We start from the raw sequence: 54,821 nt of genomic DNA on the forward strand, positions 1-54,821 counted from the left end.
TTCCGCCTGCGTTGATGACATAGTCGGGCGCATAGAGGATGCCGCGCGCGTGGATGCGATCGGCATCCGCCGGGGCCGCCAGCTGATTGTTCGCCCCGCCCGCGACGATCGGAACCTGCAGCGCCGCAATCGAACGCTCGTCGAGGATCGCGCCAAGCGCACAGGGGCTGAGGACATCGGCCTCGACCGTCATGATGTCGGCCGCCGCGACCGCTGTCGCACCCAGTTCGTCGGCCAGCGCCTTGGCGCGCTTCGCATCGGCGTCGGCCAAGGTCAGCTTGGCGCCGTCCTTGGCCAGCAGCCGGGCCAGCCCGCCGCCGACGCTGCCGACCCCCTGGATCGCGACATGCACGCCCGCCGCATCCTGCTTGCCCAGCCCGCGCGAAATAGCCGCGCGGACGCCCAAATAGACGCCCTTCGCGGTGGTCGGGCCGGGATCGCCGCCCGCATGGCCCGCCGCCACCGGCAGGCCCGAGACATGCTTCGTCTCGCGCGAGATCGCGACCATGTCGGCGTCGGACATGCCGACATCCTCGGCGGTGATGTAGCGCCCGCCGAGGGCCTCGACCGCGCGGCCGAAGGCGGCCAGCATCTCGGGCGTCTTGGTGCGGAGCGAATCGGCGAGGACCACTGCCTTGCCGCCGCCCATCGGCAGGCCGGCCATCGCGTTCTTGAAGCTCATGCCCCGCGACAGACGCAGCGCGTCGGTGATCGCGTCGGCCGGATCGGCATAATGCCAGAACCGTGTGCCGCCCGCGGCCGGCCCGAGATGGGTCGAATGCAGCGCGATGACCGCAGTAAGCCCCGACGCCGCGTCGCGGAACAGGTGGACGCCCTCATGGTCGTCGAAGTCGGGATAGGTCCAGGGAGCGGTCATGCGAGCCTCGCGAAATTAGATTGCGTGGACGCGCAATAATATTATTCGACGGCGAATGCCACCCGAAAAATGCCGCTATAGCCGCAAAGGGAAATGGGGCGATCGACGGGGATTGAACCCGCAACCTCCGGTACCACAAACCGGCGCTCTAACCAATTGAGCTACGATCGCCACAGGGACGCCGCTGGGCGTCGCCGACCGGCGCTCCATAGGCAAAGCCCCTTCCGGTGGCAAGCGCGGATCGGGGGTCCACGTAACTCTACCATTTTAACATGGTTGGGCTTGCCTCGCCCGTCGCTTGGTCCCACAAGGCGTTCCGTGCTGTCCCAACGAACCCGGTATGCGATCCGCGCGCTCCTGCATCTGGGCGACCATTATGGCGAGGGGCCGATCCAGCTCGCCGAAATCGCTGACAAGCAGAATATCCCGGGCAAGTTCCTGACGGTGATCCTGTCTGAGATGAAGCGCGCCGGCTTCGTCGAGACGATGCGCGGCAAGGAGGGCGGCTACTGGCTGTCGCGCCCGCCGAGTGAGATCACCTATGGCGATATCGTGCGCGCGACCCGCGGCTCGCTCGCGCTGGTGCCTTGCGCGGCAAGGCTCGCCTATGCGCCGTGCGATCATTGCGTGACCGAGGCCGAATGCCGGCTGCGCGCGGTGATGCTGTCGGTGCGCGACGAAACGGCCAATATTCTCGACAGGTTGTCGCTCGCCGAAACCGTTGCGATCTGAACCGGCGGACGCCGGAGCCGCCTCCGCAACGATCCCCGGTTTCCCTCGGATTTTTGACCCCGATTCGTGACATCCCGGGCTACCCGCGGCGACTTCGCGTTAGCGTTAACCCTTCGATTCATGTCGATTTTTCGTTGACGGCCCATATGCCCGCGTTATGTCAGCGTTCAGGAACGGCATTCGAGCCGGGCCGATATAATGCTATGGGAGCTGCTCGAATGAAGAAGTTCGCACTCGTTTTGGTTGCCGCCGGCCTGATGTCGGTCGCCGCTTGCAGCAAGCAGACGCCGGCTGAGAACGCCGCCGACAATGCCGCTGCGGCGCTTGAGAACCAGGCCGACGCGCTCGACAACGCTGCTGACCACGCTTCGAACGAAGCCGTCGAAAGCAGCCTCGAGAACGCTGCCGACGCCGCTGAGAACGCTGCTGACGCGGTCGAAGACAAGAAGTAATCGGCTGGCCTTAGCGGGCCGCCATTACTGAAAAGAATGGGCGTCCCTTCGGGGGCGCCCATTTTTTACTGCCAATATTACTCTCACCCATTGACGATCGTACCGCCATTGGGATGCAACACTTGCCCCGACATGTAGCTGGCGTCCTCGCAGGCCAGGAACAGGAAGCTCGGCGCTACCTCGTTGGGCTGGCCAGGCCGCCCCATCGGGGTGCTTTCGCCGAAATGCTCCAGCTTTTCCGGGCTCGCGCCGCCGCTCGGGTTGAGCGGGGTCCAGATCGGTCCCGGCGCCACCGCATTGACCCGGATGCCCTCGCCGACCAGATTCTCCGACAACGAGCGGGTGAAGGCAGTGATCGCCCCCTTGGTGCTCGAATAATCGAGCAACTCCTTGCTGCCCTGGTACATGGTCACCGACGTGCAATTGATGATCGCCGCGCCGGGCTTTAGGTGCGGACGCGCCGCCTGGGTCAGGAAGAACATCCCGAAGATGTTCGTCTGGAAGGTCCGGCGCAGCTGCGCCTCGCTGATGTCGGTGATATCCTGGTCGGGATGCTGCTCGCCGGCATTGTTGACGAGGATGTCGAGCCGCCCCAGCTTCTCGACCGCCTCCGCGACCGCCCGCTCGCAGAAATCCTTGTCGCCGACATCGCCTGCGATGGTGATAGCCTTGCGGCCTTCGCGCCCGACGATCTCGGCGGTCTTCCGCGCGTCGTCATGCTCGCATAGGTAGAGGATCGCGATGTCGGCCCCCTCGCGGGCATAGAGCGCCGCCACCGCGCGGCCGATGCCGCTATCGGCCCCGGTGATCAGCGCAACTTTGCCGTCGAGCCGCCCCGAGCCCGGATAGCGCGGCGCCCAGTCGGGCTTCGGCTCAAGTTCGCTTTCGTGACCCGGAAGGCCATCCTCATGGATCATCGCCTGCTGCTGGTCGGTCATGACACTCTCCTTTCGCCGCTCAACGAAAGGAAAGCGAGCCAGTTCAGTCCGTTGCGGGCGCGGCCCGCGTAACGAGCCGGTCGCTCACCACCTCCATCGTGAAGATCGGGTCGGCATCGGGCGGCACCTCGGCAACCGCATCCTCGAACGCGGCGCGCGTCTCCGGCTCCTCATAGGTCATCTTGTGATCAAAAGCGTAGCGCCAGGTCGCCTCGTCGGGCCATTCGGCATAGCCGACGAAGCGGCCGTCGGCATCGCGGTGCAGCCGCGATCCGTAGCTGCCATATTTGGCCCGGATCAGGTCAGTGCCGCGCGACCATGCCTTGATGAATTGCTCCTCCTTGCCGGGGTGCACCCGCCACCAGTATACCGCGACGAACATCCGCGCCTCCCCTCTCGGTCATACGTCCGGCAGACGCTGCTCTGCGACGCCCCATCCTTTCAACGCCTTGGACGAGGCGCGCGCCAGCAGTTTCTTGACGTCCCGGATCGTGAACGCGCTCGCCTTGTCGAAACCGTCGAGCTCGTCCCAGCTTACCGGCGCCGCGACCGGCGCATTCTCGCGCGCCCGTACGCCATAGGGGACGACTGCAGTCGCGCCGCGCTGGTTGCGCAGATAGTCGACGAAGATGCGGCCCACCCGCTTGGCCTTCGCCATGTTCGCGACGAAGCGATCGGGCTCGGCCTGGGCCAGCGCCTCGGCGAAGCGGTGGCAGAAATCCTTGACCTGCGGCCATTCGGCCTCCGGGGTCAACGGCACGATCACATGGATGCCCTTGCCGCCCGACAGCATCGGGAAGCTGACCAGCCCGATGTCGGCCAGCATCGTCCTGATGTCCTTCGCGGCCCTCTTCACATCGTCAAAGTCGAGCCCGACATCGGGATCGAGGTCGAAGATCAGCCGCTCGGCCTTCTCGATGTCCTCGACCCGCGATCCCCAGACATGGAACTCGATCGTGCCCATCTGCACGCAGCTCAATATCCCCGCGATGTCCTCGACATAGAGATAATCCTCCACGTCGCCGTCCTTCTCGCGCACCGGTACATGGTGGACGGTGTCGCCGAAACTGCCTGAGTCATGCTTCTGGAAGAAGCACTGCTTGCCGCGACCCTGCGGACAGCGGACGAGGCTGACCGGGCGGCGGGCCAGCCACGGCAGGATCAGCGGCCCGATCGCCTGATAATAGTCGGCGAGGTCGCCCTTGGTCGCCTTGGCCTCAGGGAAGATCACTCGGTCGCGGTTGCTGATCGTCACCACCGGCTCCGCCTGTTCGATCTCCTTCACCGGCGTCGGCTCCTCGCGTTTCACCTCGGCGGCCTTCTTGTCAGACCGCAGGCCGAGGAAGCTGGCATGGCGCAGGACATCGTCATGGGTGAACTCGGCGAAAGCGATCTCCGCCACCAGCTCGGGCCGGATCCAGTGTGCGCCGCGCCGCTCGCTGCGCGGCACATCGGCAGCAGCGCTCTCTTGCGCCAGGGCGGCGAACTTCTCACGCAGCATCTCCATGCTGTCCTGATTGAAGCCGGTACCGACCTTGCCGGCATAGATCAGCCTGCCGTCCTTGTGCTGGGCAAGCAACAGCGCGCGGAAGCGGCGGCTGCTCTTGTCGCTGCTGGACCAGCCGATGATGACGAATTCCTGCCGCCGGGTGCATTTCACCTTCACCCAGCTGGTCGTGCGATCGCCGCGATAGGGGGCGTCGGCCTTCTTGGCGATGATCCCCTCCTGCCCGGCCTTGCACATCGCCTCGAACAGCTTCTCGCCCGCGCCGACGACATGGTCGGCATAATGGATCACCGGATCGCTGTCGGGCAGTAGCGCGGCGAGCTTTGCCTTGCGCTCGACATTGCCGAGCTTGGTCAGGTCCTCGCCATTCAGCGACAGCAGGTCGAAGGCGAACAGTTCGAATCCCCCACCTTCGCCCTTGATCGCCCTCTGCAAGGCAGAGAAACTTGGATTGCCCTTGTCGTCGGGGCTGACGATCTCGCCGTCGATCAGGCAGGGCGGCAGCTCGAGCGCTGCGATCGCCTCGGCGATCGGGGCGAACTTCTCGGTCCAGTCAAGCCCGCTACGGGTGTGGATCTTCACCTTGTCCCCGGCCACCCCGATCAGCGCGCGATAGCCGTCGAATTTGATCTCATGAATCCAACCATTGCCTGCCGGGACATGATCGACCAGCGTCGCCAGCTGCGGCTTGCGAAAGGCAGGCGGATTGCCCGCCGCCTTCGCCGCCCGACTGACGCGCGGCTTGGCCCTGGTCCGGACATGCTTCTCGGTTTCGGCCATGATCGCGTCGAACGCCTTGCCGCGCTTGCCTTTCAGGCTCGCCTCGCCCTTCTTGTCGGCAGCGATCTCGGCCATGGTCCGGCCGGTCTTCACGCTGGTCAGTTCGCGTGCGACCAGATCGTCGCTGCCGCCCGCCGCATCGTCGTCGATCTTGCGGAGCAGCCAGTTCTCGCGCTTCTCGCCGGGCCTGCCCTTGATGCGCACCAACAACCATTCGCCCTTCATCCGCTCGCCATCGAGGGTGAAGTGCAGATGCCCTTTCTCCAGATCCTTTTCGCTCTTGCCAGCGATCGGCGCCCATGTGCCCTGATCCCAGAGCATCACCGTGCCGCCGCCATATTCGCCCTCGGGGATCGTCCCCTCGAAGCTCGCATAGGACACCGGATGATCTTCGGTCCGCACCGCCAGCCGCTTGTCCTCGGGGTTAGGGCTCGGTCCGCGCGTCACCGCCCAGCTTTTCAGGACACCGTCCATCTCCAGCCGGAAGTCGTAATGCAGCCGCGTCGCGTCATGCTTCTGAACGATGAATCGGTGCTGCCCCCGCTTCTCCAGCCGGCCCGCAGGCTCGCGAGTCTTCTTGAAATCGCGCTTCCGGTTATAGTCGTCGAGCCCGGCCATCAGCGAAATACCGTCACCCCGGGCTTGACCCGGGGTCCCGCTTTTCTTTGCGGGTGGATTGAAGAAGCGGGACCCCGGGTCAAGCCCGGGGTGACGGTAAGGATGAGGGGTTCGAACCCGACCATGCCTCAGGCCCGCTTCCGCGCGGGAGCCTTTTCCACCGCGGGCTTCTTCGCGGCGGGCTTCTTCGCCGCCCCCGCCTTGGCCGCCGCGCCGCCACCACTGTCGACCGACTTCTTCAGCGCCGCCATCAGGTCGATGACATTGCCCTTGCGCGGCGCGCCGGGCTCCTCGACATCCTCCAATATCTTCTTGCCGCCCTTCGCCTTCTTCTTTTTCTCGATCAGCCCTTTCAGGGCATCGACATAGCGGTCGTGGAATTCGCTCGCATCGAACTTCGCGCTCTTCTTCTCGATCAGCGTCTCGGCCAGGTCGAGCAAGTCGGCGTCGGGCTTACTGTCGGGAATGTCGCGGAAATAGCTCTGCGCCTTGCGCACCTCGTCAGCGTAGCGCAGCGTCTCCAGCACCATGCCGCGCCCGCAGGGCTTCAGGCTCACCACATATTCGCGCCCGCGCATCGCCAGCTGGCCGAGCCCGACCTTCTTCGTCCGGCGCAGCGCCTCGCGCAGCACGATGAACGCCTCCTCGGCCAGCTCGTCGGCGGGAACGACATAATAGGGCTTCTCGAAATAGAGCACGTCGATCGCGTCGGCATCGACGAACTGGATCAGCTCCAGCGTCCGCTTGCTCTCCAGCTTGACCGCGTCGATCTCGTCCTGTTCGAGCAGGACGTAATTGCCCTTCGACACCTCATAGCCTTTGACGATGTCGTCGGTGTCGACCGGCCCGACGCCGGGCACGACCTTCTCATATTTGATCCGCTTGCCCGACGGTTCGTGGATCTGGTGAAAGGCGACCGTGGCGCTGCTGCTGGTCGCATTGTAGATCTCGACCGGGATCGACACGAGCGCGAGGCGGATCTGCCCCTGCCAATAGGCACGCGCGGCCATGATGATTCCTCCTGCGGAATGACAGGCTGATTCAAACCTTTAGCGCGCGCTTCGTTCCCCGTTGCAAGAAACTGTTTACCAAGCCGCTCTATACCGCCGTCTAATGGACCAGAGCCCGGTCACGACGGAGAGCGCAAAGCTGCATGAGGCGATCGCCGAGATCGCCCGGCGCTGCGGCCGTTTCGCGATCGAGTGCAGCGACGTCGGCGGCAATGTCGTCGGCGTCGGCGACAAGATCGTCGCCCAGGCCGATCTGCTCGGCCAGCTCCGCCAGGCCGCGACCGACCTGCTCGGCGAGCAGGAACAGGTCACCGACGCTGCCGCCGAAGCCCGCGAATATGCCAGCCAGGCCCGCCATCATCTCGAACGCTCGAAGCCGGTCGTCGACGGCGCGATCGAAAGCTTCGCCGGGCTCACCGATCTGGTGCTGCGTCTCGGCGCGCGGATGGATAAACTGGAGGAGGCCCTGCGCGAGGTACAGGGTGTCGCCCTGACGATCGACCGCATCGGCCGCCAGACCAATCTCCTTGCGCTCAACGCGACGCTCGAGGCCGCCCGCGCGGGCGAGGCCGGGCGCGGCTTCGCGGTGGTCGCGGGCGAGGTCAAGAAACTCGCATCGGACAGCCGCAACGCCACCGAACATATCGCCCGGACGATCGACCGGCTCAGCCAGGAAGCGAAGGGCATCGGCGACGAGATCGACGCCGGGGTCGCCAGCGGCGGCGAAGCCCGCGCGCGCACCGCTGAACTCGCGCTGGTGCTCGGCGAGACCCTGAACTTTGTCGACGCGCTCGATAGCCGCAGCGGCAACATCGCCGAGGGATCGCTCGCGATCCGCCGCACCGTCCATGATTTCCAAATGGGCCTGACCGGCCTCAGCGGCGATGCGCAGGCGAACAGTGCGGCGCTCGGCGAAGCCAGCGACCGGCTCAACCATCTCGAACACATGTCGAACGAGCTGCTCAACCTGGTGTCGAGCACGGGCGTACCGACTGCCGACACGCCCTTCATCGACAGCGCACGCCGCCTGATGTTCGATATCCGGCGCGGCATCGAAAGCGCGCTCGACGACGGGTCGCTGACCGCCGACGCCCTGTTCGATACCGCCTATGCGCCGATCCCCGGCAGCAACCCCGAACAGTTCAGCAACCGCCTGGTCGCTTTCGCCGATGCCCATGTCCGGCCGCTGCTCGACCACGCGGTCGCCGCCGACCAGCGCGTTCTGGCCGCCGCGATCATCGACGCCAACGGCTTCCTGCCGACCCATATCAGCAGCCGCTCGCACCCGCAGGGGCCCGATCCGCTGTGGAATGCCGAGCATTGCCGCAACCGCCGCTTCTTCATGGACCCGCAGACCGCGGCAAACCTGAAGAGCGACGCGCCCTTCGTCCTCGAAACCTACCGCCAGGATCTCGGCGGCGGCCGCTATCGCCCGGTGAAAAGCGTCAGCCTGCCCCTGTACGTTCGCGGGCGGCGCTGGGGCAACGTCGAATTCGCCTATCTCGACTGAGGGGCCACCCAAAGAAAACCCTCCCCGGGACCGGCCCAAGGAGGGTTTCTGCTATGCGGATGAGCGCTTGTCCCACCCTCCACGAACGGGCCCGGCGGATCGCCAGGCCCCGCGCATGATCAGAAGCGGATGCCAAATGCGGCGACGCCCTGGTTGCGGCTCAGGCCGGCTTCATAGTTCGAGTAGCGATACTCGACCTTGACGAAGGTCTTGCCGGAAAGGACATATTCATAGCCGAGGCCGGCGCGGACGCCGTCGCCGTTGCTGCCGCCGAAGCCGTTCACTTCGAGACGCGCATTGGTGTAGCCCGCCTTCACATAGAGCAGGCCCGAGCCGACGACGGTGCCAAGACGGCCGCCGATGTACAGGTCGCGATCGGTTTCGACGTCGGGACCGACCAGCTTGAGCTTCGCGGTCGAGTCGGTCGCATCGGCTTCGATGCCGAGGACTACGCCGCCGACAGCCATATCGTAGCCCGCGCCGATGCCGTAGAGAAGGCCATCGGGGTTTTTCGCGCCGGACACGTTGACATTGTCATAGCCGACGATCGCTTCCACGTGGAAACCGGTGAACGCGGCGTTGTCCTGCGCCATGGCGGGTGCGGCAAAACCAGCCGCGAGAACAGCCGCCAGAACATACTTCTTCATAAAATCCCCTTGAATCTGCTGTAGTTACGATACAGCGGGGCGGCCCCTAGGCGGACCGGCGGCGGCTGGCAACAACGATGCGCCAGGGTCAGCATATCGGTTCGGACCTGTCACATTACTGCAACAGAAAAGCGCGCTATTCCGCCATTTTCGATGTGATTTCCTCTTGAAATCGCATTCGAATTCCGATTCCGCGCGCGGGACGCATCAGGTGATCAGCTTGCGCAGATTGGCAATCGTGTCGGCTTCCTCTGGCGGCTTGTCGCGGCGGATCCGGGCGATCCGGGGAAAGCGCGTCGCGATCCCCGATTTGTGCCGCTTGCTGTCATGGACGCTGTCGAAGGCGAGTTCGACAACCAGCGTCTTCTCGACCTCTCGCACCGGCCCGAACCGGTTCAGCGTGTTGTTGCGCACGAAGCTGTCGAGCCACTTCAGCTCCTCGTCGGTGAACCCCGAATAGGCCTTGGCGACGGGCAGCAGCTCACCGCCCTGCGCGGGATCGTCCGACCAGCAGCCAAAGGTATAATCCGAATAGAAGCTCGATCGCTTCCCATGCCCGCGCTGCGCATACATCATCACGCAGTCGATCGTCAGCGGGTCGCGCTTCCATTTATACCACAGGCCGGCGCGCCGGCCCGCGACATAGGGGCTGTCGCGGCGCTTGAGCATCACCCCCTCGATCGCCGCGTCGCGTGCGCCGGCGCGGGTCTCGGCCAGCTCGTCGAAGTCGCGTGCCGCGATCACCGCCGATATGTCGAAGCGGTCCGGATCGAGCCGCGCGGCAAAGGTTTCGAGCCGTTCGCGCCGAGCGGTCCAGGGCAATTCGCGCAGGTCGTCGCCACCGTCGATCAACAGGTCGTAGAGCCGGACGAAGGCGGGATAGTCGCTCAGCATCTTCGCCGAGACATTCTTGCGCCCCAGCCGCTGCTGCAGCGCGTTGAACGACGCCGCCGACCCGCCATGCTCGGCCGCGCCCTGTGCCTCGCCGCGCACCAGCATCTCGCCATCGAGCACCGCGTCGATCCCTTCGGCCGCGCGGGCGATGTCGGGAAAGGTCGCGGTGATGTCGTCGCCCGCCCGGCTGTAGAGCCGAACCTCACTGCCCACGCCGACGATCTGGACGCGGATGCCGTCCCATTTCCACTCGGCGGCATAGTCGGCAAGGTCGACCGTCCCGTCCTCGAGCGGATGCGCGAGCATGAACGGCCGGAAGAAGGGCGTGCCACGCGGATCGGGCCTCTCGCCGCCCTGCCCCCAGGCGAACAGTTCGGCATAAGGCGGCTTCAGCGCGTGCCAGACCTCTTCGACCGCATCGACGTCCAGCCCGAACGCCTGTGCGACGCCGGTCTTGGCGAGCCGCGCCGAGATGCCGACCCGCAACCCGCCGGTCGCCAGCTTGAGCAGCGCGAACCGCCCGCTCGCGTCGAGATGATCGAGCATCTCGCCCAGCGCGGCAGGCGCATCGGCGCGGCCGAGCTTCGCCAGCCGCTCGACGACCGCCGACAGGCTCAGCGATCCGTCGTCGATCTCGGCGGGCTGGTCGATCCGTTTAGGCCAGATCAGTGCTACGGTCTCGGCAAGATCGCCGACATAGTCGCGGCTCATCCGGAACAGCATCGGATCGACCCGCTCGTCGACGATCGCATGGATCGCCGCGCTCTTCACCGCGGGCAGGCTCAGGTCGCCGGTCAGCGCCGCCAGCGCCCAGCCGCGATCTGGATCAGGCGCCTCGCGCATATAGTCGGCGATCAGCGCCAGCTTGGCGTTGCGCGAGCGGGTGTAAACGAGTCCGTCTAGCAGTTGGGAAAAGGCGTGCATCAGAACGCGCCGCTCCAACCTATCCCCAAACCGCTCATCCTGAGGAGCCACTGAGCCTGACGAAGTGGCGTCTCGAAGGATCCTTCGAGACGGCGCCTTCGCCTTCGCTCAGTCCCCTCCTCAGGATGAGCGGTGATGTTATTTTTCCGCGCCCTCACCCCTCGTCCTCATCTTCATAGCCCACCAGCGCCAGCGCCCGCGCCCGCATCTGATGCATCCCGCACCAGTGGACCAGCGCCTCCTCGCGGCCATGCGTCACCCAGATTTCGGACGGCGCGACCTCGCGGATCGTCGCGGTCAGCTCGTCCCAGTCGGCATGGTCGGAAATCACCAGCGGCAGTTCGACATTCTTCTGCCGGGCGCGCTGGCGCACCCGCATCCACCCCGACGCCATCGCGGTGATCGGATCGGGCAGCCGCCGCGACCAGCGGTCGTTGAGTGCGGAGGGCGGCGACACGACGATCTTGCCGCGCATCTCGGCGGCATTCGCCGCCGTCGCCGGGCGAAGCTCGCCCAGATCGACCCCGAAGTCGCGATAGAGATCGCACATGCGCTCCATCGCCCCGTGGATGTAGATCGGGTCGCCGTGGCCATGCGCGCGCAGCTCGGCGATTACCCGCTGCGCCTTGCCCAGCGCATAGGCCCCGACCAGCACGCAGCGCTCGGGCGCGGCGTGCAGCGCGCCGAGCAACCGGTCCATCTCCTGTCCGATCTCGGGGTGACGGAACACGGGCAGGCCGAAGGTCGCTTCGGTGATGAAGATGTCGCAGGGGGTTATTTCGAACGGCGCGCAGGTCGGGTCGTCGCGCCGTTTGTAATCGCCGGTCACCACCACACGCTCGCCGGCATGTTCGAGCAATATCTGCGCCGACCCCAGCACATGCCCCGCAGGCACATAGCTGATGTCGACCCCGCCCAGCCGGATGCTTTCGCCATAGCCCACCGGCGTCCCCGCACTGGTGCCGTAACGCAGCGCCATGATCGCCAAAGTCTCGGGCGTCGCCCAGCTCATGCCATGGCCGCCGCGGGCATGATCGGCATGGCCATGGGTGATCAGCGCGCGATCGACCGGGATCGACGGATCGATCCACGCGTCCGCCGGACGGACATAGATTCCCTGTGGTGAAGCCTCGATCCAATGACTCATCACAAGCTAGACGATAGCCCGGCGCGACGGTTCCATCCACCGGGATGCGCGCTGCGCGAACCATGCGGCCCTGCCGGAGCCGAATAGGCGATTTTCGAAAGCGCCGAGCCGAATGCGCAAGACTGGGCCGGCCGGCCGGCGAAGCAGACCGGTGACAAGCGCGAAATCGGCCGATAGGATGTTACCAACAGTAACATGAGATCCCCCGCCATGGCCTTCACGCTCAAAGTCAACGGTGCCGAGCGCAGCATCGATGTAGACGACGACACCCCGCTGCTCTGGGTTATCCGCGACGACCTCGGCCTCACCGGCACAAAATTCGGCTGCGGTGTCGCGATGTGCGGCGCCTGCACCGTCCATGTCGATGGGCAGCCGATGCGCTCCTGCTCGATCCCGGTGTCGGCGGTCAGCGGCGAAGTCACCACGATCGAGGCGGTCGATGGGCCCGAGGCCAAGGCAGTGCAGGCCGCCTGGGTCGCGCGGGACGTGCCGCAATGCGGCTATTGCCAATCGGGCCAGGTGATGAGCGCGGTGGCGCTACTGCGCGAGAATCCGAAGCCCAGCGATCATGACATCGATCTGGCGATGAACGGCAACATCTGCCGCTGCGCCACCTATGTCCGTATCCGCGCCGCGATCAAGGACGCGGCCAAGGCGCTGGAGGCTTGACGATGGGCGCACACGACACCCGCTTTTCCCGCCGCGACGCGCTGAAAGCCGCCGGTGCCTTCACCATAGGCATGTGCCTGCCGCTTGGACACGCACGCGCAGCCGAGCCGGCCAAGGGACCGCCGCCGATCCATCCCAACGCCTTCATCCGCATCGGCGCGGACGATAGCGTGACGATCATCAGCAAGCATATCGAGTTCGGCCAAGGGCCGTATACCGGCCTAGCCACGATCGCCGCCGAGGAGCTGGACGCCGACTGGGCGCAGATGCGTGCCGTCAGTTCGCCCGCCAACGTCGCGATCTATGCGAACACCCTGCTTGGCGCGCAGCTCACCGGGGGGTCGTCGGCGATCGCCAATTGCTACGACCAGATGCGCCGCGCGGGCGCGATGGCGCGCGCGATGCTGGTTCAGGCCGCCGCCGCCGAATGGAAGGTCAGCCCCGCCGGCATCGGCGTCGAACAGGGTGTGATAAGCCATAAGGCAAGCGGAAAATCCGCCCGTTTCGGGCAGTTTGCCGCCGCTGCCGCCAAGCTGCCGGTGCCCAGGCAGGTGAGGCTCAAGGACCCTTCGGCGTTCAGGCTGATCGGCAAGCCAAGCGGCACGCCCAAGGTCGACAGCGCCGACAAGGCGACCGGCCGCGCCAAGTTCACCATCGACATCGCCGCACCGGACATGCTCACCGTTGTCGTCGCGCGCAGCCCGCGGTTCGGCGGCAAGCTGGTGCGCTTCGACGCCACCGAGGCGCTCAAGGTGAGGGGCGTCGTAGCGGTCAAGCAGGTCAGCAGCGGTGTCGCCGTCTACGCGACGGGCATGTGGCCGGCATTGAAGGGCCGCAAGGCGCTCGCCCTCGCCTGGGATGACGGCCAGGCGGAGATGCGCAGTTCCGACGCCATGATCGCCGAATATCTCGAAAAGTCCCGCACGCCGGGGCTGGTCCACAAGGCAAATGGCGATGTCGATGCCGCGCTGGCCACCCCGGGCGCCGAGGTAATCGAGGTTGCGTTCGCCTTCCCCTATCTCGCCCATGCGCCGATGGAACCGCTCGACGGCTTCATGGTCTGGGACGGCGCCACCGCGCGGGCCCGGTTCGGCTCGCAGGCACAGACGATCGACCAGGGCGCGATCGCCGGCGTGTTCGGGATCAAGCCCGACAAGGTGGAGATCGAGACCATGCTCGCGGGCGGCAGCTTCGGCCGTCGGGCTACCCCGAATGCGCATCTGGCGGTCGAACTCGCCGAGGTCGCCAAGGCGATGCCCGTCGGTACGCCGGTCAAGCTGGTCTGGACCCGCGAGGACGATATCCATGGCGGCCATTATCGGCCGATGTTCGTCCACCGCCTCCGCGGCGCGGTGAAGGACGGCAAGATCGTCGCCTGGCACAATACGCTGGTGGGGCAGTCCTTCATGAAAGGATCGCCCTTCGAGGCTGCGGTCATGAAGAACGGGGTCGATCCGATCATGAGCGAGGGCGCGTCCCGCACGCCTTATGATCTGGCCGACTTCCGTTGCGACGTCCACATCGCCGATTCCCCGGTCAGCACCCTGTGGTGGCGATCGGTCGGCCATACCCACACCGGCTATGCGGTCGAATGTTTCGTCGACCAGCTCCTCGCCGCGGCCGGACAGGATCCGGTTGCCGGACGCCTCGCGATGATGGGCGGCAGCCCGAGGGCGGCCGGCGTGCTCAAGGCGGTGGCCGAACTCGCGCAGTGGAAAGGGCCGCAGCCCGCCGATGGACGCGCGCGCGGTGTCGCGGTCGTGGAGAGCTTCAACAGCTTCGTCGCGCAGATCGCCGAAGTGTCGGTCGGCGATAATGGCGAACCCCGGGTGCACAAGGTCTGGGCCGCGGTCGATGTCGGCGTCGCGGTCAATCCCGACATCATCCGCGCCCAGGTCGAAGGCGGCGTCGGCTATGCGCTCGGCCATGCCCTCTATGCCGAGGTGCCGCTGAAGGACGGCTTGCCCGCCGTCTCCAATTTCAACGACTATCGTTCGCTGAGGATCAATGAGATGCCGGACATCGAAGTGGTGATCGTCAGGTCGGCCGAAGCGCCGACCGGCATCGGCGAGCCGGGGGTTCCGCCGCTCGCGCCCGCGGTCGCCAACGCCATGGCCGCGCTGGGCCACGCCCGGCCCAGCCGCCTGCCGATGGTGCGGACCGCATGAGCGCGCTTCGCCTCACCGCCGCAGCCGCGCTGCTGCTCGCCGCAGCCGCCGGCGCCGCGATCGCCGCCGGCAAGGACGTCGCCGCGCCGCCGATGGCGGCCAGCCTGAAGCCGCTGTCCGACTTCGCCGCAATCAAGGACCGCAAGGCGCGCTCGCTCGCCCTATTCCAGGAGGTCGGCAAGGTGCTCCAGCATCCGCGCTGCCTCAACTGCCACCCGCGCACCGACCGGCCGACCCAGACCGACACGATGCGCCCGCACATGCCGTGGGTGGTTCGCGGCGATAGCGGCATGGGCGCGCCCGGCCTGCGCTGCCAGACCTGCCATCACGACCGCAATTTCGATCCCGCGGGCGTGCCTGGCAACCCGAAATGGCAGCTCGCCCCCGCCGAGATGGCGTGGCAGGGCAAGACGCTCGGCGAGATCTGCGTGCAGATCAAGGACAAGAGCCGCAACGGCGGCAGGTCGATGCCCGAGCTGATCCACCATATGGCCGAGGACGAACTGGTCGGCTGGGGCTGGAACCCGGGCGGCAAGCGCACCCCCGCGCCTGGTACCCAGGCGCAGTTCGGCGCATTGTTCGAAGCCTGGGCGAAAAGCGGAGCCGTCTGCCCGGCAGGCTGAGGCCGGATTCGAAACCCGGCTGAGTGGGGCTATGCGCGGTAGTTCGCCAGTTTCTCCGAAACCTTGCCGCTTTTGGCATTGGCTTCGCGGACCTGTGCCGCCGCCTCGTCATAGAAGAAGGGCAGATAGGCATAGCGCCGTCCGCGCGTCACCGGCATCGCCTCGTGCAGCAGCGAACAGGAGAAGATCACCGCGCCCCCGGTCGGCGCGCGGTACAGCCGGTTGCCATATTCGGGAAAGCGCAGTTCGCCGCCCTCATAGTCCTCGGCGTTGAGGTTGATCGTGCAGGCGAAGCGTCGGTGAGCGGTGCCGGTGGTGCTGTTGTCGCGATGGGCGCGGAAAAAGCCGCCTTTGCCGTCGCCGTCATAGCAGGCGACGACGTAGCGCTCGACCCTGCTGACACGAAAATGGAAAGCGCGCTGGATCTGCGGAACCAGGGTTCGCAGCAGCCGCGCGTTGATCAGTGCGCGCAATTCGGGCTCGTCGTCGAGATGGAAGTCGGATCGCCGCTTGAAGCTGCTGTCGAGCGTGCCGACCGTCTTGCCCTCCTCTTCACGCATGAATCCTGACGGCTTGCCGCCATGGGCGTCATAAAGATCGATCAGCCGGCGGCATAAGGCCGGGTCGAAGATCCGGGGCACGACCAGCACGGGCGCGATGCTCATGTCCTCGGGTTCGCCGGCGAGCGCGGCCAGCCGGTCGAACAGCCGTACCCCCTCGGCGATGCCAGCGCGATCGATCACGCGCAGCGCGGGGTCGAGCAACAGCCAGAACGGACGGTAGCGCCCGTCCGCGCCCACCGCGCCATAACCGCGCGACACGCGGGCGTCATAATCGAGGAACCAGCGAACGCCGGGCATCAACTTGGCGATGCGCCCGGCGGCGGCGTCGTCGGGATCGCACGTCACTCCGAAGAAACAGGCGTGACGATCATCGAACAGCGCGCGTCGCGCGGCTATCATGCGCAGCGCGGCCTGCCCCGCTTCGGATCCGGCGCTCCCCGCGAACAGCAGCAGGATATGGCGGCCGGCGGCAGTATCGAATGCGAAATCGGGCCGCCCGTCGAGCGAGGCGGCGCGGAACCACGGTGCGGGATCACCCGCGCTGAACTGTACGGTCATGCGCGTCGCCTAATCCGTCAGCTCGGGTCCGCGGCGATGTCGTCGGCCACCGAATCGACCTTTTCGGGCGTGCCGTTGCCCGTGAGCGCATAGGACATGTCGCCTTCGCTCCAATAGGCAACCGATGTCCCCTCATGCCGCACCGTGGTCGGCTGCTCGGGGGAGTCGGTGTCCGCCCGCACCGCGAAGATCGACAATTTCTCCGCCGACGGCGTGCTGACCATCAGTTGCAGCGCAGGGCCCTCCTCCGACGGGAATATCTGCGCGTCGGTGACCACCCAGCGCGGCGGCAGCTTCGGCAGGCGGATATGGGTCGTGCGCTGCACTTCCTTGGCATCGAAAAGCGGGCTTTCGATCTGCGACGCCATATGCGCCCGCAGCAGGCCGGTGCGATAGGCGTCGACCGCGTCGCCGACGAATTCGGGCGGACTGGCCAGCACGTTGCGCGCCGGGATCAGGATCAGGACCAGCATCGCCGCGGCGGCGAGCCCGCGCGCCCCCGATCCGCCGAAGAACTGGCGGAGGCGGTGCAGCGGCGCTTCGTTGAGCCGCGCCGCCAGCCGGGCCGCGGCGGCACTCATCGCGGGCGGAATCTCGCCTGCCTCGGCGGCGAGCATGCGCAGCGCGGTGCGCAGCCGCAGGTCGGCCATGAAGCGCGCCGCGTCGGCCGGATGCTGGGCGAGATGATCCTCGACCGCGTAGCGCCGGCTGAGTTCGAGCTCGCCGTCGAGATAAGCGTGTATTTCGGCCTCGGTGATCGTTTCAGCTGACATCTCTGCCTCCGACGATATGGAGCCGACCCGGTTCGCTGGCCGCTTCAGGTTCGCGCAGCGCGGCGCGGGCGCGGTGAAGCCGCGACATGACGGTGCCGACCGGCACGCTCAGCGCCGCGGCGGCTTCCTGATAGCTCAGTCCCTGGACGCCGATCAGGCTGAGCACCGCGCGATGCTCCTCGGGCAGCGCCGCGAAGCGCGCCGAGACTTCGGCGAGGTACACCACCTGCTCCTGTTCGCCTTCGGCGATCGCCGGCCGGGTTCCGTCGATCAGCCGCGCGTTGCGCTTCAGCTCACTCGCCGCACGGCGCTTCTGGTCGATGAAGAGGTTGTGAACGATCGACAACAGCCAGGACCGCAGCGAATTGCCCGGCCGATAGGTCGCCGCCCGCTCATAGGCGCGCAGCAGTGCCTCCTGCACCAGATCGTCCGCCGCCGCGATGTCACGGGTCAGCGCGCGCGCATAGCCGCGCAGACGCGGCAGCTGCTCCTCGATGTCGGCGGTGGTCCAGCGGTCCATGCGGCATCTACGCCGTGGCCGCCGTCCTATTCCATCGGCGATCGATTATTTTGTCAGGCCTTGGTCGAACGCCCGCGGTTCGAGCCCTTCAGCGCGCGCGCGGCCAGCAGGTCGGCTGCCGCGACAGCCGCGACGATGCCCAGCGCGAGGAAGGCCATCTTGCGCTTCGGATTGGCCGGCGCGGCGATATAGCCGAGCGCAGCGAGGTCGAACATATCGCCCGCCAGCCGCCATTGCACTGGCGCCGCACTGGCTGGCGCCATCAGCCCGGCGATCCCCGTCGCGACTTCGCGCGCGCCGACGATCTGGAACAGCCGCCCGCCCATCTCCGAACCCGCGCCGATGCCTTGGCCGAACCGGCGGCCGAACAGCATGTCGGTGATCCCGAACGCCAGACTCGCCACGCCGATCGCGCGGCCGATATCATTCTTGTCCATCGCATCCTCTCCCTGCCTTGCCCTGAAACGCCGCAGCGGGGCAGAGGCTCCCATGTCACTGATCGCTGCCGGGCTCGGCCAGGCTGCGGTGCATTTCGGCGAGCGTCGAATTGGGCGTGACGTTGGCGACCGTCTGCTGGACCTTGTTCTTCCAGCCCGACACGATGTGGCGTTCGCCCTTCATCATCGCCGCCCAACCGTCACGCGCCACCTTGCCGGCGTCGTCCTTCTCCTGCTGTCCCACCTTGGTGTCGAGCAGGTCGGCGCGGTCGAAGAACTCGGTCTCGGTCGGGCCCGGCATCAGCGTCGTGATCGTCACGCCCTCGACCTCCTTCAGCTCGTTGCGGATCGCATCGGTGAAGTTGTCGATGAACGCCTTTGTGGCATTGTACACCGCGTTGAAGCTGCCAGGCATGTAGCCCGCGATCGAACCGGTCACCAGCACGCGCCCTTCGCCCCGCGCGGCCATATCGCGGAGCACCTTCTGCAGCAGATAGACCGTGCCGGTGATATTGGTGTCGACGACGCGGCGCCAGTCGTCCAGATCCTGCTCGAGGAACCCGCGGCCCAGCCCGCGCCCGGCATTCGCGCATAGCACATCGATCGTCCGTCCGCCCGCCGCTTCGAGCAGGCGGTCGACGCCCTCGATCGTCGCCAGGTCAGCCTCGACCGACTGCACATCGACGCCATGTTTGCGAAAGTCGCGGGCCGCTGCGTCGATCAGCGGCTCATCGGCGACGACCAGCAGGTCATAACCCTGCTCGGCGGCAATGCTTGCCAGTTCGAAGCCGATACCGGTCGACGCCCCGGTCACGATCGCGAATTTTTCGGCCATTGGTCTCTCCTTACTGCGCCACGGTCATGCCGGGTTTCAGCACGATCTTGGTCACGTCATTCTGTTCGTCGTGGAACATGCGATAGCCGTCGGGCGCCCGTTCGAGCGGCAAGCGGTGGCTGATCAGGAAGGTGGTATCCACCTTGCCCTCCATGATCGCATTGAGCAGCCCGGGCATATAATGCTGGACATGGGTCTGGCCGGTCTTGAGCGTCAGCCCCTTCTCCATCAGCGCACCAAGCGGGAATTTGTCGACGATGCCACCATAGACTGCGGGCATCGACACTCGTCCGCCCTTGCGGCACGCGACGATCGCCTGGCGGATCGAATGGATGCGGTCGGTGCCGAGGAAGGTCGACGCCTTGATCTGGTCGATGACATTGTCGAAGAAGAAACCGTGCGCCTCCAGGCCAACCGCGTCGATCACCGCGTCGGGGCCGATGCCCCCGGTCATCTCCATCAGCGCCTCATAGGTCTTGCTCTCCTCGAAGTTGATCGTCTCCGCGCCGAAGCGCTTCGCGAGTTCCAGCCGCCGGGGGGAATGGTCGATCGCGATCACCCGCTCCGCGCCCATCAGGAAGGCCGACTGGACCGCGAACAACCCGACCGGGCCGCAACCCCACACCGCAACGGTGTCGCCCGGCTCGATCTCGGCATTCTCCGCCGCCATCCATCCGGTCGGCAATATGTCCGACAGGAACAGCACCTTGTCGTCCTCGACCCCGTCAGGGATGACGATCGGGCCGACGTCTGAAAAGGGCACGCGGACATATTCGGCCTGGCCGCCGGCATAGCCGCCAGTCATGTGGCTGTAGCCGAACAGCCCCGCCATCGGCTGGCCGTACAGCTCCATCGCGATGTCCTGGTTATCGACGGGGTTGCCGTTGTCGCAGGCCGAATATTGATGCTTGCCGCAATGATAGCAGCTGCCGCACGAGATGGTGAACGGGACGACGACGCGCTGCCCCTTCTGCAAGGTCGATTTTGGCCCGGTCTCGACCACCTCGCCCATGAATTCGTGGCCCAGGATGTCGCCCTTCTGCATCGTCGGGATATAATGATCGTAAAGGTGGAGGTCCGACCCGCAGATCGCGGTCGACGTGATCTTGATGATCGCATCACGCGGGTTGACGATCTCGGGATCGTCGACCGTCTCCATGCGGACGTCATGCTTGCCGTGCCATGTCAGTGCGCGCATCGGCTCAGTCCTTCTCTTCTTCGCGCGCGGCGCGGGTGCGCGCGGCGGTGGCGATCTCGCCGGTTTCCATCAGCTGCTTGAAGCGGCGCAGGTCGCGCCGCGCCTGGATCGCGGGCTCGCGCTGAAACATCTTGGCGATCAGCTTGCCGACCACGCCCGCGGGCGGATCATAGACGATCGTCGCGGTGACGACCGTGCCGCGCCCGCCCGGCGCGTCGCGGAAGTCGATCCGCCCGCTGTTCGGCACGTCGGCGCCCTCCGTGGACGCCCAGGCGATCGTCTCGCCCTCGCGCTCCTCGGTGATCACCGCGTCCCACTCGACGGTCTTTCCGCCAGGCGCCTTGACCACCCAGTGCGAGCGGGCGTCATCGACGACATCGACCCGCACGACATTGTCCATGAAGCTCGGCAGCTTCGCGAAGTCGCGCCAATAGGCATAGAGCTCGGCGCGCGGGCGGTTGATCGTCACGGTCCGCCCGATCAGCGTGTCGCCCTTGGGTTCGACGAGCGCAGCGGTGGCCTCGTCGGCCGCGTCGCCGCGCTTCGACGCCGTCAGCGGCGCATCGTCCCTGATATCGGAATCGCGGGCATCGCCCATAACTTCCTCCGCGCTGTGGTGAATAGGCGGGGAGAACCGTGCAGAGCACAGCGCCGTTCCTATCGTTCCGGCGATGATTTTACTTTTCTGGCAATCGCTTGATGCAGGTTAGTCGATCCCTGAGAATCGCTCGCAGAGGGCACCAGCGGTGAAACGAAGCGTTGGACGGCGAACTGCAAGAGGAGCTACGATCATGGCGCAACAGGAGTTCACCGACGCGATAGCATTGCTCAAGGCCGATCACCGCACGGTCGAGGAGCTGTTCGAGAAATTCGAGAAGACCAGCAGCTCGACCCAGAAGGAAAAGCTGTGCCGTCAGATCTGCACCGAGCTCAAGATCCACACGATGCTCGAAGAGGAGATTTTCTATCCCGCGCTGCGCGGCAAGATCGAGGACGACACGCTCGACGAAGCCTATGTCGAGCATGACGGGGCCAAGGTGCTGATCAATGACCTCGAGAGCGCCGGACCCGATGCCGATTTCTATGACGCCAAGGTCACCGTGCTGTCCGAGGAGATCAAGCACCACGTCAAGGAAGAGGAGATGCCCAAGGAGGGCATGTTCGCCCAGGCGCGCGCGACCGATGTCGATCTCGTCGCGCTCCGCGATCAGATGCTCGCCCGCAAGCAGGAGCTGATGGCGCAGGCCAAGGCCGGCGGCCTCCCGATCGCGAAGCCCAGCGCGGTCAACCTCGTCACTGCCTGATTTCGTTTCCGCCGCCCGGTGCGCGCCGGGCGGCGGCGTTTCGCCGTCCCCGGTTCCGCGCCTCCGGACGGCGCATCCGGGAGCACGCCCATGAAACGCTATGCCTATGGCTGGCTCACCGCCGCCTTCTTCCTCATCTCGATCGCGCTGCACTGGATCTTCGGCTGGTACGCCTATGTCGACGACGCGGCCCAGCACGGCCAGGTCGTCCAGGTCTCCAGCTACCTCGTCGAGATGGGCCGCGACACCTTCGAGAACTGGCAGTCCGAATTCCTCCAGCTGATCTGGCAGGTCGTCGGCCTCGCCTATTTTCTCTATGTCGGATCGCCAGCGTCGAAGGAGAATGACGACCGGCTCGAAGCCAAGGTTGATGCGCTGCTCAAGCTGAGCGGCGAGAAGGGCGAGGCGATCATCGCCGATCTCGACCACCGCTATTTGCGCACCCACGGCCATGCCCAGCCGCACGGCCACAACGAGCCCCCGGTGGCCGAATGACCGAGACGCTCTCCGCCACCATGCCCGGCGACGTCGAGGCGCTCACCCACGCCTTGCTCGAACGCGCGGCGGCGAAGGACATCAGCCTCGTCACCGCCGAAAGCTGCACCGGCGGCATGCTCGCCTCGCTGCTCACCGATGTCGAAGGCGCGAGCCACGCCTTCGAACGCGGCTTCGTTACCTATAGCGAGCCCGCCAAGTGCGAGCTGCTCGGCCTGTCGCAGGCGATGATCGACGATTGCGGCGCTGTCAGCGAGCCGGTCGCCCGCGCGATGGCGGCGGGCGCGCTCGCCGCCTCGCATGGCGATGTCGCGCTCGCCATTACCGGTTTCGCGGGGCCCGCCGGTCCCAATGACGAGCAGGGCCTGGTGCACTTCGCCTGTGCGGTGCGCGACGGTCCGGTCGCGCATCGCGAGGTCCATCTCGGCCCGCTGCCGCGCGGGCCCATCCGCATCGCCTGCATGCGGATCGCGCTGGAGATGCTGCGGGAGGCCGTCGAGGCGCGATCAGGGGGGTAGGCGCGCGCGCTCCAAATCGCTATCGGCGCGTGCATGACCGATTCCGCCGCCATCACCCCGCAAGTCGTCGCCGAGCATGGCCTGTCCCCCGAGGAATATGAGCGCATCCTGCATGCGATGGGCCGCACGCCCAATCTGACCGAGCTGGGCATCTTCTCGGTGATGTGGTCGGAGCATTGCAGCTACAAATCGAGCCGCATCCACCTCAAGAAGCTGCCGACCACCGGCCCGCAGGTCATCTGCGGCCCCGGCGAGAATGCCGGCGTGGTCGACATCGGCGACGGCCAGGCCGCCATCTTCAAGATGGAGAGCCACAACCACCCGAGCTATATCGAGCCTTATCAGGGCGCGGCGACCGGCGTCGGCGGCATCCTGCGCGACGTCTTCACCATGGGCGCGCGGCCGGTCGCCAACATGAACGCGCTGCGCTTCGGCCGTCCCGATCACCCGAAGATGCGCCACCTCATCTCGGGCGTCGTCCACGGCATCGGCGGCTACGGCAATTGCGTCGGGGTGCCGACCGTCGGCGGCGAGGTCAATTTCCACCCCGCCTATGACGGCAACATCCTCGTCAACGCGATGACTGTCGGCGTCGCGGAAACCGACAAGATCTTCTATTCCGCCGCCTCGGGCGTCGGCAATCCGATCGTCTATGTCGGGTCGAAGACCGGCCGCGACGGCATCCACGGCGCGACGATGGCGTCGGCCGACTTCTCCGAGGATTCGGAGGAGAAGCGCCCCACCGTCCAGGTCGGCGATCCCTTCACCGAGAAGCTGCTGATCGAAGCCTGCCTCGAGCTCATGTCATCCGACGCGATCGTCGCGATCCAGGATATGGGCGCGGCGGGCCTCACCTCCTCCTCGGTCGAGATGGCGTCGAAGGGCGGGGTCGGCATCGAGCTCGACATGAACGCCGTGCCGTGCCGCGAGACCGGCATGACCCCCTATGAGATGATGCTGTCGGAATCGCAGGAGCGGATGCTGATGGTGCTCAAGCCCGGCCGCGAGGCCGAGGCCGAGGCGATCTTCCATAAATGGGAGCTCGACTTCGCGGTGATCGGCCGCGTCACCGACACCGGCCACATGATCCTGCGCTTCAATGGCGAGGTCGTCTGCGACATCCCGCTCGGCCCGCTCGCCGACGAGGCCCCCGCTTATGACCGCCCCTGGGTGAAGACCCCGCCGCGCGCACCACTCGGCGACGTCGCGCCCAAGGGCACGATCGCCGACAATCTCCTCGCCCTGATGGCGACCCCCGATCTCGCCAGCCGCCGCTGGATCTGGGAACAATATGACCACATGGTCGGCGCCGACACCGTCCAGCGCCCCGGCGGCGACGCCGCCGTCGTCCGCGTGCATGGCTCGAAAAAGGGCATCGCGATCAGCACCGATTGCACGCCGCGCTATGTCTTCGCCGATCCGGTAGAGGGCGGGAAGCAGGCGATCGCCGAATGCTGGCGCAACATCACCGCGGTCGGCGCGAAGCCGCTCGCGACCACCGACTGCATGAACTTCGGCAACCCGCAACGGCCCGAGATCATGGGCCAGTTCGTCGGCGCGATCGAAGGCATGGCGCAGGCCTGCTCGGCGCTCGACTTCCCGATCGTCTCGGGCAATGTCAGCCTCTACAACGAAACCAAGAATGACGACGGCTCGGGCAGCGCGATCCTGCCGACCCCGGCGATCGGCGGCATCGGCCTGCTCGCCGACGTCGACCAGATGGCGACCCTCGCCTTCAAGGCGGCGGGCGAACATATCGTCCTGATCGGCGACAGCGAAGCCGGCGGCGGCCATCTCGGCCAGTCGCTGTGGCTGCGCTATATCGCCGGCCGCGAAGACGGCCCCCCGCCCCCGGTCGACCTCGACCTGGAAAAGCGCAACGGCGACTTCGTCCGCGACCTGATCCTGAATGGACAAGTCAGCGCGGTCCACGACATCGCCGACGGCGGACTCCTCGTCGCGGTCGCGGAAATGGCGCTCGCCGGCAACATAGGCGCGGACATCGGTGATCTTGGCCACCCCGAAGCCTTCGGCGAGGACCAGGCCCGCTACCTCGTCACCACCGCCAACGCCGACGCCATCCTGGCCGCCGCATTAACTGCCGGCGTCACCGCCCGCCGCCTCGGCACCACCGGCGGCGACAAGGTCGCGGGCGTGGCGCTCGCCGACCTGCGCAGCGCACATGAAGGCTTCTTCCCGGAGTTGATGGGCGCGTAACCAAAAAATCTTTCCTGTCCGTAGGACAGGGAAGAGGGACCGCCCGAAGGGTGGCCGAGGGGTAATCCACGCTCGAAAACTGCCATTTGCAGGCCGGTATGGGCTGAATGCCGATCCGGCCTAAACCCTCCGCCTGACAAGGTCCAAGATGCGCGATGCGACCGAAGCAGCCGAGTATAACTGATGCGCCGCCGCTATCCGCTGTTCGCGAGAATGGGCAAGGGCTTCGGCCTGATCGACATAAGCTGCGATCTGCTCGGCGCAGACCTTCCGGTCCAGGACATCAAGAGGAAAGAGATGGGGGCGGATGTCGGCGGGTGCATCGCGATAACTCGAGGTCAGAACAGTACCGCAGGTGCCGAGATACTCTATGACCTTGAAAGGCCAGCTGCCCCCCGCATGCATCTCGGGATGATGCGGGTCGATGGCCATATCGGCTGAGCACATGGCAAGCAGGAGCTCGGAGCGTGGAACCATGCCATGAAAGCGCACTCTATGCCGGCTCCCCCGGATCGCGTCCTCAAGCGCGCTGACCTCCGGCCCTCCGCCATATATATCGAGCTCGATTTTTCTATCGACCTGATCGAGCGTACGAACGAAATCGACGATGCCCTTCGAGCGATCGATCCCGCCGGCATAGATGAGCCTGACACCTCGTCCGGGTGCCGGCCCGGCATCGTCTGTACGAGAGAACGCCCGGTCCTTCGTGATGTCCCCCCCGAGCACGCCGGCGATATGCAGCGAACGTTGCGACTTCACGGTTCGCGCGAGTGTCTCGCTGGGCGCAAAAACCATATCTGCCAGAAAACCGAAGATGATCTCGTAAAGCCGGAAAACACTCTTCAATCGCCAACCTCGTCCGGTTCGGAACGTGGTCGCCGAATCTTCATATTCCAGCACGACCGGAATGTTTTTCAGTCTGGCGGATATCCCGATCAGCAGGGATTCCAGCGATAGATTGTACACGATGACCAGGTCCGGTCTCGCATGGCGGAGGGTGGTCCATAGCTCCGCCGCAACGGCGCAAAAGCTCCAGAACGGTCGCAAAAGGCGATTGTCTATATTGGACACCGATACGATGCTGGTCGGGTGCCGCCGCCGTTCGACGACTTCGTGATGCCTCGGATGTATCCCGCCCGCGCGCTCGCACACCGAAGCCGGGCTTATTATCCTCACCGAATAGCCATTTTCATTCAGACCTGCGGCGATGGCCAAGACCTTCGAGGTGCCTGCTGCGCTGTAATTCCGCTTGATCGCCCGTAGCTTCGTGACCTCCGGGGCATGGATATCAGCATAGTAAAGCACCGAAGGACAATCTTCCGCAGTCAAGGTGGCACTCCTGCACGGATCGCGGCGGTCGACGGTTAGACTGCGAGGCAACTCGCCACGCCCAAAGGGGTCAGGACACACACCACCAGCCCTGCCCGGGCGCAATAGGCTGAGCACGGGCCCTGCTGTCAAGCGACCTGCATTTGACTTGATCGCGGAAGTGGAGAACACCGCCTCCCTCATCGTTCTGAATCGGTGCGGGCCCGTACCCAGGATAAAGCATGTTGCCGAGAATTATGCGCCGCCGCTTCGCTGGCCGGCCAGCGCTCCCCAAGACGGTACGCAACATGGCATGGCTGTCTGCGGACAGCGTGATCCGCATGGCGTTGGGCGTGGTAGTCGGCGCATGGATGGCCCGCTATCTCGGTGTCGATCAATATGGCCAGTTCAACTACGCGCTATCCTTTGTCGCACTGATTACCCCTATCGCTGCGGCGGGGCTGAACGGCATAACGGTCCGGGAGATCATCAGATCACCGGACTCCGCTGATCAGATAATCGGCACCTCCTTCGCTATCCAGATCGTAGCCGCTGCGACAACGCTGCTTCTCGCCCTCATCGCGATAACGGTGGTCCGGCCGCACGACGATCTGGCCAAGGCTCTGGTGCTGATCCTCAGCCTCGCCATGTTTTTCCGTTCCACCGACACGATAAAATACTGGTTCGAATCCAGAGTAGAGGCGAAATACGTCGTCCTCGTAGAAAATAGCGCCCTGTTCATCTCGGCAGCCGGGAGAATCGGCCTGATGCTGGCGGGCGCCAGTCTCATCTGGTTCGCGGTGATCGTGATGGTCGAGGCGATTATCGTCAGTACCGGCTTGCTGCTCACCTACCGGCGAATGGGCGGCGATTTTGGCCGGTGGCGAATGAGCCTTGAGCAGGCGCGTTGGCTGCTCAGCGAAAGCTGGCCCCAGCTCGTCTCCAGCCTTGCCGTCATCGTCTACATGCGCATCGATCAGCTCATGCTGGGCGAAATGCTGGGCAACGCGGCGGTGGGCATATTTTCGGCGGCGGTACGCATCAGCGAAATCTGGTATTTCATTCCGGTCGCGATCGTGTCGTCACTCTTCCCGGCCCTGCTTGAAGCTAAAAAGACCGATGAGGCACTGTATCTCTCCAAGCTGCAGCATCTGCACGATGTCATGGCCCTGCTCGGCGTCTCGGTCGCGATCCTCGTCACCTTTAGCGCAAACTGGATCATATGGCTGCTGTTCGGCCCCCAATATCATGAATCCGCAACGGTGCTGGCAATACACACATGGGGAGCGGTTTTCGTCTTCCTGTCGCTTGCCAGCGGGCGATGGTTCCTCGCCGAAAACCTTCAGATATATGCGGTATATCGGACGTTGTGCGGCGTCGTCGTCAATATCGCGCTGAACCTGTATTGCATCCCCAGATACGGCCCGATCGGTGCGGCATTCGCCACGCTTTTCTCCCAGGCCGCGTCATGCATGTTCTTCAATATCGTCAATCGCCGGACGAGGCCGGTTTTCACTATGCAGATGCGCGCCTTGTTCGCGAACCGGCTGGTGCTCGATCTGGCGCGTCAGGCGCGTCGTTGAGCCCGAGCGGATCCAAGACCCGATGCATATGACCAAGGCCATGTACGAGGTAACCAAGCCTATCCTGCGACGAATCCCCCTTCTCAGGAAAGTCAGATCGCTGTTCGACGAACGCCGCAATCGGGCCGTCGAACGCAACATCTTGGCTGATCAGGGTCGGGTGCGCGAACGCATCGCCCGGCAGCGGTCCGCGAACGAAAAGACGAAGATTTATTTCGTCTTCACGCAGAGCCAGCTGTGGGGCCTCCAGGCATTTTACGACCTGCTGTGGGAGAGCGAGGATTTCGACCCCTATGTAGTCGTCATGCCGAACACCGAAGATTCAAGCACGCCTCATCGGGTTAGCCTGGCAAAAAATCTGGCCGAATTCGGAAGACTGGGGGTAAGGATCATATCCGGCGCTACCGATGACGGAACCATCGCGTCCTGCACGACGATCATCACCGACGGTTCGATCGTCTTCGTCGACCAGCCTCATCCCGGTCTTCCCGGAGACTGGAGCTATGAGCAACTCTCGAAGAGATCTTTGATCTGCTACGTTCCCTATGGCTTCAAGGTCGCGAACGCCCATGATGGGCATTTCAACCAGCTCCTGCACAACATTGCGTGGAGGGTTTTCTGCGAGACCGATTGGCATAAGGCCCAGTTCGCGAAATATGGAAAACGCGATGCCGCGAACATCGTCGTCAGCGGCTATCCCAAGTTCGATGAATATCGGCGTTCCGACAAGACGGCAGGCCTCGACCCTAAGGTGGTCGGTGCTCTCGAGGCTGGGAAAAAAATAGTGATCTGGGCGCCGCATTGGTCGGTCCAGGACGACTATCTCGGCTATTCAACATTCGATCGATATTATCGGGACTTCCAGCGCCTTGCCGCGTCGCGGCCGGAGCTGATGTGGATATTTCGCCCTCATCAACGGCTACGTTATCATCTTGAGGAAATAGGCTTCCTGCCAGCAATCGAGATTGAAAAATATTATGAATGGTGGTGCCACCAGGACAATACGGCCTGCTCTACGGAGAGCAATTATATCAACATGTTTCGTGCATCGAGCGCGATGATCACGGATTCCGGTTCGTTTCTGGCCGAGTATCTTCCGTCTGCCAAGCCGGTCCTCGTTCTGAGATCGAAAGGTTCGGTAGGGTATAATGAGCTCGGAGAGGCGATCATCGCCAGCTATCATCATGCGGACACTGCGGAAGGCATCGAGCGGTTCGTTTCCGATGTGGTCTTGAATGGAAACGACGCGTTGATCGCGCAACGCAACGGGCTTTCGCGTCTGATATTCAATCAGGAAATTGAAAGTTCGTCGCGGATCTTGATTTCGGAGCTACGGTCTTCGCTAAGCTCGTCTGAGGTTCGATGCTCGCGCTGGCTTTAAAGGGCCATGGCCCGAAAACCCGCCATATTTTGCTGTTTGCCCCGCCATTTGGAATTTACTAAGTGCTCCCCACCCTTCCACCCCATCCATGTCCTGCATTGACGTGCAATCTATCGGAGATGCCATGATAGAGTATATCGCAGAGGATGGGGAGCAACTGGCGATTATCCTGCGCAGCAACTATGTGAAGGATGGCATCGAGTTCTTCACGCCTGATAGCTACTCTCAGCAACTGGGTTACATGAATCGGCCCGCTGGCTATGCGATTCCTCCGCACGTCCACAATTTGGCGCGCCGAGAGGTATTATATACTAGTGAGGTGTTATTCATAAAATCCGGCAAGGTTCGTGTGGATTTCTATAGCCAAGGCAAAACCTATCTGGAGAGCAGAATCCTCTACCCGAATGATGTCATTCTGCTAGCCTCCGGCGGACATGGATTCGAAATGCTTGAACAGAGCGAGATCATAGAGGTGAAGCAAGGCCCCTACGCTGGCGAACATGATAAAACGCGCTTTGCTTCGGCCGATCCCTCCGATATCTTGCTCAAGGATAACGAGTAGTGGCCTTAGCCTTCAGTGAGTATAGTCGTTATTATGATCTGCTCTATGCAGACAAAGACTATAATGGCGAAGTTCGATATGTCCTGAAGCTGCTGGCGGCACAGAATATCCGCGGCGGCCGGCTGCTCGAGCTCGGGTCGGGAACCGGGAAGCACGGACGACTGCTCGCTGAAGCGGGCTTCGAGGTGCACGGCATCGAACGAAGTTCGGACATGGTGGCGCAGGCCGTGACCACGCCGTCTTTCACGTGCGAACAGGGAGATATCCGGCACGCGCGCGTCGGGAAGACGTTCGATGCCGTCCTCTCGCTTTTCCACGTGATCAGCTATTTGACCGATATCGAAGACCTGCGGGAGGTCTTGTCTAGGGCAAGAGAACATCTCACGAACGGGGGCGTCTTCATCTTCGATGTCTGGTACACACCCGCGGTGCTGGCCCAGCAGCCCGAAGTTCGGGTCAAGCGCGTGGCCGACCGGGATTGCCAGGTGCTTCGTATCGCCGAACCGGAGTCCTATCCGAACGACAGCCGGGTTGACGTCAAATATTCCATTTTTGTCAAGAATCGCGAAACCGGCCTGACTTCGACGTTCGAGGAGGTTCACGCCATGCGGCACTTCACTCTCACGGAGATTGATCTCTTGGCGGCTGCCACCGGGTTCGAGCGGATCGGAGCGGAGGAGTTCGGTACGGGTGCTGCGCCAGGCACCGACACCTGGGGTGTCTGTTTTACCATGCGGGCTGTTGGGCCATGAGCGATTTCGTTCCTGTCAACGAGCCCTTGCTGGATGGCCGGGAGGAAGATTATCTCGTCGCCTGCTTACGGAGCGGATGGATTTCGTCCGAGGGCCCGATGGTCCGGGAATTCGAAGAAAAGTTCGCACAAAGCGTCGGGCGCAAATATGGCATTGCGGTTTCTAATGGAACCGCAGCGCTCGATGCTGCGGTAGAGGCTCTCGGCATTGGCCCAGGCGACGAGGTGATCCTCCCGTCCTTCACCATTATCTCCTGCATCGGACAGATCATCCGCAGTGGCGCCACGCCCGTCGTCGTCGATAGCGATCCCCTGACGTGGAATATGGATGTCACCGCGATCGAGGAGAAGATCACGGCGAGAACGAAAGCCATTATGGCCGTTCACATCTACGGTCTCCCCGTAGACATGGATCCAATCTTCGATCTGGCGCGGAAGTACGGGTTGCGGGTGATCGAGGACGCCGCGCAGATGCACGGACAGCTTTACCGGGGAAAACCCTGCGGAAGCTTCGGCGACCTGAGTACGTTCAGCTTCTATCCGAACAAACACATCACGACAGGCGAAGGCGGTATGATCGTCACCGACGATCCCGACCTCGCCGACCAGTGCCGCAGCTTGCGCAATCTCTGCTTCGAGCCCAACCGGCGATTTGTCCATGAGCGGCTGGGCTGGAATCTGCGGATGACCAGCATGCAAGCCGCGCTCGGCCTGGCCCAACTCGAGCGCCTCGACGAGTTCGTGGGCCGCAAACGGCGGATGGGCGCCTTCTATCAGGAACGGCTGAGCCGCATCCCGTCTATACAATTGCCTTTATCGGAAACCGGATATGCCAGGAGCATCTACTGGGTGTTCGGTATCATTCTTGGCGACGATATTCCGATGGATGCCGTTGAAGCGATGAAGCGCCTCGCCGCCGAAGGGATTGGCACCCGCCCATTCTTCTATCCAATGCATCAACAACCGGTATTGCGGCGTCAGGGCTTGTTCGAAAACCTAACCCTGCCCCATGCGGAAAAAATGTATGCTCGCGGCTTCTACTTGCCCAGCGGGCTGGCGCTCACCGAAGGACAGATGGAGCAGGTGGTCGCGGCGATGTCGCGGATTTTCGGCTGAGGGCGATTGAATCGTGAAGATAGTCGCTGTCCTGGATTATCGGATTGACGCCGGGGGAGGCTTCAATCAGGCGCTGAACGCCATCGTTCAGATGCACAGGATCAGCCTCGACCGCTTCGAGTTCGAAGTCATCACCTTCGTCGAAGAGAATATAAGCTTTCTCCAGCAACTGGGGATCGCGGCATCATATTATCATTATGGATGGCGCGATCGGCTGGTGGCAACGCTGTTGTCGAGATTTGAAACCTTCCAATCCCGGCTAAGGCTGCGCTCGGCATTTGAAAGGCGTCTCGAAGCGGCGGGTTGCGACCTCGTCTATTTCGTGGCGCCATCGGGCCTGTCCAAGGCGTTGCAGCGGTTGAATTACATCGCCACCGTCTGGGATATATGCCACCGGGACTGGCCCGAATTTCCCGAGGTCCGGGATTTTGGCGAATTTCTCGTCCGCGATCGGCTCTACGCAAGCGTGCTGCCGCGGGCCGCAGCGGTCATCGCCGACTCGCCGGAACTCTCCAATCGTTTGGCGGACCTGTATGGCGTGGCTCCGGCGCGCATTATCGCCATGCCCTTCCTGCCGTCGCCCTTCCTGGGAACGGCTTCACCGGTTCGGCAAAGCGCCACCCTCGACAAACATCATCTGACGCCGGGCTATTTCTACTATCCGGCGCAATTCTGGGCGCACAAAAACCACGTCGCCATACTCGACGCGCTCATCCTCTTGCGCCAGCGCGGGATCGAACCGCGCGTCGTTTTCACGGGTAAGGACCACGGAAATCTTTCCCATATAAGCGACTATGTCGCCCGGAACATGCTTGCGGATCAGGTCAAAATCCTCGGCTTCGTCGATGCAGGCGATATAAAGGGGCTCTATGAGGGAGCGTCGGCACTGCTGATGCCCACCTATTTCGGCCCCACCAATATTCCGCCGCTCGAAGCATGGAGCCTGGGCATCCCGGTCATCTATTCGGACTTCCTCAAAGGCCAGGTGGGCGATGCGGCCCTTCTGGTCGACCCGTCGAGCGCGACGTCCATTGCGGACGCGATGATCGAGTGTGACAGTCCGCAGACGCGCGAGCGGCTCATCGCTGCCGGGCGCGAAAGAGCGAGGGTGTTGGAAACTGCAAGAACCGCCGCCGAAGGCGAACTGTCGCGCCTTCTCGAGCAATTTGCGTCAATCAGGCGCTGCTGGGGCCGCGACTAAACATCTACGCCGGATCGACATTCATCATAACCGGATCACCGCCCGCGCCTCGATCCGAGCGATCGCCTGGCGTCACCCTTTACTGTCATAGGTCAGCGAGCATGTGGATGTTGGAGGTCAGCCCTTTTGGGAATCCTGAATGTCGATCGGCCCTGGCCGTCTGACGCTGCCGGCTCAGCTTTTTTGGGGCGGCTTGGCCATGTCCTGCAGCACTTCGCCGAGCCATTTGCTGACGAAGGCGTCCTGATCGGCCTCGTCTTCCTGCATCGGCACCAGGATGCGCATCACCGTATAGCCGAGCGACAATATCGCGACGATCCGCGCCCGTGCGCCCGCGCTGTCGTCATCGGAGGCAAAGGCCTCCGCCAGGGGCTCGATGATCTTCTTGCGCATCAGTTCGACCGATATCTCGCGCGCCTGCGGGTCGCCAATCGACAGCGCGAACATCGCCGCCGACCGGACCGAATTGGCGTCGTCGTCATGCAATTCGCGCATCAGATTTTCGCCGAACCGGTCCAGCGGCACCGACATCATCGGCGAGATGTTGAGGGTCTTCTCCAGTGCCTTTTCGAACAGCGCTTCCTTGCCGCCGAAATAGCGCGAGACCAGCGCCGGATTGACGTCGGCCAGTTGGGCGATGTCGCGCACGCCACTGCTGCCATAGCCGTGCTGCGAAAAGACGATCTGCGCCGCATCGAGAATCCTCGCCTGCGTCATTTCCGCGTCGCGCGGCCGCGTCTGCTTCACCGGGGCTTTGGCCATAAACTCTGTTAACACTCCGCTGCGCCGAAACAAGCGCCGACCATGGAGTGCATACAAAATGCCCGCCCCCACCCTGACCCACGAAAGGGCGGGCCGGTGATTCTAGCGCGATTGACTGAACGGCCCGGTCGCCAGCGACATGCCCGACAGCGCGTCGACGTCGATGATCACCGCAACACCCTTCTTGTCGGCGTCGAACTTGCGCTCATTCTCGATCATGCCGTCATAAACCTCGTCGTTGCGCGCGGGGTCTGCATGGGCACGGCCCTGCCCGGTCAGCAGCATTTTCCCGCCGCCTTCTATCTCACCGAAGAACAGCAGCGATACCTGCGGGTTGGCGCGGATTGCCTTTGCCAGCCCCTCGTCAGTCTTGCGCGCCCACAGGCCAACCTGATCGGCGTTGAGCACCTGCGCGCTGCCGCGCAGCGACAGGCACGGCTTGCCCTGCTCGTCGACATAGGCGAGCGCGACCGGGTGGCCGCGCTCATAGGCCTTGTCGATCGCCTTGGTTGGGTCGCCGCTCAGATCAATCGCCATGTTCATTCTCCTATATTCTTGCAAATTCGCTGGGCGTCAGCCCGCGCCGCTGCCGCCATCGAGCGGCACCGCCGCCCCGGTCATGAATGCGGTCGCCGGGCTCAGCATCCACGCCGCCGCCTGCGCGACCTCATCGGGATCGGCGATCCGGCCGAGCGGCAGTTTCGCGCCGAACATCGCCACCGCCTCGTCGATCGGGGTGCCGGGCATCGCCGCCTCGATGATGCGGTCGAATTGAGCGGTGCGGGTCGGCCCGGGGCATAGCGCGTTGATCCGCACCCCCGATGATGCCGCCTCCAGCGCGGCGGATTTGGTCAGTCCGATCACGGCATGTTTTGCGGCGCTGTACAGCGCGCCATGCGCGGTGCCGACCAGGCCCGCCCGCGAGGCGATGTTGACGATCGCCCCGCCGCCCGCCGCGGCGATCGCCGGGATCTCATATTTCATCGCCAGCCACGCCGCCTTCAGATTGGCGTCGATCATATGATCGAAGAGCGCCACATCCGATCCGGCCGCCGTGCCGACCCCTGCCGCCCCCGCCGCGTTTACCGCGAAGTCGAGCCGCCCATAGGCGGCAAGCGCCGCCGCGACCATCGCCTCGGCATCCAGTTCCACCGACAGGTCTGCCTTGAACGCCGTCGCTCTTCCGCCATCGGCGGCGATCGCGGTGAGGGTTTCGGTCAGCGCATCCATCCGGCGCCCTGCGACCAGGACCGATGCCCCGAGCCCCGCCAGGTGCCGCGCGGCTGCCGCGCCGATCCCCGATCCGCCACCCGTTACGAGCACAGTCTTGCCGGAAAACACCATATCCCTCGCTTTCGGCACCTTCCAATAAGTGTATGGAGTTTTTTGTCAACAGCGGTTTACTTATCGAAATGCCGCGCGTAATAAGATCATGCCACGGACGATGGCGGGACGGATTGTCGCAGGGCCTCAGCCCGAGAAATCGGCGCCTTCCCGAACATCCGAATCCAAGTGGATGCACTCTAAGGCGTCAACGAACGCCGGATCGATATGGGGAGGCGCTTGTGAGAAGATCCTATGTGAAATTCGCCCTGACTTGCGGGACCATGCTGGCGGGCATCAGCGTCGCGTCGCCCCTTCTCGCGCAGGCCGCCGCCGACAATGGCGGCTTCGAAGAAATCATCGTTACCGCCCGTAAGTCGCAGGAACGCGCCCGTGATGTACCGGTGTCGATCACCGCGGTGTCGGGCGCCTCGCTGGCGGAAGCCAAGATTACCCAGATCGGCGACCTGACCGCGCGCATTCCGACCCTGTCGATCTCCTATGGCGCGACCCAGCCGCTCGTGCTGATCCGCGGTTTCGGCACCGGTAACGGCCAGTCCTTCGATCAGGCAGTCGGCAAGTTCATCGACAATATCTCCTATGGCCGCGATCAGGACGCGCGCCTGCCGCTGTTCGACATCGAGCGGCTGGAGGTGCTCAAGGGCCCGCAGGTCCTGCTCTACGGCAACAGCTCGACCGCCGGCGCGCTCAACATCACGACCCGCAAGCCCGGCACGACCTTCGCCGCCGACGGCTCGGTCGCCTATGAGTTCAACCAGAACGAGACCGTGGCGCAGGGCGGGATGACCATTCCGCTGGCCGAGACCGTCGCGGTCCGCCTGTCGGGCCTCTATCAGCGCCTCGCCAAGGGGCCCAACTTCAACGTCGCGACCGGCAAGCATGTCTCGACCGACCGCAACTATGCGGGCCGCGCGATCCTGCGCTTCACCCCGAGCGCCGACCTCGAAGTACTGCTGAAGGCCGAATATGACCATATCCGCAACAAGGGCCTGGTCGGCGAGCCGATCGCCCAGCCGCTCGCGGGCTATCAGTTCCCCGAGGTGAATTTCGACGGACGGGTCAACGCCAACAACAATGTCGCGCCGATGTTTCAGCGCGATTATCAGGCGCTCGACAACGAGACCTACCAGATAGACATCAACTATGATGTCCTCGGCGGCAGGATCAGCTCGACCACCGGCTATCGCCGCCTCGAAACCGGGCTGGCGTCGAGCGGCGGGCAAAGTGTCCCGCTGTTCAGCGGCTATATCGCCTATCTCAACAAGCAGTTCAGCCAGGAGCTGCGCTATGCAGGCAAGTTCGGTGCGCTCGACCTGACCGTCGGCGGCTTCTACCAGCACGAGAAGCGGGACAATTTCACCGTTGCCGATTTCAACGCGGCTGCGATCGGTATTCCCGTCCCCGCCTTCTCGCTCAACCTCGTGTCGCCGCAGAAGGCGGAAAGCTGGTCGATCTTCGGCGAGTTCACCTATCACCTGAGCGAGCAGCTCAGCATCGCCGCCGGGGCGCGCTACAGCGACATCAGCCGTGACGCCGATCAGTCGGCCAACCCCGGGCTGGTCGTCCCCAACCGCAGCTTCGGCCAGAGCGCGGGCTGGCTCGCTCCGGCCCCGTTCCTCGACGGTCTCTACACCGGCTTCTTCGGGGTGCCACCGCACAGCTTCACCGGGCTGCACCTGCACGAAACCCATTTCCAGCCGCAGGTGATCGTCCAGTACAAGCCGAGCGACCGGGCGCAGGTCTATGCCAAATATGTGAAGGGCGACAAATCGGGCGGCTTCGACGTCGCCTATCAGGGTGCGCCGGGCAACGTCACGCCTGCCGGAGCCCGGTTCGAACCCGAAAAGGCCGAAGGCTTCGAAGTCGGTCTCAAGGGCGTCAGCGACGACAACCGCTTCGACTATGCGCTCGCCGCCTACCGCACCACCTTCACCAACCTCCAGACCAACGCCTATGTCGGCACCGCGACCGTCGCGGTCGTCACGAATGTCGGCAAGGCGCGGACCCAGGGCGTCGAGGCCGAGTTCCATTATACCCCGATGCGCGGCCTGCGTTTCGGCGCGTCGCTCGCCTATACCGACGCCAAATATCTCGACTTCCCGGGCGGCTCGTGCACACGCGCACAGGAAGCGGCGACCCCGGTCGGCTGCCGTCAGGACCTGTCGGGTTCGCGCACACCCTTCTCGTCGAAATGGGCGGGCACGGTCAGCATCGACTATGAGCAGCTGGTCGGCAGCTATGTGCTGAGCGGCGGCGTGCTGGCCGCGGGCCGGTCGAGCTACAATCCGTCCAGCAACCTCGAACCGCTCGAACAGCAGGGCGCCTATGTGCAGATCGACGCGCATGTCGACCTGAAGCCCGATGCCGGCCCCTGGTCGCTGTCGCTGTTCGTCCGCAACCTCACCGACATCCGCTACAATGAATATGGCAGCATCTCGCCGGGCACCACCCAGGGCCTGCTCGGCTATCTGTCGCGTGGCCGGCAGCTCGGCATCCGCGCAGGCTTCAACTTTTAACCCTTCCTCACCTGCCGGCGGTGCCACCAGCATCGCCGGCATTTTTGTGTCTGGAGAAGATAGATGACCTCCTTGTCGGGCAAGACCGCCCTCATCACCGGCGCGGCGCGCGGCATGGGCCGGGCTTTCGCCGAAACCCTCGCGCGGATGGGCGCGAACATCGTCGCGATCGACCTGCTCGATTGCGGCGAGACCGCTGCGGCGGTCGAGGCGGCGGGCGAGCAGTGCCTCGCCCTCTCCGCCGACATCGCCTCGCCCGAAGCGATAACGGCGCTCGCCGAACAGGCGGCGGCGCGCTTCGGCACCGTCCAGATCCTCGTCAACAATGCGGGCATCCACCCGGTGCCGATGCCGTTCGAGGATACCGATCCGGCCTATTGGCGGCGGACGATGGCGGTGAACCTCGACGCACCCTTCCTGCTGATCCGCGCGCTGCTGCCCGCGATGAAGGCCAGCGGCTGGGGCCGCATCGTCAACATCTCCTCGGCATCGGTGAACAACAGCCCGCCGATGGGGGGGGCCTATGTCGCCAGCAAGGCAGGCCTCGTCGGCCTGACCCGCACACTCGCCGCCGAAGTCGGCCGCTTCGGCATCACCGTCAACGCGGTCGCCCCCAATCCGGTGCGCACGCCGGGCGCCAGCGTGCCGCTGTCGAACGAGATGTTCGAAGCCATCGCCGCCACCCAGCCGATTCCGCGCGTGATGGAGTCCGAAGATGTCGCGGGCACCGTCGCCTTCCTGTGCGGTGAGGGCTCGGCCTTCATCACCGGCCAGAACCTCCACGTCGATGGCGGGGCTATTCGCGCGGGTTAGCAACAGGATCGCGGCGCCGCCGACGACCGGCCTTGATCGCTCTTCAATAAACCGCCAGGATAGGAAAGCCGAAAATAGAGCGGCAGGTCGGTAGCTCCTGCACCCCTCATGGGGTTCTTCCCAGCCACGGCGTCACCCGGATTCGGGAGGCGCGCACTTGGGTTTGGCGTCTCCTCGAACCAACATCGAGGATCGGTCATGACATTCGCTCTCGTCGCCCTGATCAGCGCCACGCTGTTCGCCGGAGCCGCCTCCTATATCAGTCTTGTCGAACACCCTGCCCGGCTCGTCCTGGACGATGGGCCGCTGCTTCAACAATGGCAGCCAAGCTACAGGCGAGCGTTACCCATTCAGTCCGCCCTGGCGGTGATCAGCGGCGTGGCCGGGCTGGCGGTCGCCTATGCTTCGGGTGACTGGCGCTGGGCTGCGGGTGGCGCGGCCCTTCTGGCCAACTGGCCGTTCACGCTCCTGATCATCATGCCCGTCAACAAGCGCCTGATGGCCATGAGCCCGGGTCAGGCTGGTCCCGAAAGCCGCCGGATGCTGGTGCGATGGGGCAAGCTGCACGATGTTCGAAGCGCGCTCGGGCTCGTGGCCACGCTGCTGTTCGCTTGGGCGTCGGCGGGATGACGGCCGGCCCGCGACACTCGATAATCAGAGGCCAGCCGCGCCAGCGATCGCGAAGTTCAGCGCATTGCGTAGCCGCGCCGTGTCATATTCGGGGGCGAGCGCGGCCAGCAGTTCGAGCGCGGTGCGCGCGAGATGGCGGGCTGCCAGCTCACCCGCATAAGGTGCATTGCCGCCCGAGATCGCCGCGAACAGTTCGCGATGCTCGGCCTCGCCGCGCTGCCACCAGCCGAGCAGATGCGCGCCCTTATAGGCCGACTGATAGCGTTCGCTGCGCAGCTCGAGCTGTTCGAGTTCGTTCGCCAGCGTGTCGCCGGTTTCGGAGACGATCAGGCGGTGGAGGCGGCGGTGCAGCGTTTGCCACATCTCGAAATTGTCGTGCGCCGCGTCGCTCTCCAGTTCGCCGACCACCGAGCGCAGCTCTTCCATCAGCTCGGGGTTCATCCGGCGGGTTGTAATCGCGACGCCCATCGCCTCGAGCGCGAGCCGCTTCATGTAGAGCGCCTCGATGTCGCGGGGATCGAAGCCGACGACGCGGCTGCGATAATTGGGCTCGCCGACCAGCAGCCCGCCTTCCTGCAGCATCCGCATCGCCTCGCGCACCGGGGTGCGGCTGACATTCAGCGCCTTGGCGAGTTCGACCTGCGACAGGATGGTACCGGGCTTGAGCTGCCCGCTGAGGATCGATTGCTGGAGAGATTCATAGACCTCGACAGCCGTCCGACGCCCGTCCCCACGGTCGATCGGTTTCAAAAGATCAGCAAGAACTACCATGCCATGGCGATAACACCGGATGCAATTTGGTCAATAGCAAGAAGCGGATTTGAAACATTCTTGCACTTAGCTGCATCCATTTCAGCCTTTTAATGCGCCATTTTCGGACATGACAGCCTTTAAGCAGGCAAAATGACAGGGCAATAGTGTGTACAGATTAGCGGATCCGTATCAGCCGATCAGGTGTAGGATGAAGGAATCCAGCTCGGTCCCCTCGCCATAGGCGCTGCCGAACAATTCGGCCCCAGCTGCGGTCAGCGCCAGCGCCTCGCCACGGGCATCGCGATGTGCCGCATCGTCCCAGGCCAACCGGAAGCTCGCGAGATCGAGGCGTTTATCCGCACCGGCGGCGATAGACAATATGCCCGTGTCCCCGTCGATCCGCAGCCAGGGGTCGGCGATGTCGACGCGCAGCATTCCGAAATGGCCGGTGAAGCCGATGCCACCGCTAAAGCGTAGCACGCCCGTTCCGCTGCCCCCGTCGAAATTGCCGCCGTCCGCCAGCGGAAAGACGAGGCCGGTGCGTTGCGACGCCTTGATCGGATCGCGCAGCGCCGCGCGCCCGTCGGGCAGACTGCCGACATAGCGCGCGAAGCTGGTCTTGATCGGCCAGCCGAGGCCCGAAAAATCATTCTCGTCCACGGCGCTGCGCCATTACGCGAAGACGCCGTCGAACAGCGCCATCATCGCCGCCCAGGATCGCTTGTCGGCACTGGCGTCATAGCGGGCGAATTCGGGGCGGCCGAACTTTTCGGCGTCAGTGTTGGTGAAGCTGTGCACGACGCCGCCATAGAGGTGCATCGTCCAGTCGACGCCCCCGGCGCGCATCTCCTCCTCGAACGCGGCGCGCTGCGCAGGCGGAATGCCGGGGTCGTCCGCGCCGATACACACCAGCACCGGGCAGCCGATGTTGCGCGCATCCTGCGGCGCGGCGGTGGCGAGGCCGCTGTGGAAGCCGACGATCCCGGCGATGGCCGCGCCGCTGCGCCCGAGTTCGAGCGCCATCGTCCCGCCGAAGCAATAGCCGATCGCCGCGATCCGCGCCGGATCGACCAGCGGGCTGGCGCGTAACGCCTCGAGCGCGCTGCCCGCACGCGCCCGGATCCGGGCGGGGTTGGGACGCAGCTCGTCGAGGATCGACATGATCTCCGCCATGTCGGTCTTTATCGTGCCGCCGCCATGGAGGTCGCACGCCATCGCCGCATAGCCGGCCTCGGCCAGCCGCCGCGCGCGGCCCTGCACCTGGTTGCCCGGTCCGGGCGCTTCGGGAAAGAGCAGCACCGCCGGCCGGGGGCCGCTCTGCGCCGTATCGGCATAGAGCGTGCCGACCATCGCCAGCCCGTCACCTGAATATTCTATCGTCTGGGTCTCGATCGCCATCTCAGTTATCCGCTCCCTGCAACGCGCCTTCGCGCGCAAGCACGAAGTTCCATTCGACCGACCAATAGGGTCCGTCGAAACCCCGTTCGGCCGCCTGCGCGGGATCGTCAACCTTCTGGAAGTCGGCGATCAGCGAATGCTTGACCCCGAACACCGCATCCTCGGGCAGATAGGGGCAGTCTGGGGTGAAGATATGCGTCACCACCCGGTCATATCCCGGCGCCGAGACGATGAAGTGAAGATGCGCCGCGCGATTGGGATGGCGGTCGAGCGCGGCCAGCATCTTGCCGACCGGGCCGTCGTCAGGGATCGGGTACCAGCGTGGCTTGCACGACCGGAACCAGTATTCTCCCTTCGCATCGCTCTCGAAGATGCCGCGCAGGTTGAAGTCGGGCTGGATGCCCTTCTGCTGGACGTCGTAGAAGCCGTCCTCATTCGCCTGCCACACGTCGAGCGTCGCGCCCTCGATCGGGCGGCCCTCGGTGTCGACGACCCGGCCGCGCACGACCAGCGGCTCGCCCTTGCCGTCGAGGCAGATATTGTCGCCATGCGCATAGCGCGGCGCATTCGAGACATAGAACGGCCCGAGCACGGTATTCTCGGTCGATCCTTCGGGCCGCTGATGGTTGAGCGCATCGACCAGCATCGACACGCCCAGCACGTCGGACAGCAGGATGAACTCCTGCCGCCATTCGCTGCACATATGGCCAGTGTCGGTCAGGAACTGGATCGCCGCCATCCATTCGTCGGAGGTGATATTGGCCTCGCGGGTCGCGGCATGGAGATGGCGCACGACCACCGACATGATCTCGCGCAGCCGCGGATCGGTCTTGGGCCCCATCCGGTTGATGACGACCTCGGCGGACCGCCCCGCCTCGAAATAGGCCGCTTCCTCGGCGTCTGCCATGCTGTTCTCCTGTCGTCAGGCCGCGGGCGGATCGCCGGCCCAGGCGCGGGCGATCAACGCGCGCAGCGGACCGGCGTCGAGCGGCCGGGGATTCCAATAGGGATTGGCCATGGCGCGGCTAACCGCCTCGTCGATCGCCATCTCGTCCATGCCCAGATGCCGCAGCCCGCGCTTCGCGCCGACCGCGCCCGCCAGATCATAGAGCGCCCGCGCCGGATCGCGGCCCAGCACCGGCAGCAGCCGCGTCATCACCTCTGGGATCGCCGGGGCGTTATAGGCCAGTGCGTGCGGCAGCACGATCGTATGCGTTTCGGCGTGCGGCAAGTCGAACGAACCGCCGAGCACATGGCAAAGCTTGTGGTGCAGCGCCATGCCGACCGCGCCGAGACAGCTTCCGCACAGCCAGGCGCCATAGAGCGCGTCGGATCGCGCCGCCTTGTCCGCCGGATCGGCGGCGATCACCGGCAGCGCGCGGACCAGCGCGCCGATCCCCTCGACCGCCATCAGCGAGATAATCGGATTGCGGTCGCGCGCATAGAGCGCCTCGATCGCATGGGCGATCGCGTTGATCCCGCTGGTCCCCGATAGCGCGGCGGGCAGCGTCATCGTCAGATCGACGTCGTAGATCACCACCTCGGGCAATATCTTCGCGTCGCTGCGTGTCGTCTTTGCGCCGTCGCTGGTCTCGCCCAGGATCGGGGTCATCTCCGATCCCGCATAGGTGGTCGGGATGACGATCTGCGGCAGGTCGGTGCGATACGCGATCGCCTTGCCCAGCCCGATCGTCGATCCGCCACCGATCGCCACGACGCCATCCACGCCACGCTCGGCGACGATCGCCATTGCGCGCTCGGTCACCTCGACCGGCGTGTGCATCACCGCCCCCGCGAACACCCCCGCCGAATGATCGCCCAGCCTGTCGGCAAGCCGCTCGGCGTCGGCCTCCTGCTGCGGCGTGGCGAGGAGCAGCACCCGGGCAAGCCCCAGCCGCTCGACCTCCTCGGGCAGCCGCGCGATCGTGCCTTCGCCGAAGATCACGCGGCCCGGATTGGCGGTGTAGACGAAGGGCTCGGCCATCGGCTCAGCCGATCAGCGCGCGAAGGGCGGGTTGGTCGCGACCGGGGCGCTGTCGTCGAGACCCAGGTTGAACAACCTGTTGGCGTTGTTGCGCCCGATCTTCAGCCGGTCGGCCTCGCTGATCGTCGCCCGGTCGAACCAATTGGCGGCGTGATCGACATTCTCGAACGGCCAGTCGGCCGAGAAGAGGATGCGGTCCGATCCGATCTCCAGCATCGTGTCGATAAGCGACTGGGTGCGGAAATTGCCCGAGGTCGTGACGTAGAAATTATTGTGGAAATAATGCGCGATCGGGTGCTTCGCGGGATGCTTCTTGGGCAGCGTGACCCAGGCATTGCGGTTGTCGACCCGCCACATCGAGATCGGCAGCCCCTCGCCCATGTGCCCGATGATAATGGTGAGGTTCGGATGCTCGTCGAAGAGCCCCGATCCCATCAGCCGCAGTGCATGGACCGCGGTCTCCTGTCCGAAGGCCCAGGTCGGCCCGAGCAGCCATTCATGCCCGGCATAGATTTGCGCGTGCTGTGGCAGCGGGTTGCGCGGGTGCAGGTAGAAGGGAACTCCCAGCCGCTCGACCTCGGCCCAGAAGGGCCGGAACAGCGGCAGGTCGTAATAGAGCATCTCGCTGCCGTCGCCGGCCTGCGAGAAGCCGTTGACCAGCGCGCCCTTGAAGCCGAGTTCGGTGATGCAACGGGTCATCTCGCGGGTCGCGGCGTCGGGATCTTGGAGCGGCAGCGCGGCAAAGCCCTGAAAACGATCGGGCCGCTTGGCGACCTGTTCGGCCAGATAATCGTTGGCGCGCTGCGCGATCTCGGTCGCTTTCGCTTTATCGGGAATCCCCTGCACCGCCGGAGCATTGAGCGACAGGATCATCATCTCGATCCCGTTGGCATCCATCTCGCGCAGCCGGCGGTCCTGGATGTCCATGATCCGCGCGGAGAGTTCGGCCAGGAACTCGCCGGGCACGAAGATCGCCGAATCCTGCAATGTCTCCGGGATGGCGAAATGCTCTTCGAGCGCGATCTTCCCCTTCATACACTACTCTCCGTGCTTTGCCTGTCAGCCGATTGGCGTGACGAGTTCGCCGCACGGGCCGATTTCCATCCGCACCACGTCGCCCGCCTTCAGATATTCGCCCTTGCCATGGCCGACGCCCGCGGGGGTGCCGGTGGCGATGATGTCGCCCGGATAGAGCGTCATGATCGATGTCAGATGCTCGATGATCGGGGCGACGCCGAACACCATTTGCTGGGTGTTGGAGTCCTGCTTCATCACGCCGTTGACGCTCAGCTTGACCGGCATGTCCTGCGGATCGGCGACGAAACGTGCCGGCACCAGATAGGGACCGAAGGGCGCGAAACCGTCAAACGCCTTGTGCTGCACCCAGTCGATCCCGACCGGCGGACGGCTGGCGAGCCAGTCGCGCGCCGACAGGTCGTTGAAGTTAAGATAGCCCGCGACCACCGACAGCGCATCGCCCTCGGAAACCTCGCTGCAGGTGCAGCCGATCACCACGCCCAGCTCGGCCTCCCAGTCCATCATCTTGGCCTTCTTCGGCACCGGCACCGATTCCCCCGGACCGCGCACCGTGTTGTTGACCGGCTTCATGAAGGCATAGGGATAGCTGGGCGTCATCGGGATCGCCATTTCGGCGATATGGTCGTGATAGTTGGAACCGATGCAGGCGATCTTGCCGGGGTTGGCGATCGGCGCCAGGAAATCCGCTTCCGCCGCAGCCGAGCCCGCTGCGAAGGCCGCGCTATTTGTATCCACATATTGCGCGATAGCCGCGTCGACACTCTCCCAGTCGTCGAGCAGCGGCTGCAGATCAGACGGTGGCGTGGCGAACTTTCCGGGCAGCACCGTCTCGAGCGGCAGCAGCTTGCCGCCATGCTCGACGACCACCTGGCCGCCGCCCTTGGCCGCCCGCACAACGGCCAGACGATAGATATTGCTCATGCCCCGTTCCTCTCGATCTCAGCCTTGGTGGTAGTGCCGATTCCCCAATGTTCTGGGTCTATTTCGGTCAGGATGACGCGGACCGACTGTTCGGGCGCACCCAGCGTCCGAACCGCGGCCTCGGCCAGTTCCTTCATCAGCGCACGCTTCATCTCGGGGGTTCGCCCACGGATGAGTTGAACGGAAATGATCGGCATCGACCTCGTCCTCCTTTCGCCATCAATGTGATGGCGGTGTCACCACCCCTTAAAGGCTTCGCATCAACGTTCAATAGAGTGGATGCAGTTTATTGTGCAGCCGGCTGCTTCGCTGGCTCGACATGACGGAACATCGCTTGCCGCGCCTCCTTATCGAACTCGGCCTTGAATGCATGCTTCTCGCGGAGCCCCGCGGCGGCCTGCGCGGCGGGCCGGGCGTCGATCGCCGCGAGCAGCCGCACGACATTGGGAAGCTCGGCGCGCGCATCGGGGCCGAGGACATAATCCATGTTCCGGATCCACCCCCATGTCGCCATGTCGACGATGCTGAAGGCGTCCCCGACCATCCATTGCCGGTTCGCGAGATGACCTTCGAGCACGTCGTAATGGCGGCGCGCCTCGAACGCATAGCGCTGTACCGCGTAGTCCTTGGGCTCGGGCGCATAATGGCGGAAGTGGACCGCCTGGCCCGAATAGGGGCCGAGCCCGGTCGCGACGAACATCAGCCAGGACAAAAGCTGGGCGCGATGCTCCGCGGCGGGCAGGAATCGCTGATATTTCTCGGCGAGATAGAGCAGGATCGCGTTGCTGTCGAAGATTGCGACCCCGTCGTCGACCACGATCGGCAGCTTGCTGTTCGGGTTGAGCTCCACGATCTCGGGCGAGAACTGCTCACCCCGCAGCATGTCCACTGGAACCAGCCGATAGGGAAGCCCGGCCTCTTCGAGGAACAGGGCGACCTTCATCGGGTTGGGCCCGAAATTATAATAGAAGTCGATCATCATCCTCTCCCTCGGCCCTTGGTGGTTCGGTAGAAACGGTGGGACCGCCTGAGGCCGACCAGCGCGGCGGCGGGAAAGCGGATATCAGGCGCTCAGCTTGGCTGCGATCGACGCGACATGTTTGCCGAGGTAGCGCGCGCCCTCGAGATCGGCCTGGCTCGGCTGGCGGGAGCCATTGCCGTCGGACAGCGTGCTAGCGCCATAGGGCGTCCCGCCCTTCACCTCTTCAAGCCCCATCTGCCCCTGAAAGGCATAAGGCAGGCCCGTGACGACCAGCCCGTGGTGAATCAGGTTGGTGAGGATCGAGAAGAGCGTGGTCTCCTGCCCGCCATGCTGGGTAGCGGTCGAGGTGAAGGCCGCGCCGACCTTGCCGGTCAACGCACCGGTGAACCATAAGGGGCCGGTCTGATCCCAGAACTGCGCCATCTGCGACGGCATGCGGCCGAAGCGGGTCGGTGCACCGACGATGATCGCGTCATAGCCCGGCAGTTCCTCGACGGTGGCAAGGGGAGCTTCCTGGTCCAGCTTGAAATGAGCGGCCTGCGCGATTTCGGCGGGCACCAGTTCGGGCACGCGGCGGATGTCGACCTGCGCACCACCAGCGGCGGCGCCCTCCGCCACCGCAGCGGCCATTGTCTCGATATGACCATAAGAGGAGTAATAGAGCACGAGCACCTTGGCCATATCTTGATCTTCCTGCGTTCAAAAATGTGGATACAGATTTCCCACGGTCGCATCTCCGAGTCAAGATAGGACTTGTGCGTCTTATATGGCCATCGGCATTTTTGCTACTCTCGGTTCCGGATATTCGGCACACATGTCGAGCACGATGCCGCGCAGCCATTCATGCGCGGGATCATGGTCGTGCCGCATATGCCAGAGCATCTTGATCGCGGCGCGCGCGGTCTCGCGCGGCAGCTCGATCTTTCGCACACCCCCATAGCTGCACATCTGCGGCGCGAGGCGGCCCGGGACGACGCCGATCGAATCGGTGCCAATGACCATCGGTGCGATCGACAGGAAGCTGGGCACCCTTACCCGAGGCGGGTGCCGGTCGGACAGGCCATCGATGGCATTGTCCTCCACCGGCAATTTGCTGCCGAGGAAATGGGTCGCGACATGCGGATAGGCGAGCAGGTCGTCCACCGTCGCAGAATCGCGCAGCGGGTGCTCGCTGTCGACGATGCCGACGAAACGGTCCTCCATCAGCGTTCTGGTGCGTACCGCGCGCGCCGCTTCTCCCGCCGCATGGGTTATGACGTCCCCGGTCAGGCATAATTCGATACTGCCCGAATAGACGCTGTCGACGGGCTTATCGATCGCCACCATTTCGAAGGTCACATGCGGCGCGATTTTCCCGACGCGCGCTATGATCTGGGGCAGCAGCAGGAACAACCCGAACTCCGAGGACATAATCCGGAAATGCCGGCGCAACGCCGCGGGATCGAAATCGGAATCGACCGACGTCAGCTTTTCGAGCGCCAGCAGCATCTGCCGCACTTCGGGCATCAGCGACGCGCCGCGCGCGGTCAGTTCCATCGTGCGCCCGACGCGCACGAGCAGCGGATCGTCGAGCTGCTCGCGCAGGCGTCCGAGCATACCGCTCATCGTCGGCTGGCTCACTCCGAGCTGCCGAGCGGCAGCCGTCACATTGCGATGGCTGAGCAGCGCGTCGAGCGCAGGCAGCAAGTTCAGATCGAGATTGGACATAGTCCCTCCAGCTACCAAGACAAAGTGTACACAACTATCGAGGAAGCCGATACCATCATCGCGGCCGGAGATTTTTCGCCGCTGGATCCGGGGGGTAATCAGGGTGCGACAGCCGCGCCGGAGCCGGAAAGGCGCCGGGCAGCAGGAGAGGGATCACCGATGAACCAGTTCGCACCGACCGCCCCCCGTGCGTCCGCCGCAGACCCCGCGATCGCCGACGAAATGGTCGCACGCGCGGCGGCGCTGCGCCCGCTTCTGGCGGAGCGCGCGCGCCAGACCGAGATCGACGGACGCGTTTCCGACGACATCACCCGCATGCTGGCCGAAGCCGGAATCTTCGCGCTCGGCCAGCCGCGAAGCTTCGGCGGCACCGCGCAGCCGCCATCGGTGATGGTGCGGGTGGCCTTCGAACTGGGCCGCGGCTGCGGCAGCACCGCCTGGTGCGCCTCGATCGGCGCGGTCAACGCCTGGCTCGCCTCCTATTGGCCGATCGAGGCGCAGCGCGAGATTTGGGAGAACAGCCCAGGCAACCTCGTTATCGGTACCTTCGTTCCTACCGGGCACTGCGAGCCTGTCGAAGGCGGGTACCGGGTCCGGGGCCGCTGGCCGTTCGGCAGCAATTGCGACAGCGCCAACTGGATGTTCGTGTCGGCCACCCTGCCCCCCTCCGGCGACAGGCCCGCGGATGTGGGCTGGTTCATGGTCCCGGCCGCGGAACTCGCGATCGATCATGACAGCTGGCGGGTCAGCGGCATGCAGGGCACTGGCAGCAAGACCCTCTTCGCTGGCGAGCCGCTGTTCGTGCCCGAGCATCGCGTCATCCGCTTCTCCGACGTGGTGAAGGTGTCGACGCCCGGCCGAGCGATCGACGGCAACACCATGGCGCATTTCGGCTTCACCACCTTCGGCGCGGCCACCCTCGTCGCGCCGATGCTCGGCATGGCGCAGGGTGCGCTCGACTGGTTCGTCGCGGCCATGGCGAAAAAGGCGAAGACCAGCCTTAAGCCGGGCGGTGCGGGGCTGGTGGCGCAAAGCCCCTTCGTCCAGGCCCGCGTCGGCGCGGCATCGGCGGCGATCGACAGCGCGATGACCCTGCTGCTGGCCGACCTCGCCCCCGTTGAGGCCAAGGTTCTGGCGGGCGGGACGCTCGAGCCCGCCGAACGCATCCGTATCCGGCGCAACATCGGCTTCGCCGCGCAACAGGCGGTCCATGCGGTCAACCTGCTGTTCGAAGGGGCGGGCGGCTCGGCGACCGCGCTGGATACACCTATCCAGCGCTTCTGGCGGGACATCAACGCAGCGGCGCGCCACGCCTCACTCGAAGTGCAACCCATTTACGCCCTGTACGGGGAAGAGCGATTCGGCCTGCCGCCGGTCGGCCAGTTCTGAAGGTACGTTCGAAAAGGCGGTAATTTTTTAGTGGTGCCCATATCGCCGAACCGCTTTGGCTACCGATTATCCCGGAATTGCGGGAAACGACCGAAACAAAAATATTGGAAGTATAAGTCTTATCTTGACGACGGGGGCGCAACATGAAAGAGGATACACTTTGAAGGCATAGTTCATATGCGCTTCGGACGTGACCCCCATATGCCGGCAAAGACCGACGCAGTGAAAAACAGTCAGAGGAGGATGTGATCATGAGGAACGCCCGTAAATTCCAGCTGATCGGCGCGAGCGTCGCCGCGCTCGTGCTGGGCGGCGCTGCGCAGGCGCAAGACGCGCAGCAGGCCGAAGGCGCCGCCAGCGGCGGCCTGGAAGAGATCGTCGTCACCGCACAGAAGCGCAGCGAGAACCTTCAGAAGACGCCGGCCGCAGTCACCGCCTTCACCGGCAACTCGCTGGTCCAGAGCGGCACCACCGACCTGCGCGCCGTGCAGAACATCGTCCCCGCCGCCCGCTTCCAGCAGGAAGGCGCCACCACCCAGGTCATCCTGCGCGGCGTCGGCTCCAACCTCGACTTCGGCAACGTCGAGCCGACGGTCGCCTTCAACGTCAACGGCATCTTCACCCCGCGCGAGGGCACCAGCCAGCCGCTGTTCGACCTCGACCGCATCGAAGTCCTGCCTGGACCGCAGGGCACCCTGTACGGCCGCAACGCACTGGGCGGCACGATCAACATCTCGTTCAAGCGTCCGACACACGACCTCGAAACCAGCGGCGTCCTCGAAGGCGGCAATTACGACCTGATGCACGCCACGGTGGTGCAGAACGTGCCGCTGGGTGAAGGCGTCGCCGCCCGCGCCGCGATCGATTTCACCAAGCGTGACGGTTATATGGAATCGGGCGCCTATTCGAAGGACGACATCGCCGCCCGCCTCGGCCTGCTGTTCGACCGCACCGAGGGCTTCACCGCCTATCTGTGGGGCCAGTATACGAAGCGCGACGGTTCGCCGTCGAACCTCGTCAACAAGGGGTTCGACCCGAACACCGGCCAGTTCAGCGAGAACGCCTTCCTGCGCGGCGATCCGTGGGACGATCTGCGCGTCGGCGCCTTCGCCGCGCCGGGCGCCCTACCCTTCGGCCAGCCGATCAAGGAAAAGCAGAAGTATAATCTCTATAATTTCGGCGCTCAGTTCGATCTCGAGGTCGCCGACGGGCTCACCCTCACCTATGTCCCCGGCTATTTCCGCCTCGACTCGAACTCGTCCTACTGGCTGGGCGTCATTCCCGATTTCAAGGAAGACAATTATCGCCTGATCACCCAGGAACTGCGCCTGTCGGGCAAGTCCGACCGGTTCGACTGGCTGGCCGGTATTTACGCCTACACGCAGAAAACCTACGGCTATTCCTTCGTCGGCAAGGCCGCCGGTCCGTTCGGCTTCATCGCCTCGGGCGTGCTGCACCACCGGGTGAAGGGCATCGCCGCCTTCGGCCAGGGCACCTACAAGATCAGCGACATGTTCCGCGTCACCGTTGGCGGCCGCGCCAGCTACGACAAGCGCAAGGCCAACGGCATTTCGCCGGATGTCGGCAATCCGCTCTATGATTTCGAGAAGTCGTTCAAGCGGTTCGATTACAAGGTCGGCGTCGAATATGACGTCGCGCCGACCGCGATGGTGTACCTCACCTATCAGACCGCCTACCAGCCCGGCACCTTCAACGAAGTCCCGTCGACGCCGCTGAAGTCCAACCTGATCAGCTCGCCGAAGCTGTCGTCGTTCACCGGCGGCCTCAAGACCCGCTTCCTCGACAACACGCTGCAGATCAACGTTGAAGGCTTCTACTACAAATATAACGACCTGCTGCTGCAGGCTTATGATGCGAGCAAGCCGTATAACGAGATCTTCAACGCCAGGGCTGAGACCTACGGCGTGCAGATCGACACGGTGTTCCAGCCGACTCCCGACGATCGCTTCTCGGCGTCGCTGGGCTACCTCCATGCGCGGACGAAGAGCTATAAGGTTCCGGGCCTGACGGCGTTCGAGAATCTCAGCCTGCCCTATGCGGCCGACTGGACGATCAACGTCGCCTATCATCACGACTTCCACCTCTCGAACGGCTATATCCGTCCGGCGGTCGATGCGCGCTACGAAAGCTCCTACTTCGCCGACTTCGTCCACACGCCCGGCACCCGGCAGAAGCCGACCTGGCGCGAGAACGCCTCGCTCACCTACTTTGCGGACAGCAACAAGTGGAGCGCGGGTCTCTGGATCAAGAACATCACCAACAAGGCGGTGATCGCCGCGACCGCCGCCGCCGGCATCCCCGGCCCGGCGACCGCCTATCTCGAAGAGCCGCGCACCTACGGCGCGCGCGTCACCTTCAACTTCTAACTATGGAGACATTGCTTGACCGGCATGCTGAATAATCTTTCGGTCCTGGTCACGGGTGCCGGTGGCGGAATTGGTTCCGCCACCGCTCTCGTTCTGGCGGGGCATGGCGCCCGCCTGATCCTGACCGACGTCAACAAGGATGCCGGTGAAGCCGCCACCCAGGCGGTCACCGCCGCCGGCGGCGAGGCTTATTTCGTTCCCGCCGATCTCGGTTCCGAAAGCGAGATCGCGGGGCTGGTGAAGGCGACCGTCGACCGCTTCGGCCGGATCGACGGCGCGTTCAACAATGCGGCGGTCGAGCAATCGAACAAGCCGCTCGACGAGATCACCACCGAGGAATGGGACCGCGTCGTCCGTATCAACCTCTCCGCGGTGTTCTTCTGCATGAAATATCAGGCGCGGGCGATGCTGGCGCAGGGCGGCGGCTCGATCGTCAACACCGCCTCCTCGCTGGCCCAGGTCGGGCTGGCCGGCGCCTCCGATTATTCCGCCGCCAAGCATGGCGTGCTCGGCCTCACCCGCTCGGGTGGTGCCGACTATGGCGAACGCGGCATCCGCGTGAACGCGATCCTGCCGGGCATCACCCGCACGCCGATGATCAAGCGGCTGAGCGAGGATCCCCAGCTGTCGGCAGTGTTCGACCGGCTGCGCCTGCGGCACTCAATGGGCCGCTTCGGCGAACCGAGCGAGATCGGTGAATCGGTTGCCTGGCTGCTCTCGCCGCAGGCATCCTTCGTCAACGGCGCGGCTATCGCGGTCGACGGCGGCTATCTCTCGATCTGAAGCGGAGGCACGCATGTACACTCTCTCCCACGCCATCCCGATCAACCCCGAAGGGGTCGAACCGAAGCTGACTCGCGAGCAGGTCTGGGCCGGGCTCGAACTCAAGGCGGTCGACGCAAAGCCGTTCGTGAACGGCATGAGCCAGTGCGATCTGATCGAGCGCACGGCAACGACCATCAAGCGCGAGATCACTTTCGCGGGTGCTCAGAGCCAGGAATTCATTACCTTGTTCGCTCCGGTGAAGGTCCAGTTCGAGCGCCTCGACGGCACCGGCTGGATCGACAATGTCATCAGCGATTCCGAATATGGCATGTTGCTGTCCTTCACCTTCGGGATCATCTTTCCCGGCATCGAGGAGGGCTCGCCAGAAGAGACGGCGAAGGGCGACAGCATGCGAGGCGCCTATACCGGCGCGGTCGCGGCGACCCTCAAGAAGGTCCGCGAAATGGTAGCCGCCGGCGAACTTTGAACGGCGGCATCAGGAGGAGAGAGGCAGTGGCTCTGGAATGGGTGGCGGATTTCTTCCGCGACGCCGACACGGTGAAGATCGACAATCTGGCGAAATGGTTCGCCGACGACATCGACCTGCGCTTTGCCAACAACCCCGCGATCCGCGACAAACAGACCGCTGTGGAGGTGATGGGCGGCTTCTATTCGTCGATCGCCGGCATGAAGCATGAGCCGGTCCATATGTACGCGGCCGGCGACGACGACACCGCCTCGCAATATGCGATCGTCACCTACACCCGCCATGACGGGCGCGACGTGCCGCTGCCGGTCTCCAGCCTGCTCCACCGCAACGCGGCGGGCCAGCTCGACAAGCTGTGGATCTATATCGACATCGCTCCGCTCTATGCCGAGGCCACCGCGTGATGCGCCGCTTCGAAGGCAAGTCCGTCATCGTCACCGGATCGGGCGGCAGCATCGGCCGCGCCGCCGCAATCCGCTTCGCATCGGAGGGGGCCAATGTCGTCGGCTGCGATGTCGTTGCGCCCGGCAATGACGAAACCGCGCGCCTGATCAAGGAGGCCGGCGGCACGATGGTCGCTGTGACCGCCGACCTGACCGACAAGACCGAATGCGAGCGGCTGGTGAAAACCGCGGCCGATAGCTTCGGCGGGATCGACGTCCTCTTCAACAACGGCGCGATGGCCTATTTCGCCTGGATCGAGGATATGGACGACGACACCTGGTACAAGACGATAAACCAGGAACTCGACCTCGTCTTCCTGCTCACCCGCGCGGCTTGGCCCGAGCTGATCAAGAGCAAGGGCAATATCGTCAACACCGCGTCGATGTCGGCCTGGGTCGGCATAGAATTGCTTCCCGGCCTCGCCCACACCGCGGCCAAGGGCGGCGTGCTGTCGATGACCCGCCAGCTCGCGATGGAAGGCCGCAAGCACGGCATCCGCGCCAACACCGTGTCGCCGGGCACGATCGAGACCAACCAGACCCGCTTCATCCTCGAAGACCCCGAATGGTGCAAGATCCAGCTCGGCCGCGCGATGATCAACCGCATGGGCCAGCCGTCGGAAGTCGCCAGCGTGGTCGCCTTCCTGGCGAGCGACGACGCGTCCTATGTCACCGGCGCCGACATCGCGGTCGACGGCGGCGTACGGGCCTGGTGAGCGGCGGAGAGACGATATGACCAACGAAGAAAAGCTGCTTGAGCTGTGGGAAGACAAGCAGGTCATGCGCACCATGCTGAACTTCGGCCGTGCGCTCGACCTGGGCGATTGGGCGCTCTACCGCTCGACCTTCACCGACATAGTCAACATCGATTTCACCCGGCTGACGACGATGCCCGAAGTGCGCGTCTCGGCCGACCTGTGGACGAAGTTCGCCGAACAGATCCTCAGCCCGGTCCGCCGCCACCATGTCTACACCAACTGGGACATCAAGGTGGACGGCGACAAGGCCTATGCGCTGGTCTACATGACTGCGCGCCACTTCAAGGCAGGCGATCGCGGCGCCAGCGACAACGCCCAATATGGCTGGTACGATGTGTGGCTGGAACGCTCACCCAAGGGCTGGCTGATCTACCGGCTCAAGCATGATTTCCAGTGGATAGAGGGTAATGACTCGCTGCTCGACGTGCATCAGCCAGAGCTGATGAAGACGATGTACGAGATCTTCACAGAAGAGAATATCAAGGCCGCCCAGGCCGCGCTTACCGCAGCCTGACGACGGACATGCCGCGCTCGCCGCGGTCTGAAACAGGACGATGGCGCCTGCCGGCAAGACGACCGGCAGCGCCGTGAGGAGGAGAGGGACATGAGCGTGAGCGACCACTGGGTACTCGAGCGTTTCCGCGCGGTCGACCGCAAGGATATCGACGGCTTCATCGACATGCTGACCGACGATCATGTCTTCCTCTTCGGCGGCCGCCCGCCGGTCGTCGGCAAGGACGACGCGCGCGAACAGGTGCTGATCTTCTGGTCGATGATCGGCCGGCTGAAGCATAATATCTGGCGCGTGACCGAGGCGGGCGACCTCGTCTTCGTCGAGGCCAATGTCGATTATGAGCGGCCCGACGGCACCTGGGTGGTCGTCCCCTGCTGCGACGTCATCCGCATTCGCGGCGACAAGATCTGCGAA

The 54,821-nt window shown here is 64.4% G+C and carries 57 protein-coding genes and 1 tRNA gene (2 of these 58 only partly in view); 27 read left to right on the top strand and 31 right to left on the bottom strand.

Annotated elements, in window-relative coordinates; all coding sequences use genetic code 11:
• Both ASE00_RS16690 and ASE00_RS16695 read right to left on the bottom strand, forming a co-directional pair.
• Positions 1-877 carry the 5' portion of a Glu/Leu/Phe/Val family dehydrogenase gene (locus tag ASE00_RS16690; protein ID WP_056382348.1) on the bottom strand. It extends 173 nt beyond the left edge of the window, so only the first 877 of its 1,050 coding nucleotides appear in the window; its start codon is at positions 875-877; the stop codon falls past the left edge of the window.
• Between the two features lie 94 nt (positions 878-971).
• Positions 972-1,048: transfer RNA gene (locus ASE00_RS16695), tRNA-His, on the bottom strand.
• A gap of 147 nt (positions 1,049-1,195) precedes the next feature.
• Here ASE00_RS16695 and ASE00_RS16700 point away from each other — a divergent pair.
• Positions 1,196-1,609, top strand: coding sequence for an RrF2 family transcriptional regulator (locus ASE00_RS16700; RefSeq protein WP_056382349.1), 414 nt, complete (start codon positions 1,196-1,198; stop codon positions 1,607-1,609).
• 218 nt (positions 1,610-1,827) lie between these two features.
• Entirely contained in the window at positions 1,828-2,061 is a 234-nt protein-coding gene (locus ASE00_RS16705; protein ID WP_056382351.1) for a hypothetical protein, read from the top strand.
• An 83-nt stretch (positions 2,062-2,144) separates the two neighbouring features.
• Here ASE00_RS16705 and ASE00_RS16710 read toward each other — a convergent pair whose 3' ends face one another.
• The 4 genes from ASE00_RS16710 to ASE00_RS16725 all read right to left on the bottom strand — a co-directional run bounded on the left by ASE00_RS16710 (position 2,145) and on the right by ASE00_RS16725 (position 6,914).
• A complete protein-coding gene (locus ASE00_RS16710; protein ID WP_056382353.1) occupies positions 2,145-2,999 on the bottom strand; it encodes an SDR family oxidoreductase in 855 nt (284 codons plus the stop codon).
• A 43-nt stretch (positions 3,000-3,042) separates the two neighbouring features.
• On the bottom strand, positions 3,043-3,381 hold the full coding sequence (locus tag ASE00_RS16715; protein WP_056382355.1) for an antibiotic biosynthesis monooxygenase family protein: 339 nt from the start codon (positions 3,379-3,381) through the stop codon (positions 3,043-3,045).
• A gap of 18 nt (positions 3,382-3,399) precedes the next feature.
• The gene (gene ligD / locus ASE00_RS16720; RefSeq protein WP_056382357.1) at positions 3,400-5,904 is read right to left on the bottom strand and encodes a DNA ligase D; all 2,505 of its coding nucleotides are present in this window, start codon (positions 5,902-5,904) and stop codon (positions 3,400-3,402) included.
• A 128-nt stretch (positions 5,905-6,032) separates the two neighbouring features.
• Positions 6,033-6,914, bottom strand: a complete 882-nt coding sequence (locus ASE00_RS16725; RefSeq protein WP_056382359.1) for a Ku protein — start codon at positions 6,912-6,914, stop codon at positions 6,033-6,035.
• Positions 6,915-7,017: 103 nt separating this feature from the next.
• Between ASE00_RS16725 and ASE00_RS16730 the strand changes: the two genes are divergently transcribed.
• Positions 7,018-8,424, top strand: a complete 1,407-nt coding sequence (locus ASE00_RS16730; RefSeq protein ID WP_056382361.1) for a methyl-accepting chemotaxis protein — start codon at positions 7,018-7,020, stop codon at positions 8,422-8,424.
• A gap of 119 nt (positions 8,425-8,543) precedes the next feature.
• Here the strand turns inward: ASE00_RS16730 and ASE00_RS16735 are convergent, their stop codons facing one another.
• From ASE00_RS16735 to ASE00_RS16745, 3 genes are all read right to left on the bottom strand, one after another.
• On the bottom strand, positions 8,544-9,071 hold the full coding sequence (locus ASE00_RS16735) for an outer membrane protein (protein ID WP_056382365.1): 528 nt from the start codon (positions 9,069-9,071) through the stop codon (positions 8,544-8,546).
• Between the two features lie 207 nt (positions 9,072-9,278).
• Entirely contained in the window at positions 9,279-10,889 is a 1,611-nt protein-coding gene (locus ASE00_RS16740; RefSeq protein ID WP_056382654.1) for a cisplatin damage response ATP-dependent DNA ligase, read from the bottom strand.
• Between the two features lie 154 nt (positions 10,890-11,043).
• A complete protein-coding gene (locus tag ASE00_RS16745; RefSeq protein ID WP_056382367.1) occupies positions 11,044-12,036 on the bottom strand; it encodes a ligase-associated DNA damage response exonuclease in 993 nt (330 codons plus the stop codon).
• Positions 12,037-12,246: 210 nt separating this feature from the next.
• On the opposite strand from ASE00_RS16745, the gene ASE00_RS16750 reads away from it, so the two are divergent.
• From ASE00_RS16750 to ASE00_RS16760, 3 genes are read left to right on the top strand one after another with little or no spacing between them, the layout of a single operon-like run.
• Positions 12,247-12,705, top strand: a complete 459-nt coding sequence (locus tag ASE00_RS16750; protein WP_056382368.1) for a (2Fe-2S)-binding protein — start codon at positions 12,247-12,249, stop codon at positions 12,703-12,705.
• 2 nt (positions 12,706-12,707) lie between these two features.
• Positions 12,708-14,873: a xanthine dehydrogenase family protein molybdopterin-binding subunit gene (locus tag ASE00_RS16755; protein ID WP_156405475.1), complete on the top strand. Its 2,166-nt coding sequence runs from the start codon at positions 12,708-12,710 to the stop codon at positions 14,871-14,873.
• Positions 14,870-15,496 (top strand): hypothetical protein, encoded by a 627-nt coding sequence (locus tag ASE00_RS16760; RefSeq protein WP_056382372.1) that lies wholly within the window; start codon positions 14,870-14,872, stop codon positions 15,494-15,496. The genes ASE00_RS16755 and ASE00_RS16760 overlap by 4 nt, the downstream gene beginning before the upstream one ends.
• 29 nt (positions 15,497-15,525) lie before the next feature.
• Here the strand turns inward: ASE00_RS16760 and ASE00_RS16765 are convergent, their stop codons facing one another.
• Genes ASE00_RS16765 through ASE00_RS16795 form a run of 7 tightly spaced genes read right to left on the bottom strand, consistent with a single transcriptional unit; the run spans position 15,526 to position 20,978 of the window.
• The gene (locus ASE00_RS16765) at positions 15,526-16,617 is read right to left on the bottom strand and encodes a 2OG-Fe(II) oxygenase family protein (protein ID WP_056382374.1); all 1,092 of its coding nucleotides are present in this window, start codon (positions 16,615-16,617) and stop codon (positions 15,526-15,528) included.
• 17 nt (positions 16,618-16,634) lie between these two features.
• Positions 16,635-17,390 carry an anti-sigma factor family protein gene (locus ASE00_RS16770; protein WP_056382376.1) on the bottom strand — a complete coding sequence of 252 codons (756 nt, stop codon included), beginning with the start codon at positions 17,388-17,390 and terminating at the stop codon, positions 16,635-16,637.
• A complete protein-coding gene (locus ASE00_RS16775; protein WP_056382378.1) occupies positions 17,380-17,910 on the bottom strand; it encodes a sigma-70 family RNA polymerase sigma factor in 531 nt (176 codons plus the stop codon). The genes ASE00_RS16770 and ASE00_RS16775 overlap by 11 nt, the downstream gene beginning before the upstream one ends.
• Positions 17,911-17,963: 53 nt before the next feature.
• A complete protein-coding gene (locus ASE00_RS16780) occupies positions 17,964-18,347 on the bottom strand; it encodes a hypothetical protein (RefSeq protein ID WP_056382380.1) in 384 nt (127 codons plus the stop codon).
• Between the two features lie 55 nt (positions 18,348-18,402).
• Positions 18,403-19,182, bottom strand: a complete 780-nt coding sequence (locus ASE00_RS16785) for an SDR family NAD(P)-dependent oxidoreductase (protein ID WP_056382381.1) — start codon at positions 19,180-19,182, stop codon at positions 18,403-18,405.
• Between the two features lie 10 nt (positions 19,183-19,192).
• Complete coding sequence (locus ASE00_RS16790; RefSeq protein WP_056382384.1) at positions 19,193-20,380, bottom strand: zinc-dependent alcohol dehydrogenase; 1,188 nt, start codon at positions 20,378-20,380, stop codon at positions 19,193-19,195.
• A gap of 4 nt (positions 20,381-20,384) precedes the next feature.
• The gene (locus ASE00_RS16795) at positions 20,385-20,978 is read right to left on the bottom strand and encodes an SRPBCC family protein (protein WP_082594771.1); all 594 of its coding nucleotides are present in this window, start codon (positions 20,976-20,978) and stop codon (positions 20,385-20,387) included.
• Between the two features lie 193 nt (positions 20,979-21,171).
• Between ASE00_RS16795 and ASE00_RS16800 the strand changes: the two genes are divergently transcribed.
• The 4 genes from ASE00_RS16800 to purL all read left to right on the top strand — a co-directional run bounded on the left by ASE00_RS16800 (position 21,172) and on the right by purL (position 24,914).
• Positions 21,172-21,684, top strand: coding sequence for a hemerythrin domain-containing protein (locus ASE00_RS16800; protein ID WP_056382386.1), 513 nt, complete (start codon positions 21,172-21,174; stop codon positions 21,682-21,684).
• A gap of 90 nt (positions 21,685-21,774) precedes the next feature.
• Complete coding sequence (locus ASE00_RS16805) at positions 21,775-22,179, top strand: DUF6766 family protein (protein WP_056382388.1); 405 nt, start codon at positions 21,775-21,777, stop codon at positions 22,177-22,179.
• Positions 22,176-22,697, top strand: a complete 522-nt coding sequence (locus ASE00_RS16810; protein WP_056382390.1) for a CinA family protein — start codon at positions 22,176-22,178, stop codon at positions 22,695-22,697. Before ASE00_RS16805 ends, ASE00_RS16810 begins: the two co-directional genes overlap by 4 nt.
• A gap of 33 nt (positions 22,698-22,730) precedes the next feature.
• Positions 22,731-24,914: a phosphoribosylformylglycinamidine synthase subunit PurL gene (gene purL, locus ASE00_RS16815; protein WP_056382392.1), complete on the top strand. Its 2,184-nt coding sequence runs from the start codon at positions 22,731-22,733 to the stop codon at positions 24,912-24,914.
• Between the two features lie 120 nt (positions 24,915-25,034).
• Here the strand turns inward: purL and ASE00_RS16820 are convergent, their stop codons facing one another.
• Entirely contained in the window at positions 25,035-26,243 is a 1,209-nt protein-coding gene (locus ASE00_RS16820; protein ID WP_162256479.1) for a glycosyltransferase, read from the bottom strand.
• A gap of 236 nt (positions 26,244-26,479) precedes the next feature.
• On the opposite strand from ASE00_RS16820, the gene ASE00_RS16825 reads away from it, so the two are divergent.
• The 6 genes from ASE00_RS16825 (at position 26,480) to ASE00_RS16850 (ending at position 32,816) form a co-directional block, all read left to right on the top strand.
• Positions 26,480-27,805 carry a flippase gene (locus ASE00_RS16825; RefSeq protein WP_056382394.1) on the top strand — a complete coding sequence of 442 codons (1,326 nt, stop codon included), beginning with the start codon at positions 26,480-26,482 and terminating at the stop codon, positions 27,803-27,805.
• A 28-nt stretch (positions 27,806-27,833) separates the two neighbouring features.
• Positions 27,834-29,186 carry a CDP-glycerol glycerophosphotransferase family protein gene (locus tag ASE00_RS16830; protein ID WP_162256480.1) on the top strand — a complete coding sequence of 451 codons (1,353 nt, stop codon included), beginning with the start codon at positions 27,834-27,836 and terminating at the stop codon, positions 29,184-29,186.
• 124 nt (positions 29,187-29,310) lie between these two features.
• Positions 29,311-29,748, top strand: coding sequence for a cupin domain-containing protein (locus ASE00_RS16835; RefSeq protein ID WP_056382659.1), 438 nt, complete (start codon positions 29,311-29,313; stop codon positions 29,746-29,748).
• A complete protein-coding gene (locus ASE00_RS16840; protein ID WP_056382398.1) occupies positions 29,748-30,500 on the top strand; it encodes a class I SAM-dependent DNA methyltransferase in 753 nt (250 codons plus the stop codon). The genes ASE00_RS16835 and ASE00_RS16840 overlap by 1 nt, the downstream gene beginning before the upstream one ends.
• Positions 30,497-31,615 carry a DegT/DnrJ/EryC1/StrS family aminotransferase gene (locus ASE00_RS16845; RefSeq protein WP_056382399.1) on the top strand — a complete coding sequence of 373 codons (1,119 nt, stop codon included), beginning with the start codon at positions 30,497-30,499 and terminating at the stop codon, positions 31,613-31,615. Before ASE00_RS16840 ends, ASE00_RS16845 begins: the two co-directional genes overlap by 4 nt.
• Positions 31,616-31,628: 13 nt before the next feature.
• A complete protein-coding gene (locus ASE00_RS16850; RefSeq protein WP_056382401.1) occupies positions 31,629-32,816 on the top strand; it encodes a glycosyltransferase family 4 protein in 1,188 nt (395 codons plus the stop codon).
• A 174-nt stretch (positions 32,817-32,990) separates the two neighbouring features.
• Here the strand turns inward: ASE00_RS16850 and ASE00_RS16855 are convergent, their stop codons facing one another.
• The 3 genes from ASE00_RS16855 to ASE00_RS16865 all read right to left on the bottom strand — a co-directional run bounded on the left by ASE00_RS16855 (position 32,991) and on the right by ASE00_RS16865 (position 34,922).
• A complete protein-coding gene (locus ASE00_RS16855) occupies positions 32,991-33,578 on the bottom strand; it encodes a TetR/AcrR family transcriptional regulator (protein WP_056382403.1) in 588 nt (195 codons plus the stop codon).
• 102 nt (positions 33,579-33,680) lie between these two features.
• Positions 33,681-34,115, bottom strand: a complete 435-nt coding sequence (locus ASE00_RS16860; RefSeq protein ID WP_162256481.1) for a pyridoxamine 5'-phosphate oxidase family protein — start codon at positions 34,113-34,115, stop codon at positions 33,681-33,683.
• A 36-nt stretch (positions 34,116-34,151) separates the two neighbouring features.
• Positions 34,152-34,922, bottom strand: coding sequence for an SDR family oxidoreductase (locus ASE00_RS16865; RefSeq protein ID WP_056382407.1), 771 nt, complete (start codon positions 34,920-34,922; stop codon positions 34,152-34,154).
• 236 nt (positions 34,923-35,158) lie between these two features.
• Here ASE00_RS16865 and ASE00_RS16870 point away from each other — a divergent pair, with 236 nt between their 5' ends.
• From ASE00_RS16870 to ASE00_RS16880, 3 genes are all read left to right on the top strand, one after another.
• Positions 35,159-37,438 (top strand): TonB-dependent receptor, encoded by a 2,280-nt coding sequence (locus ASE00_RS16870; RefSeq protein ID WP_162256482.1) that lies wholly within the window; start codon positions 35,159-35,161, stop codon positions 37,436-37,438.
• Positions 37,439-37,501: 63 nt separating this feature from the next.
• Positions 37,502-38,251, top strand: coding sequence for an SDR family NAD(P)-dependent oxidoreductase (locus tag ASE00_RS16875; protein ID WP_056382412.1), 750 nt, complete (start codon positions 37,502-37,504; stop codon positions 38,249-38,251).
• A gap of 198 nt (positions 38,252-38,449) precedes the next feature.
• Positions 38,450-38,881: a DUF1772 domain-containing protein gene (locus ASE00_RS16880; RefSeq protein WP_056382413.1), complete on the top strand. Its 432-nt coding sequence runs from the start codon at positions 38,450-38,452 to the stop codon at positions 38,879-38,881.
• Positions 38,882-38,905: 24 nt separating this feature from the next.
• Here ASE00_RS16880 and ASE00_RS16885 read toward each other — a convergent pair whose 3' ends face one another.
• From ASE00_RS16885 to ASE00_RS16935, 11 genes are all read right to left on the bottom strand, one after another.
• A complete protein-coding gene (locus tag ASE00_RS16885; protein ID WP_056382414.1) occupies positions 38,906-39,652 on the bottom strand; it encodes a GntR family transcriptional regulator in 747 nt (248 codons plus the stop codon).
• Positions 39,653-39,823: 171 nt separating this feature from the next.
• Complete coding sequence (locus tag ASE00_RS16890; RefSeq protein WP_056382416.1) at positions 39,824-40,294, bottom strand: HtaA domain-containing protein; 471 nt, start codon at positions 40,292-40,294, stop codon at positions 39,824-39,826.
• A 12-nt stretch (positions 40,295-40,306) separates the two neighbouring features.
• Positions 40,307-41,032: a dienelactone hydrolase family protein gene (locus ASE00_RS16895; RefSeq protein ID WP_056382418.1), complete on the bottom strand. Its 726-nt coding sequence runs from the start codon at positions 41,030-41,032 to the stop codon at positions 40,307-40,309.
• A 1-nt stretch (position 41,033) separates the two neighbouring features.
• Complete coding sequence (locus ASE00_RS16900) at positions 41,034-41,939, bottom strand: intradiol ring-cleavage dioxygenase (protein ID WP_056382420.1); 906 nt, start codon at positions 41,937-41,939, stop codon at positions 41,034-41,036.
• 15 nt (positions 41,940-41,954) lie between these two features.
• Positions 41,955-43,016, bottom strand: a complete 1,062-nt coding sequence (locus tag ASE00_RS16905; RefSeq protein ID WP_056382422.1) for a maleylacetate reductase — start codon at positions 43,014-43,016, stop codon at positions 41,955-41,957.
• Positions 43,017-43,028: 12 nt separating this feature from the next.
• Positions 43,029-44,051 carry an amidohydrolase family protein gene (locus ASE00_RS16910; RefSeq protein WP_056382425.1) on the bottom strand — a complete coding sequence of 341 codons (1,023 nt, stop codon included), beginning with the start codon at positions 44,049-44,051 and terminating at the stop codon, positions 43,029-43,031.
• Between the two features lie 24 nt (positions 44,052-44,075).
• Positions 44,076-44,975, bottom strand: coding sequence for a fumarylacetoacetate hydrolase family protein (locus tag ASE00_RS16915; RefSeq protein ID WP_056382426.1), 900 nt, complete (start codon positions 44,973-44,975; stop codon positions 44,076-44,078).
• The gene (locus ASE00_RS16920; RefSeq protein WP_268801361.1) at positions 44,972-45,199 is read right to left on the bottom strand and encodes a 2-hydroxymuconate tautomerase; all 228 of its coding nucleotides are present in this window, start codon (positions 45,197-45,199) and stop codon (positions 44,972-44,974) included. Before ASE00_RS16920 ends, ASE00_RS16915 begins: the two co-directional genes overlap by 4 nt.
• Before the next feature lie 62 nt (positions 45,200-45,261).
• Positions 45,262-45,954, bottom strand: coding sequence for a glutathione S-transferase family protein (locus ASE00_RS16925; protein WP_056382661.1), 693 nt, complete (start codon positions 45,952-45,954; stop codon positions 45,262-45,264).
• 84 nt (positions 45,955-46,038) lie between these two features.
• Positions 46,039-46,638 carry an NAD(P)H:quinone oxidoreductase gene (gene wrbA, locus ASE00_RS16930; protein ID WP_056382430.1) on the bottom strand — a complete coding sequence of 200 codons (600 nt, stop codon included), beginning with the start codon at positions 46,636-46,638 and terminating at the stop codon, positions 46,039-46,041.
• Between the two features lie 81 nt (positions 46,639-46,719).
• Positions 46,720-47,664, bottom strand: a complete 945-nt coding sequence (locus tag ASE00_RS16935) for a LysR family transcriptional regulator (RefSeq protein ID WP_056382431.1) — start codon at positions 47,662-47,664, stop codon at positions 46,720-46,722.
• Positions 47,665-47,823: 159 nt separating this feature from the next.
• Between ASE00_RS16935 and ASE00_RS16940 the strand changes: the two genes are divergently transcribed.
• From ASE00_RS16940 to ASE00_RS16975, 8 genes are all read left to right on the top strand, one after another.
• On the top strand, positions 47,824-49,053 hold the full coding sequence (locus tag ASE00_RS16940) for an acyl-CoA dehydrogenase family protein (RefSeq protein ID WP_056382433.1): 1,230 nt from the start codon (positions 47,824-47,826) through the stop codon (positions 49,051-49,053).
• 251 nt (positions 49,054-49,304) lie between these two features.
• Positions 49,305-51,440 carry a TonB-dependent receptor gene (locus ASE00_RS16945; RefSeq protein ID WP_056382435.1) on the top strand — a complete coding sequence of 712 codons (2,136 nt, stop codon included), beginning with the start codon at positions 49,305-49,307 and terminating at the stop codon, positions 51,438-51,440.
• A gap of 24 nt (positions 51,441-51,464) precedes the next feature.
• Positions 51,465-52,223: an SDR family NAD(P)-dependent oxidoreductase gene (locus ASE00_RS16950; protein WP_056382437.1), complete on the top strand. Its 759-nt coding sequence runs from the start codon at positions 51,465-51,467 to the stop codon at positions 52,221-52,223.
• Between the two features lie 13 nt (positions 52,224-52,236).
• Positions 52,237-52,692 (top strand): SRPBCC family protein, encoded by a 456-nt coding sequence (locus ASE00_RS16955; RefSeq protein ID WP_056382439.1) that lies wholly within the window; start codon positions 52,237-52,239, stop codon positions 52,690-52,692.
• A gap of 26 nt (positions 52,693-52,718) precedes the next feature.
• Positions 52,719-53,096 carry a DUF4783 domain-containing protein gene (locus ASE00_RS16960; protein ID WP_056382443.1) on the top strand — a complete coding sequence of 126 codons (378 nt, stop codon included), beginning with the start codon at positions 52,719-52,721 and terminating at the stop codon, positions 53,094-53,096.
• Positions 53,096-53,851 (top strand): SDR family NAD(P)-dependent oxidoreductase, encoded by a 756-nt coding sequence (locus ASE00_RS16965; RefSeq protein ID WP_056382445.1) that lies wholly within the window; start codon positions 53,096-53,098, stop codon positions 53,849-53,851. Before ASE00_RS16960 ends, ASE00_RS16965 begins: the two co-directional genes overlap by 1 nt.
• Before the next feature lie 16 nt (positions 53,852-53,867).
• Positions 53,868-54,407: a nuclear transport factor 2 family protein gene (locus ASE00_RS16970; RefSeq protein ID WP_056382447.1), complete on the top strand. Its 540-nt coding sequence runs from the start codon at positions 53,868-53,870 to the stop codon at positions 54,405-54,407.
• 90 nt (positions 54,408-54,497) lie between these two features.
• Positions 54,498-54,821, top strand: the 5' portion of a protein-coding gene (locus tag ASE00_RS16975; RefSeq protein ID WP_082594780.1) for a nuclear transport factor 2 family protein. It continues 66 nt past the right edge of the window; only the first 324 of its 390 coding nucleotides appear in the window; its start codon is at positions 54,498-54,500; its stop codon lies beyond the right edge, outside the window.

The sequence above is a fragment of the Sphingomonas sp. Root710 genome, assembly GCF_001429065.1.
In the GTDB taxonomy this organism is placed as follows: Bacteria; Pseudomonadota; Alphaproteobacteria; order Sphingomonadales; family Sphingomonadaceae; genus Rhizorhabdus.

What these genes read in the sequence shown, in the direction of transcription:
- ASE00_RS16705 (WP_056382351.1), top strand. Translation starts at nt 1,828, where the DNA reads ATGAAGAAGTTCGCACTCGTTTTGGTTGCCGCCGGCCTGATGTCGGTC.
- ASE00_RS16710 (WP_056382353.1), bottom strand. Translation starts at nt 2,999, where the DNA reads ATGACCGACCAGCAGCAGGCGATGATCCATGAGGATGGCCTTCCGGGT.
- ASE00_RS16715 (WP_056382355.1), bottom strand. Translation starts at nt 3,381, where the DNA reads ATGTTCGTCGCGGTATACTGGTGGCGGGTGCACCCCGGCAAGGAGGAG.
- ligD (WP_056382357.1), bottom strand. Translation starts at nt 5,904, where the DNA reads ATGGCCGGGCTCGACGACTATAACCGGAAGCGCGATTTCAAGAAGACT.
- ASE00_RS16725 (WP_056382359.1), bottom strand. Translation starts at nt 6,914, where the DNA reads ATGGCCGCGCGTGCCTATTGGCAGGGGCAGATCCGCCTCGCGCTCGTG.
- ASE00_RS16730 (WP_056382361.1), top strand. Translation starts at nt 7,018, where the DNA reads ATGGACCAGAGCCCGGTCACGACGGAGAGCGCAAAGCTGCATGAGGCG.
- ASE00_RS16735 (WP_056382365.1), bottom strand. Translation starts at nt 9,071, where the DNA reads ATGAAGAAGTATGTTCTGGCGGCTGTTCTCGCGGCTGGTTTTGCCGCA.
- ASE00_RS16740 (WP_056382654.1), bottom strand. Translation starts at nt 10,889, where the DNA reads ATGCACGCCTTTTCCCAACTGCTAGACGGACTCGTTTACACCCGCTCG.
- ASE00_RS16745 (WP_056382367.1), bottom strand. Translation starts at nt 12,036, where the DNA reads ATGAGTCATTGGATCGAGGCTTCACCACAGGGAATCTATGTCCGTCCG.
- ASE00_RS16750 (WP_056382368.1), top strand. Translation starts at nt 12,247, where the DNA reads ATGGCCTTCACGCTCAAAGTCAACGGTGCCGAGCGCAGCATCGATGTA.
- ASE00_RS16755 (WP_156405475.1), top strand. Translation starts at nt 12,708, where the DNA reads ATGGGCGCACACGACACCCGCTTTTCCCGCCGCGACGCGCTGAAAGCC.
- ASE00_RS16760 (WP_056382372.1), top strand. Translation starts at nt 14,870, where the DNA reads ATGAGCGCGCTTCGCCTCACCGCCGCAGCCGCGCTGCTGCTCGCCGCA.
- ASE00_RS16765 (WP_056382374.1), bottom strand. Translation starts at nt 16,617, where the DNA reads ATGACCGTACAGTTCAGCGCGGGTGATCCCGCACCGTGGTTCCGCGCC.
- ASE00_RS16770 (WP_056382376.1), bottom strand. Translation starts at nt 17,390, where the DNA reads ATGTCAGCTGAAACGATCACCGAGGCCGAAATACACGCTTATCTCGAC.
- ASE00_RS16775 (WP_056382378.1), bottom strand. Translation starts at nt 17,910, where the DNA reads ATGGACCGCTGGACCACCGCCGACATCGAGGAGCAGCTGCCGCGTCTG.
- ASE00_RS16780 (WP_056382380.1), bottom strand. Translation starts at nt 18,347, where the DNA reads ATGGACAAGAATGATATCGGCCGCGCGATCGGCGTGGCGAGTCTGGCG.
- ASE00_RS16785 (WP_056382381.1), bottom strand. Translation starts at nt 19,182, where the DNA reads ATGGCCGAAAAATTCGCGATCGTGACCGGGGCGTCGACCGGTATCGGC.
- ASE00_RS16790 (WP_056382384.1), bottom strand. Translation starts at nt 20,380, where the DNA reads ATGCGCGCACTGACATGGCACGGCAAGCATGACGTCCGCATGGAGACG.
- ASE00_RS16795 (WP_082594771.1), bottom strand. Translation starts at nt 20,978, where the DNA reads ATGGGCGATGCCCGCGATTCCGATATCAGGGACGATGCGCCGCTGACG.
- ASE00_RS16800 (WP_056382386.1), top strand. Translation starts at nt 21,172, where the DNA reads ATGGCGCAACAGGAGTTCACCGACGCGATAGCATTGCTCAAGGCCGAT.
- ASE00_RS16805 (WP_056382388.1), top strand. Translation starts at nt 21,775, where the DNA reads ATGAAACGCTATGCCTATGGCTGGCTCACCGCCGCCTTCTTCCTCATC.
- ASE00_RS16810 (WP_056382390.1), top strand. Translation starts at nt 22,176, where the DNA reads ATGACCGAGACGCTCTCCGCCACCATGCCCGGCGACGTCGAGGCGCTC.
- purL (WP_056382392.1), top strand. Translation starts at nt 22,731, where the DNA reads ATGACCGATTCCGCCGCCATCACCCCGCAAGTCGTCGCCGAGCATGGC.
- ASE00_RS16825 (WP_056382394.1), top strand. Translation starts at nt 26,480, where the DNA reads ATGCGCCGCCGCTTCGCTGGCCGGCCAGCGCTCCCCAAGACGGTACGC.
- ASE00_RS16830 (WP_162256480.1), top strand. Translation starts at nt 27,834, where the DNA reads ATGACCAAGGCCATGTACGAGGTAACCAAGCCTATCCTGCGACGAATC.
- ASE00_RS16835 (WP_056382659.1), top strand. Translation starts at nt 29,311, where the DNA reads ATGATAGAGTATATCGCAGAGGATGGGGAGCAACTGGCGATTATCCTG.
- ASE00_RS16845 (WP_056382399.1), top strand. Translation starts at nt 30,497, where the DNA reads ATGAGCGATTTCGTTCCTGTCAACGAGCCCTTGCTGGATGGCCGGGAG.
- ASE00_RS16855 (WP_056382403.1), bottom strand. Translation starts at nt 33,578, where the DNA reads ATGGCCAAAGCCCCGGTGAAGCAGACGCGGCCGCGCGACGCGGAAATG.
- ASE00_RS16860 (WP_162256481.1), bottom strand. Translation starts at nt 34,115, where the DNA reads ATGGCGATTGATCTGAGCGGCGACCCAACCAAGGCGATCGACAAGGCC.
- ASE00_RS16865 (WP_056382407.1), bottom strand. Translation starts at nt 34,922, where the DNA reads ATGGTGTTTTCCGGCAAGACTGTGCTCGTAACGGGTGGCGGATCGGGG.
- ASE00_RS16875 (WP_056382412.1), top strand. Translation starts at nt 37,502, where the DNA reads ATGACCTCCTTGTCGGGCAAGACCGCCCTCATCACCGGCGCGGCGCGC.
- ASE00_RS16880 (WP_056382413.1), top strand. Translation starts at nt 38,450, where the DNA reads ATGACATTCGCTCTCGTCGCCCTGATCAGCGCCACGCTGTTCGCCGGA.
- ASE00_RS16885 (WP_056382414.1), bottom strand. Translation starts at nt 39,652, where the DNA reads ATGGTAGTTCTTGCTGATCTTTTGAAACCGATCGACCGTGGGGACGGG.
- ASE00_RS16895 (WP_056382418.1), bottom strand. Translation starts at nt 41,032, where the DNA reads ATGGCGATCGAGACCCAGACGATAGAATATTCAGGTGACGGGCTGGCG.
- ASE00_RS16900 (WP_056382420.1), bottom strand. Translation starts at nt 41,939, where the DNA reads ATGGCAGACGCCGAGGAAGCGGCCTATTTCGAGGCGGGGCGGTCCGCC.
- ASE00_RS16905 (WP_056382422.1), bottom strand. Translation starts at nt 43,016, where the DNA reads ATGGCCGAGCCCTTCGTCTACACCGCCAATCCGGGCCGCGTGATCTTC.
- ASE00_RS16910 (WP_056382425.1), bottom strand. Translation starts at nt 44,051, where the DNA reads ATGAAGGGGAAGATCGCGCTCGAAGAGCATTTCGCCATCCCGGAGACA.
- ASE00_RS16915 (WP_056382426.1), bottom strand. Translation starts at nt 44,975, where the DNA reads ATGAGCAATATCTATCGTCTGGCCGTTGTGCGGGCGGCCAAGGGCGGC.
- ASE00_RS16925 (WP_056382661.1), bottom strand. Translation starts at nt 45,954, where the DNA reads ATGATCGACTTCTATTATAATTTCGGGCCCAACCCGATGAAGGTCGCC.
- wrbA (WP_056382430.1), bottom strand. Translation starts at nt 46,638, where the DNA reads ATGGCCAAGGTGCTCGTGCTCTATTACTCCTCTTATGGTCATATCGAG.
- ASE00_RS16935 (WP_056382431.1), bottom strand. Translation starts at nt 47,664, where the DNA reads ATGTCCAATCTCGATCTGAACTTGCTGCCTGCGCTCGACGCGCTGCTC.
- ASE00_RS16940 (WP_056382433.1), top strand. Translation starts at nt 47,824, where the DNA reads ATGAACCAGTTCGCACCGACCGCCCCCCGTGCGTCCGCCGCAGACCCC.
- ASE00_RS16945 (WP_056382435.1), top strand. Translation starts at nt 49,305, where the DNA reads ATGAGGAACGCCCGTAAATTCCAGCTGATCGGCGCGAGCGTCGCCGCG.
- ASE00_RS16950 (WP_056382437.1), top strand. Translation starts at nt 51,465, where the DNA reads ATGCTGAATAATCTTTCGGTCCTGGTCACGGGTGCCGGTGGCGGAATT.
- ASE00_RS16955 (WP_056382439.1), top strand. Translation starts at nt 52,237, where the DNA reads ATGTACACTCTCTCCCACGCCATCCCGATCAACCCCGAAGGGGTCGAA.
- ASE00_RS16965 (WP_056382445.1), top strand. Translation starts at nt 53,096, where the DNA reads ATGCGCCGCTTCGAAGGCAAGTCCGTCATCGTCACCGGATCGGGCGGC.
- ASE00_RS16970 (WP_056382447.1), top strand. Translation starts at nt 53,868, where the DNA reads ATGACCAACGAAGAAAAGCTGCTTGAGCTGTGGGAAGACAAGCAGGTC.